The organism is Aquicoccus porphyridii (assembly GCF_008369105.1).
In the GTDB taxonomy this organism is placed as follows: Bacteria; Pseudomonadota; Alphaproteobacteria; order Rhodobacterales; family Rhodobacteraceae; genus Aquicoccus; species Aquicoccus porphyridii.
The window spans coordinates 1-55,679 of sequence record NZ_VINQ01000018.1; the positions used below are offsets into that span (position 1 = coordinate 1).

The window sequence follows — 55,679 nt, forward strand, 5'->3', positions numbered from 1 at the left end:
CCTGATCTTCGCAATCGTCTCCACAACCAACATCCCCAACTCGCTCCCTCATGCATCTGAGGAAGCATCAAAACAGAAATATCAGGGGGGTCACTTTTGGACGCCGATTACCCCGCTACGGGGTCAATTTTGCACGCCTGTTCACACTATTCTCTGGGGCGTTCTTCCGGGCCAACCCGGCGTGTCGTGGGAGGCGCATCTCTTCGGCGCTATCGCGGGCGCGGGCGCTGCGTTCCTAATCCGGACGCATGTCCATGCGCCGCGCCTCGGCAGCGTCGATCTGGACTGAAGCCGTACACTCGGCCGATTCCGGCCGTTCGATGAGCGCAAAGTTCGCCGCAGCGCGGCTTGCTCGAAGCTGACGTTTGTTAGTCCGAAGATTACCGATAGACGCGCAAAAATTGCTAGAAAATGTCGGGGTCTTCAGGTCCGCAATCTCGGCCGTAGCCTTGCATACAGCTGCACTTGAGCATGGTGCTCCAGTTCGACTACCAGCGCGAAGTTTTGACGGATCTCCTGATCCATAGCCCAGCCACCCACGCAACGTACTACCAGATGATATTCACCGCCATATTGTGTTGTGTCGGCTGAGAACGATATCGAGGCGCTTTGGATTGTGTTTTTGTCGCGAGCGTTCTTCTTGGGCACCAGATCACAATCATATTTTCCCGCCATCTCTGGGGGATCCGTTCCCTCTCCCACCCGAGAGCGAAAATACTCGAAGACGTGATCGACCGGGCAGCCCCGAATAAGGCGAAAATTCATACGCGTGCCGATATACTCTGCGCGGGTTCTTTTCACCGGAGGATCATACGCCAGAGAAACCCGAATAGTGCGTTTTCCTCCTGTCTGAAACTCAATCGGTATTGGCAACCGATAGACTGCGAAATGGTCCAGTTCCAGACTGTCTTCCACGAAGTAAACAACGCGGTGATCATCCGAGTAGGCCGCACGCAAGGTGTCGACGAGGCCAATACCATGGACTCTTGAATGATCACGCGCATCAAGAGCCAACAGTCGTCGAGTGGAAGCCTCTGGAACAGTCGCGGAATTCGCCAGAAGCGCTTTGATCAGATTGGCTGATGCCCCGGGGAAACGTCTGACCAACTGCGCAGCCCTGTTCGCTAACATCGGTGCGGCGAAAGACGTGCCGCTTTTGCTTGTAAGCAATTGACGCAAGAAATCGTGGTTTGTTGTAATCAGGCCTGCCGTCGCCAGATGAGGGGCCGTCTGCAAACGCCTCGCCACGGCATCAAAAACCATTGTCCCGCCATAGTCGACGAAATCAGGTTTGGTCATGCCTCCGGCGCCTGGGCCAGTGCGCGTGAAAGGTGCAGGTTCATCTCGCTCGGTGATGGGCTGAATATGCGCATCAAATTCATGCTGAGGGCCAATGCCGTTTGCATGAGCCAATGCACCAACCGTCACGATGTTCGCGCCTCCAGCAGGTTCACATACACGGTTTGCGACTTCAAGGAGATAGCCCGGATATTGGGTCACGCCTTGCTCAACTGATGTACCGCCACGAGGGGGCCGGTTTCCCGCTGACACAAAGATCAGGACGTTCAACTCACGTGCCAACTCATCCAGCGTCGTTGCCCAAGGACCAACGCGTCCTTGCTCAAAGTTAGCCTTCGTGTCGCCGAGAGAGATCACGAATATCCGGCATCCATGACTTGCATTTAGGCTCTGGATCGTTTGTCTCATCTGGCTCGGCAGCGTCCGACGATCAAAAAACTTCCGCTCGTCCGTTACCACCTTTGCCGAGATAATTCTCGCCACACGTTGCAAAGAGGTTCCGTCGAGCTGCGACCTTAAATCACCAAGCGCGGCAACACCGGCCACTGCCGTCCCGTGTCCGGCAATATCTGCTTCACCGAGCTCGCTGGGAAAGGCCTCGCGCGCGACGATCGCATCCGCGAGGAATGGATGATCGTTCACGCCCGTATCCAACACAGCAATGATTGGCAGATCAGGGTCAAGAGGCGCAACGGGCGGAACATCATCTAGCGCGAACTGGACGATCTGATTGGCTTCGATGTCCGGCTCCGGTGGAAGGTCAATAAAAGCTACTTCAGGAACAGAAAAAATCGGTCTGATAGACTGCCCTGAAGCCTTGACCCGGATCATCGTGATAGATGGCCCAGAATAGTGGTCGTATAGCTCTCCACCCTGCTCCTCAATGAACGCGATGATTTCTTCTGCCTTTCGACGACGCGCAGCCTGCGTCCCGAACTCCCAAAGTTCGACATCGAGTATGTACTCTTGGCCGTCTTGAAGATCAGAAACCTCCGTAAAACCGGCTTCCTTGATCCTGATCCCGAGACGGTCGCGCGGCTCCAGTGTGCTAATACTACCGATACGGTTGATAAAACCGGAGTAGCTCGGATTCTTCTGACCTGCAGGTGTTGGTCCCTCATAGGCATCCAGCCTATTGCGAAAATCGCTCAGTTCATCTGTTGAAGAAAACAAGACGATATTGTTGTCATCGTCTGTATTTAACAACGTGAGTCCAAGCTGTTCCCAGTCTCCCTCCATGGCCAGTCCATGCATGTGGACTTTCAGAATCAGGGATGGATCGACAAATTGGGGAGGGCGGATGGCGCGTTGACGTGCGACCGCATCATCGGCTTCGCGCCGTATTTGCCCTCCGTGACCCTTTCCCGGCTTGGGCGCTGGACCGGGTCTGCCGTCTTTTCGGCGTGCAAAAGGCTCTTTCGCTCTGACCAGTTGCAGATGATCGTATTGTGCCAACAGTGGCCTCACTGGTTGTTCGATAATTTCCTTAATCGCATCCTGCGGCGTTCAGCGTAACGGATGGCATCACGAAAGTCTTTCTTTGAAATGCTTTTTCGGCGATCAAGAAGAGAAATTTTCTTGGCCTGGTTGCAAATTTTTTCAAGCTCGGCATAGGAATAATCAGCTAGGCTCTGAACGAAATCCTCTGCTTCGAACTCCGTTTCGGTGTTTTTCAGCGCATTGGTGAGATACCTGCGGACCATTGCTTCGTCGGGATGGTCAAACCATACTACTTCATCGAAGCGTCGCCATATGGCGGGATCAAGGTGAGCGTCCAGGTTAGTGGCGGCAATCAGAAAACCACCTGGCTGTATCTGATCGATGAAGATCAGAAGACTGTTGACCACGCGTCTCAGTTCACTGTGATCGTTGCCTTCTTCCCGCGACCGCGCAATCGCGTCAAATTCATCGAAAAAAAGTACGCATGGCTGGCGGCGTGCAAACTCAAAGGTCTTGCGAATATTGGTGGCAGTCTCGCCCAAAAATGAAGAGATGAGGCTGTCCAGTTTGACAAAGAAAAACGGCAATCCCAGCTGGCCGGCAAAAACCTCAGCACACAATGTCTTGCCCGTTCCAGGTGGCCCGCAGAACAGTAGTTTGGAACGCACGGGAAGCCCGTGGCGCTTGATCGTTTCGGACTTTCGGAATTCATCCAGTAGCCCAGTGAAGAGCTCAATGTTGTCGTGAGTCAGGATAATGTCATCGGGCGTATGAACGGGTTCGATCCGCTGGATGAACTCTCCGGCCTCGTCTGGGAACGGCACCAAAGGAGAAAGACCCTTGGCTTGCGGGCGTGTCGTCAGTCCATCCAGTGCCTTGCGCAGTGACCGTGCTAGCACTCGGTTGTTCTTTTTTTCCTCTTCGGAGATGATCTGTTCGACAACACCACGGAATTCATCGTCGCGCCCGTAGCTCGACAACAGCTTTTTCATCAGTTCTCCGCGTGCCATGCAACCACCTGCTTTTCGTAAAATCGTAGCCGAGTATTGCGACGAGCGCTACCGAATTTGACGCTTGATTTGGATAAAGCCGGGTTGGCATGCCACGGTGTCGAGAAAGGCTGAGGGCGCATCAAGTCAGTTCGAAATCTTACGGCAAACGTCCGGTTTTCTTGACCTGCTTCACTTTTTTCGCTGCCGCAGCGAACGTCCGCCCGCCCTTTAAGTCGAATGCCCGGACAAGCAATACCTATAGTCGGCAGCGGCGTCGCCCGCACATCAACCTTGGCCAGAGCCTTGCGGCCTCCCCAGCTCGGCTGCGCGTGTCGCAGGGGAGAACGGCCCTTCGGTCCGTCGCGCATTCGGCCATGCGGCCTCACCGCGGCGTCGCACCCAGGCCCCCGGTTTGCCCGCCTCGCGAGCACGTCCCTCCCCGGCCGCTCCGCCGGACTGCGCTCTGGTCTGTTTTGACCTGAGGCCAAAACGATCCCGCCGCTTCATCCGTCTTCCGCGTCCGGTCAGGCCGTTTGCCTGCTCGGGTCGGGCAAACCTACCGTCAAAACACACACACATGAATGCGGAAGCATATCCTCCGGATGGCCCCCAAATCAGCCCGCCTCAAGGATCGCAAAACTTTTCGGCGAGGGCGGGGCCTGTGGCGAGGGGCGATCCCGTGCGTGAGCGCGCGCGTGTGTCGGGTGCTGGGCTCGGAAAACTTTTGCGCCCGGCAAGCCGGCGGCTGCGCCGTCCCTGACCCGGGCAGATTCGGAGAACCAGACATTCGGCCATGCCACCACACTCACGTGGTGGCCTTGCAACCGAACACTGGAGACCAGACATGGCTTACGACAATGCAAACACCTACGAGACCATCGAGCTTTTCGGACTGACCGAGAAGGACGCGCACCTGCCGATCCCGGAGGATCACGTCCTGACCGACCACATCATCCGCGAAAGCTTCGAGGCATTGCTCGGTCAGCTGCGCGGGACCGGGCTCGAAGCAGAGATCGAACCGCTGGCCCATGGGCTCGCCACGATCCTGCAGCGGCGCAAGGTGGCGCTTGGCAAGGAGGTCGACCGCACCGCCGACAAGATCGGCGCGCTGGCAAAATCCCACGACGGATCGGAGATCGCCGAGACCGCGATTGAGGAGGCGCAGGCGCGCTTTGTGCAGCTGCGCGAGATCGTCGGCGCCATCGAGGTAATGAGCGAGGCGGCGGCTGAATGCTACGAGGTCGAAACGGGCCACGCCTTCATCCCGGCAGCCGGGTCGCGCGCAAGCGTCCGGGCGCAGGAGACCGGGGCGGTGTTCGAGGCGCGGCAGCTCCTGGAACAGCACGACCGCGAAACCGCCGAGAAATCGAAAGTCGAGGGGGTGCCCCTGATCGTCTCAGGCGCAACCGACTGGACAGATGTCGATGTGATCTTCAACACGCTCGACAAGGTTCGCGAACGGATCAAACAGAACCGCAATCAGGAGATCTTCCTCTGCCACAAGGGTGGCAAGCACGGGGCGGAGATGATTGCGGCTCGGTGGGCCCGGGCACGCGGGGTCGCGCAGGCGCGCTTCGATCCGCGCTGGTCCGCGCATGGGCGGGCGGCACCGTTCAAGTGCAACGACGAAATGCTGGATGACAAGTTCGCGGCGACGGGGGTTGTACTCTTCGGCGGCAACGGGGTCGCGCTGAACCTCGGGCAGAAGGCGGAAGCGAAAGGTCTGACGGTCATGCGGGTTGCGGACCCGGCGAAGAAGACCGCGCAGGATTGAAGAGAGCGGGTCGCGCTTGGCGCGGCCCTTTCGTCATGTCTCATGGCGCGTGCGATCGGTCATGCGCGATCGGCAGTCTGCGGCGTCCAGCACCGTTATCCCTCTACCCAGTCCGTCAGAGTGCGGCCCATCCGCATCGGTACAGGATGGGGATGGTGAGCCCATCACGCACATCGTCAGCAGCGCAAGACGCGAGGGGTCGAGACGTCGCACATGAGGCTGAAGACCTGCACGTCCCTCGGGGCGTGTTTCGGAACATCGCATCCACGCGGGCGGGCTCCGTCAGCACCCCGGCCAGGCTCGGTGGGACGCGGACGCGGATGGTGGCGGCTGCGTGATAGCAAGGGTCATCCGGGTCTCTCCTTTTTGCTCATAGATGTGGATCGCACGGGGTCGGCCCAATCGTGCCCTCAGCTCACGCTTCGGCAAGCACAAATACGGCTTCCACGGCTAGCCGCGGACCCTCCGCATTTGCGCTTGCGATCGGGCCTCTTGCCCCCGTGCCGGGTGATCCCCATCGCAACCAGGAGAGACCCAAATGACCAACCACTACGTCGCCACCGTCCCCGTCAAGTTCACCGATACCGATGGCCAGGAGCGCACCCGTTTTCAGCGCGTGGGCGCCATGTTCCGCAACACCCGCAACGGGGACGGCTCGGAGTTCTTCAGCCTCAAGCTCGACTTCCCGGTCGCGGTCTCGGAGCTGGTGATGTTCCCGCCGAGCGCGAAAGATCCCCAGGACTGAATCCTCTGACGAGGATGGGCTGCCCCAGGACGATCTTGGGGCGGCCCGATCTCTGTTCCAGGGATGCCGCGTCCGGCGGTCAGATCGCCCGAGGCGACTTCACGAAGCCGTCGGCCGCTGCGCGTTCAACGGACGCACTCCCCCCGAAATGATCAGGCCGCGACAGACCGGCCAGTCAGCCTCAAGGGGGCCATCCACAAAAACCTATCGGCGAGGGCCTCCCGGTTTTTGCGGCAGAGATTTGGCGGAGCCAAATCTGGCCCGCCTTGACCCTGCCTGTCCGCCCTGTCGGTGGGGTTTGCGCCCGCCCGCGGTTCCGTCCGAACACATGCGTGTTCGGTCAGACCCTCGGGCGGTGCTGGGGAAGGGGACCCATTGGACAGGTGGGTCGCCCGGTGGTGAGGGCGGAAGAGCCGCGTCCCTGCGGGCCGCGGGGGAAGCGGACACCAAGGCTGCCTGAGCCTGAATGCGACGTAAGTATATAATTGACAGTGGGGTATATTATCGTAAGGTAGGGGCAGCCTTGGTGGAAGGTGGCAGGAAATAGGGGGTCTTTCTTCGCATGTCGCGCTCAAAACGTCTCACAGATGCGGACCGCATGGAGATCGTTCGCGAAGCCGCGGAAGGCGTTTCCACTTCAGTGCTGGCGGAACGGTTTGGCGTGTCCGTGCGGGCGATCCAGTACACGCTCAAAGCCGATGCCGAGCGCCAGACGGATGTCGCAATTCCGGTCTCAGCGGTCAGTGTGAAGGTCACGGCTGCGGAGCTTGCGGCGCTTGACGAGGTGTTGGCGAAGGCGGGGATCGAGAGCCGGGCCGAGGGGCTGCGGCGGCTCATTCAGGCGGCAGGCGGGGTGTTCGTTCCGGACGCGCAGATGGCGGCCGAGATGGCGCGCTACCGCGCCTCGCTGCACGAGGTCGGTAATGGGGTCGCGCAGATTGCCAAGCAGATGACGCAGGCCAACCGGCGGGGGCAGGGGGCCGTGGGGGGCACGAGTGCCGAGTTCACCGAATTGCGCCTTGCGCAAATGCGCGGGCTGGCGCGGTTCATTCTGGATTCCGCTGACGAGATCGATCTGCTTCTGCGCCGCCGTCGCAACGCGATGCAGCTGCAGGCCACGGCCGCGCTGCGGGAGTTTGCGCATGCGGCTGAATGATGCCGTCCATGCCGTCACGGGCGAGGTCTTTCGGGATGGCTGGAGCCGCGTCCGGGGCTCAATGCAGGGGCTGCACGTGGCCAAGCAGACCCAGCTTGCGCGCGCGGCAGCAGGCCACCGGCCAGCGGTCTTCAAGGCGATCCGGGGCGGGGGTACGCATACCAAATCGCAGCTTGCAAACCAGCTCGATTACCTCACGACCAAGTCCACCCATATCATTGACTCGAGCGGGTTTCTGGATGGCAAGACGAAGCTCGAGGCGGGCGACATCAAGGACCTGACCGAGCGCTTTGCGAAGCGCTGGGATGCGGGCTTCAAGCCCAAGCTGGGCCAGACCACACACATGCTCATGTCCTTCCCCATCGGCACGCGCGGCGAGGATGTGCGCGACATTGCGACGGATGTGGCCGAGCGGTTCTTCCAGACTGATGAGGGGCATTTCGACTACATCATCGCGGTGCATGAGGACCGCGATCACCCGCATGCGCATCTGGTGCTGAACCGCCGCTCGCAAGAAGGCGAGTTCTTCTTTCTGGGGCGCAATCACCGCTTCAACTATGACGACTTCCGCCTCGCCATGGTCGAGGAGGCCGAGAAGTATGGCGTGCGCCTGGAAGCCACGCGCCGGGTGGATCGCGGGGCTGTACATTACCCATCCCGGACCAGCGAGGTTTATGCGGCGAAAGAAGAGGGTCGCGCGCCCCGCGAGCGCGAACGCGTGGGGCAGGACCTGACCCGGACGCTGGCGGAGATCGCCAACACCAGAACCGTCTACCATTCGCTTGCCGCAGAGGCCTCCCGGGAGGCCCGGGAAGACATCGCCGCGGCACTCTTCCGCGCGGGCGAGGTGCTGGCGCATGGCGGACAGATGGACCGAACAGGAGATGTGTATATGGCCGAGGATCAAAGCTTCGAGGATCTGAGAAGCCTCTATGCGGAAAAGCTTGCGCGGGTGCAGGGCATGATCGCCGAGAAGTCTGACGCGGAACGTCCCGTGCTGGAAAAACGCCTCATCGAGATCCAGACGCAGGTCCAGCATATGCAGCCTCTCGGTTTGCGATCATCTACGCTGTCAGAGACCCCCTCGGAGGGCGGGATCTATTCCGAGGCCAATATCGACACCAACCAGCGCGAGCGACTGGCAGAGCCCGATCTGAAATCGCGCATTGACGTCGCACTACGGGGCACAGGGATCAGCACATCGGAAGTTGTCGCCCGGATCGAAACCGGCGCCTCCAATGCAGCGCTCGAGCATCAATGGATCGCCAATGATCTCTCCAAAGTGGCTGAGGCGCGCGATCTGAACCTCGAACGCCGCGCCGATCTGGAGCAGGCGCGCGACATTCTCAACGATGTGCACGTCGAACTTGGCACGCTGTTGGAGCGCGAGAACGTGCTGCGCCGGGATGGTGTCATGGAAGCGGAAGCGGTCAGCGAGCAGTTCCATTATCATGAGGGCGCGGTGCGGGCGATGGAAGGGACAATCCGTCAGGAGATGCGCGCAGACGGCCTGACCGCGCAGCAGATCGAGGATCGGGACTGGGAGGTTGTCTCAAGGGCGGAGCGCCGGATCGAGACGGAGCAGCGCGCATATCTCGAGGCACACCCGGATCTGCTCGCACGCCCTGGCGATGTGATTGACCGGTCTGAGCCCTACAGGGAGACCATTACCGATGCGGCCCGCGCCAGCGAGATCACCCGCGAGGTCGATCGGATCATGGAGGGACGCGACGTCCGCACGCCCGTTGCAGATGCTGTCACGGATGACTTACGAGCGCGCTATCCGGACATGCCGTCCCACCTCGCCCGCGGGCTCGGCGCGACCTATGCGGCCGTCGTCGAGATCCGGGATACGGAGGCCATCAATCAGGTCCGCCGCGAAACCGAGATGCGCGACGGGCTCGGGTCTGGCACGCGCGACGCACTCCTCGCAGCCCGCGGTGAAACTGCGCCGCAGTCTGGCCGTGCCGACCGCCTCGCAGACGATATTGCGCGTGTCCTGGACCATGAGCGGGCGGGGGAGTTGTCCGCGCCCTTCGAAACCGAGGCGGAGCGGGACGCTTTCCGGGGCGAGATCGCGCGGGTGCTGGATGACCCTCAACTTGAGAGGCTCACATCCGGCGATGCCGATGCGCTGGAGAAGGTTCTCGAGGACCGTCTCGACCGGCTCTATGTCGCCAAGGTCTACCTGCAATCGGATGCAGCGACGGCCAACACGGAGGCCTTGCGCCAGGTGGTCGATGATCTTGCCGACACCGAATATGAAAAACATCGCACGACAGATGTGGATGGCGAGACCGAGCGGGGTCAGGTCCATTGAGCGCCTCCATGGGAAAAGCGCGGATCGCGACCGGCGTCCTGCTGGTGACGCTGGTGACCGGGGCCATGGGCTATACGATCGCGTCGGCGGTGCTGACCTACCAGGACCTTGGTTTCGGGGCCGAGATCGATTTTGCCTATATCGCGCAGAACTATCTGGCGATCCTCGATCACCGCCCGGAGGACGCGCAACTTATTCACCTGATCATCGGCAGCTTCGCCGCCGCCGGCCTGATGCTGAGCCTCGCCCTCTCGGGGTCCGCTCTGACACGGTTTGGCCAGACCCATTGGCAGACCGCGCGCGAGATGAAGGCCAATGGGTTCTTCGGGGCGCCCGGGACCGGGTTCATCCTCGGCAAGCTGGGGCCGCCCGGCTCCCGCGCCAATTACATTTGCTCCAAGGTCTTCCCCCATGCGCTGATCGTGGCGCCCACGGGCCGCGGCAAGACCACGGGCTTTGTCATTCCGAACCTGCTGACTTGGCAAGGCTCCGCCGTGACGCTCGATGTGAAGGGCGAATGTTTCGAGGCCACGGCCCGTCACCGCGCGGCCCAGGGCGACAAGGTCTATCGCTTTGCCCCCACCGATTGGGAGGGCAAGCGCACGCATCGCTACAACCCGCTCCTGCGCATCTATCAACTGAAAGATCCCGCGCGCCAGCAGATGGAATTGCAGCTCCTGGCGACGCTCTTTTTGCAAAGCGACAACGACCGGGTGCAGGGCCTCCTCAAAGGCGGGATCGATCTCTTCGTGGCGGCAGGCCTGCTGGCCTTCCAGCGCAAGTGCCCGACCTTGGGCGAGATCTACCGCATCGCGGCCTCGGGCGGGAACAAGCAGAAGGAGTATTTCGCGCGCGGCCACGAAGTCGACAACCGGGCGGCCAAGCTGATCTTCACGCGGCTCGCTTCGACCAACAACGATACGCTGACCTCATACGTCTCGCTCCTGATGACCTCGGGGCTCGATCAATGGCAGAACCCGGCCATCGATGAGGCGACGGCCGTGTCGGACTTTGATTTCCGGACGATCCGCAAGAAACCCTTTTCGGTCTATCTCGTGGTCCAGCCTCTGATGGTGAAGCCGCTCGCGCCGCTGATCCGGCTCTTCTTCTCCGATCTCCTCTCCGCCATGCAGGAAAAGGACCCCGGGCCGGATGAGCCGTGGCCAGTGATGATCATGCTCGACGAGTTCAACCGCCTCGGGAAAATGCCCATCGTGGTCGAGAGCATAGAGACCCTACGCACCTATCGCGGTCACCTGGCCGTGGTCACGCAAACCATCCCCGCCCTCGATGAAATCTATGGTGAGAACACCCGCCGCGCGCTGCAGGGCAACGCGGGCGTGAAGCTCTACCTCACGCCTTCGGATGAAAAGACAGTCGAGGAGCTGAGCAAGGCGGTCGGCAAGACCACGAAAACCGTCGTCACTCGGTCTCAGTCCATCGGCAAAAACCCATTTGAAGGGCGCAGCCAATCCACGCGGACTGAAGAGAGCTCGTTGTTGCCTGAAGATGAAGCGCGCCGCCTGCCGCTCGATGAAATCGTCATGGTCATCGACGCGCAAATGCCGGTCCGGGCAAAGCGGATCCAATATTTTGATGATCGGCTGTTCAAGGCGATCCATGCGGCGCAGACGGGCGAGTTGCCGTTTCCAAAGCCGGGGGGAGGTGGGCCGCAGGGGAACCTGCCGCTGAGTGTGCGCGCCATGCCGATGACTCCGCCAGCGAACGGACCAAGTGGACCTGACGCCGTCGTGGAAAACTCAGCTCAGGCTTCTGGTGGTCAACTGTCACGGCAAACTGACGGCGTTTCAAAGAAAACCGCGCCCGTCGTTCAAGCTGTGATCGCCGAGGAACAGCGCCAGATGGAGATGGATTTTGGGAGCCAGGCTGCGGATGCCGAGGCTGCGAGCGTCGTTGATGAGGTGCAGATGCGCTCTGCTGTCGATGGCTTAGAAGACATGGAAGCGATGCTGCAAGAGGACGGTGGTGAAAGGCTGGTTGCTCGATAGCGTGGTGGGCATCGCCTGTATGTCAGGGAGGGCGGGTTCCTGACTGTCGCTGCGGACACGTTATATACATGGCGTGCTTCAAAAAGAAGACATTTGTTGTAGTCCTTTCTTGAATCTTCTGGCTGATCGCTCTCCTTGCGCCAAACTGGCGAACTTCGAAATGGGCAATTTACGGTCTAGCTCTCCACTATATGTTGTGCGAGAGTTAGGAAAACAATCGAGATAGATGTTCCAGTGCCCGAAGAAGTTTCGTTCACAATTGTTCATAACCCAGAACAAGCACTGCTCGATGTGGTTTTTGTACATGGGCTGACCGGAGACCCGAAAAAGACCTGGACATCGAAGGCGGGCTACTGGCCAGACTGGATGGCAGAAGATCACCCTGACGTCCGTGTGTGCACGTTCGGTTATCCGGCCAGCAAATTTAAGAAATGGATCAAAAAAGAACTCGATATCTTCGAGCTCGCCAAACTGGCAACAGAAATTCTATGTGGAAAAGGCGTTTGCAAACGCCCCATAATCTTTGTCACGCACAGCCTTGGTGGGATCATAACAAAACTGTTATTGAACCACTGCCATGGCTCAAGCGACGAGCAAGCCGCCGCACTTGCCGCTCGGACGTTGCGCGTAATGTTTTTGGCAACACCGCATTCAGCTCCCCCGTTACCGCAAGTCGTGAAGAAAGAACTCCCTGGCTGGTCTTCGTCTCATATCACTGCGTTGTCAGGTGAGACCACTGTGCTTGAGTATATCCGAGACACCTACGGTAAATATGTGGCAAGCAATGAAAACCTAAAGAACGTTGCATATTACGAGTCACAGAAACTTTCTGGTGTCGTTCAAGTAGTTCCCATGAACTGCGCCAATCCCGGGATCAGCGGCACCGATCCAATTCCCATTGAGGCTGACCACATCAACATTTGCAAGCCTCAATCCAAGGAAAGCGCCATTTATACCAGCGTGAATAGACACATCGAACAAGCCAAGAAGTTAGCAGCGGACACACCGGAACTTAGCGATCACGATACCCAGATCGCTGCGGAAGGGTATTCTGAAAAGGCAGACTATGACCGCAGAGATTTGTGGGAAAAAATGAACGCTGCGGACCGCGAAAACAGATACACCTATGCGAACAGCCGTCAGAACAGTTTTGCACGTAAGTATATGAGTCTTGGTTTGCAGCCAGGCACGCGTTCTGACTACGATCTCCTTTTGAGTGAAGTTGAGCAGCGCTTTCAGGCGCAAGTTTACTTCCCATTGGTCTGCAAAGGGGCGACAGAAGAAGAAATCGACAATGCGGTTCAGGAAAAAGTCATCGAACCTCTCGCCAACAAAAAGATCGGAGCTACGACTTTTGGTGCTACCAACATCCAAAGCGCCATCTATTTCCTCACAGAGCAGTGCCACATACGTTGGGATACTGAACGATGAAGTCCCGTCTTTGGTATCCTCAATTGGATGTTGCCTCAGCAGCACGAAGGTTCCTTAGAATTCTTGATGGCTGGCAAGGTGACGCGCTCTCAATCGAGCGGTTATTTGTATTAGACTATTTTGTGGCTACACCTGCTTTGATCGGCGACATCAAGATGACAAATACGTATCGCAATAGATATGGCGAGCTGGGCCTTCCTAAAAAGAAGGATGAGTTTGTTGTTTTTCCCCCCGCGACTTTGCTTTTTCACTCGATGACCCCCATACAAAAACGCGCGCTTGTCTCTCTCGTCGCAAAGGAAATCTTGAGTAAGGAAAGTTATGATGTTGGCGCTGTTGCCTTGACAAATATTGGCCGACGGACTGCGAGTGATTTGTCAAATGTTCACCAAGGCGAAACCGAAACAATCGCTCTTGATTTCATGGTCAGCCTAATGGCGACAGATGAATTTGCGTCAAACTCGGACCTAAGAAGTAGAACAGGGCTGCGTTACTATGACTGACTTTGACCATAGTTTTTTAAGGTTGGACAGGCTTCGCGTAATGGCGCGCGGCAAACCCGTTTACGACCAAGAATTTCACGCCGGGGTCAATATTATCCGAGGAGAGAATAGTGTTGGTAAATCCACCATTGCTGACTTCATTTTCTTTATCCTTGGAGGTGAGTTTAAGGAATGGAAGCCGGCGACAGCACGTGTCGAAGAAGTTCAAGCTCAGATATCGACACCGCGTGGAAAGCTGTCATTAAGGCGCGAAAAGGTCGAAGGGCGGCCTCCAGTCTGGGTGTACTTCGGAGACATTGAAGCTGGCGGTGAGCACGGTATCGAAGGTTGGGAGAAGTACCCGATCTATCGCGGCCAAAGCAACTTGAGCTTCACGGAAGTTCTGTTCCGATCTATGCTTTTGCCGGAAGCGCAAAGCGATGGCGCTTCAAACATCACAAGCCACCAACTTATGCGTTTGTTGTATTCTGATCAACGAACGCCCGCGCCCCGATTGTTTCGCTTTGAGAGCTTCGACAAGGCGACGATCAGAACGGCGGTAGGAGACCTCATCTGTGGCATCCGAGGCTTTGGCCTGTTTGAAGTTGAGCTTTCAATTCGGGAACTCGAGAGTAAGTTCGCTGCGGTTGATAGCAAATGGTCTGCATTGCTGAATTCCTTCCCCGATCAGATCGGCGTTACCGTTTCGGCGATCGAGAGCGAAATTGACGGGCTAGAGAATAAGAAACGCAAGCTTACCGCAGAAATTGAAGGCGTTGATGACGCGGTGAGCAGCGACCAGAATGCGAGTTTCTTCAAAGACAGAAAACAGGCCATAGCAAAACTTCAAGCACTCCGCCAAAGCTTAGCTACCACATCGCGCAAGGTGGAGAGCAGCAAGCTTGAACAGATGGAGTTGAAAAGGTTTATTGATCATCTCACCCAATCACTCTTGATACTTGAAAGTGCGGAGCGAACCGCGCAGGTGCTTGGCAGTATTGAATTCTCGCATTGTCCTTCGTGCCTACAAACCCTTTCGAGTAAAGTGGATGACGACACCTGCCATTTGTGCGGGCAAGAGATTGACCAGGAGGTGTCAGCTAGCCGCTACAACTACATCCGTGTTGATATTGAGCTTCAGATCAAAGAATCGCGCCAACTTTTGGCACAAGAGCTTCAAGGCTTCAGCGACGCGAAACGGCACTATGGCAAGTTGCAGGGAAATTATGAGCAGCTCACAGCGGAATTCGCGTTGAAGTTCGAGATGAGCAATTCGCCCCGCGAAGCATTCTTGGCAGAACGGTACAGTGCGATTGGCCGGATTGATAAGGAGCTCGAACAGCTACGGCGTAGTATTCAGAGAGCGACGGAGCTAGACGAACTTTCAGCAGAAAAGGAACGCCTCAATGCAGACCTTACCCGCGCAAAAGATCAAAGAACGGCGTTGCAGAAAGCCGCAACAAGGCGTCGAAGCAGCGCTTTGCGCCTTGTATCCTCCAAGGCTGCAGCCATTCTTCGCATGGATGACAGTGGCGCGCAGGAAGAGTTTAAGGTCGCAGACCATGTCGACCTAAGTTTTGAAGATGATGCGATCTTGCTGGACGGTTTGGCGAATTTCTCGGAAAGCAGCAACGTCTTCCTAAAGAACGCAGCCATTCTTGGTCTCCACCTTGCGGCATGCGCGGACAAAGACTTCTTCCACCCGAGGTTCGCCCTTTTTGACAACATTGAAGACAAGGGTATGACGCCATCACGGAGCCACCGTTTTCAGGAGCTCATTGTAAAGCTCACGACGGAAACCCCATTACCCAACCAGGTCATATTTACGACTTCAATGATGAATCCAGAGCTTGAGTTGGACGATTACGTAATTGGCCCCCACTACACTGAGGACAATAAGACGCTAGATTTCGGTTGAGCGACGTTGATGCTTTCTTTGGCAAAACCGCTTCAACGATCAGGGCTGTTGACGATGTTTTCTAGACATTTTGCTGCAAGCTAGCGTACCTACCAAATGACAGCTTCGACGAGTCGCAACGCGGCGACCTCGGTGCCGAATGGATGGTCGCTTTGGTCTGTCACCGTCGACCAAGTCGTGCCAGTCTCGCAAGCTGCGCCAGCATTTTTGATCCCGAGTCTGCGGATCCTGTGCTTCCTCCGGAACCCTTCTGCCCCATGCCTTGCCTTGCAGGCATCTGCTGCACGCCAAAGAACTGCCGCGCCCTGAGGGCTGCGTATTCTGTGCCGCTCGCACCGCCGATCAGATAGCGGTTGTAGGCTTGCTGGCTGCCCATCGCTGCGCGGGCAAAGCTGTAGCCGCCGCCGAGGCCACCGGAGAGGGCGGGCATCATGATGTTGCCGGAAATCGCGCGGACGATGAAGGGTGTTGCGATTATGAACCCTTTGGCCATGAGCACCATCATAAAGAAGGGTATGAGCGCGCCGATGTTGGAAGCCCCTTCCGGATCACCCAACTCGCCTATGAGAGCCGAGGCCACCCCGGTGATGGTCGCGAAGACCCCTGCGACCACGATAGGGTAGATCGCAAATGAGATAAGCGCGGATAACCAGCGCGCGAAATAATCCTTGGTGACCTCGAAGAGGGTCAGGAAAATCATCACCGGGGCGATCCCGATCAGAAGCGCGATCATCAATCGGGAGGCCACGAGGATGAAGGCGGCCAGTCCGCCGAGGATCGAGAGCAGAAGCACACCGACGATGTCGAGCATGGCGCCAGCCATCCAGTTCAGCTCGGACCCGGCAGCGTTCAGATAGTCGCCCAGCTCCGCGATCAGCCGGTCGAATTCTTCGGCGAAAGTTCCAGAGGGTCCCGGACTGCCGCCGCCGACCGAGGCCACCAGCGCGCCCGCGATACTGTCGATCCCATAGAGAATGGCAGACGAGAACGCGTTGAACTGCATCCAATTGGTCGCGAATATCCCGATGAGCCCGATCTTGACCGCGAGCCAGAAGGCCGTGTGCCCATCCATGGCCCGATATTGATAGATCATGTTGATGCCGACGAGAATCACCACCAGCGTTGTCCCCAAAACCAGGAGCGTGCCGACTGTTGCCGCAACCGCACCAAACTGGGTTTCGGCAGCGGTATCGAGATAGGATTGGGAGGTTTCAACGAAATAGGTGACGACGCTCATCGGGGATCAGCCTTACCAATTGCCCGCGGCTTCGCAGATGGCCTTGGCGGCAGGGCGGGCGGCGTTGGCGCGGCGGTTGTAGGCGTCCGAGGCCTGCAGCATCTCCCATCGTTCGTCACTCGCGTGGACCTCGCGAAACATCGCCTCGGCATCGTCCCAGGACGGGAACCGGATCTCGCAATCGCAGCTGCCAGTCTCGACGATGCGCTCAAGGTTTTGGGCACGGTAGATGTCTTGGACCAGCACGCGCTGATAGGCTTGGCGCAGGGGGATTTCTTGCATCCAGCTGAGTTCAGTGGGGCGGTCCGGACAGACATCGAAGCGGCGCTCCAAGGTAGGGACTAGGTCGCGCTCGGCGAACGCGGGGGTGAACGTCAGGCTGAGGCCGAGGGCGAGCGCAGCCAGGATGAGGCGAAACCGCGTCACTCTCATGCCGTGACTCCAGCGGCTGTGGTCTCACGCTTCAGGAAGACCGTGTGTCCCACATTGGCGAATTCCGAGGAGCTGATCGACACCACCTCCCAGCCTTCCGCACCTTTGGCATTCAGGCTGGCTTGCATGTCGGCAAGGCTGCTTTTGCGGGTCATGGGAAAGGACAGGATAACGTATTCAAAGGTCTTCATAGGGAAGTTCCAATCTCATTAGCGCCGGGGAGGTAGAATTCCGTGATGCCGCGTTTGCCGTCATGCCGGCCTGCCTGGATGATCACATCGATCGAATTCTCGATGTATTGGATCATGTCGGCATAGGTCATCGGGATCTCGGTCTTCAGTGCTGCGATCGCAAGCCGCTGCACGGCCAATTGCGGGGTTTCGGCATGCAGCGTGGTCATGGACCCGCCGTGGCCGGTGTTGATGGCTTCCAGAAAGGTCATGGCCTCCTTGCCGCGCACTTCGCCCAGGATGATCCGGTCGGGGCGCATGCGCAGCGTGGCGGTGAGAAGCACATCGGCGGTCTGGAATTCCGCGTCGCGATTGGCGATGAGGGTCACTGCATTTGGCTGGGTCGGCAGCAGCTCGGCGGCTTCTTCGATGGTCACGATGCGTTCCTCGGATGGCACGTGAGATAGGATCTTGCGCGCGGCGACGGTCTTGCCAGTGGAGGTGCCACCCGAGACGATCATGTTGAGTTTGTTCTCGACGCAGAAGGCGAGCGCATCATCGATCAAACCCGCGGCCACCACTGCGCGCAAGGCGCGCTTTTTTTCGACGCGCAGGTCTTCGAGCTTGCGTTCTTTGCCATAAAGAAAATCGAGCGCAATGCCCTCGAGCGGCAGGCTCGAGAAGAACCGCAAGCTGATCGACATGGCCGAGAGCACGGCGGGCGGGGTGATGACCTGTGCGCGGATCGGGCGACCCTTGTAGGTGATCGATACCGAGACCATGGGGCGGTCCTTGCTCATCGTGGTATTGGCAGAGGAGGCGATCTGGTTGCCGAGGTCCCTGACCTGAACGCCCGTCAGCCTTTGATCCAGCGCGCGCATGAAGTGATCGCCCTGGAATTCTCCCCAGCAGGTCCCGTCGGGGTTGATGCAGATCTCGATGACATCGTCGCGGGCGGCGGCGTCGATCCGGTCGAGCGAGGTTTCGAGATAGCTCAGCGACATGGGCTCAGAATATCTCCAGATCGCGGTCGACCATGACCGTGACGCGGGCGCCCTGGTCGACATAGATGACGGGGCCGATAGAGAGGTAATCGCCGATGACGCTGTCCGTCGCATCTGCCAGATCATCGCCTACGTCTTCGAGAACGTCGGCGGCAGTCTCATCCTGGACCTCGGAGGCGGCGGCACTGGGTGCCGCGGAAATCAGCGAGATCAGGGCGGCAGACCCGAAACGCTCGGCAAAGCGCGTGTCCACGAAACCCGTGACACCGGAACGTCCCAGTTCATCGCCCCCGAATGAGCTGATCTGGACGGTCTGGCCCGCGGGCAGGATGATCCGGTCCCAGGCGATCGTGACGCGGCGCTGCGCGATATCGACGCCAGCGCGGTAGCGCCCGACGAGACGGGATCCGCGGGGGATCAAGAGGCGCGCGCCATCGACGCTGTAGACATCCTCGGACACCACGGCACGGGTCTGGCCGGGCAGGGAGCTGTCAAGGGCGGTTTCCATGACGGCCTGGATCATGGTGCCCTGGATGATGGTGTTGGAAGGATTGGCGATCACCTCGGCCTGCGTCACGGTGGAGGGCAGCGCACCGTTCAGCACGAAATCCGTCACCTCGCCAAAAGTGCGTTCGGTCAGAGCCGTTTCATTCGCTCCGGACGTGCCGCCAAACGCGATGGTGGGCGAGGCGATGCGCCGCTCCTGGAAGGCGCGTTCCTCCGCGGCGCGGCGCTCCAGCTCGGCCATGCGCCGGGCTTCTTCCTCGCGGCGCAGTCGCTCTTGCTCGCGTGCGCGCAGCTCATCTTCCGTGGGGCCCGCTGGGGCGGGTTGCGGTCGGCTGGCCTCGAGTTGGGCCAATTCCAGATCCATGCGGAGTTGTTCAAGACTTCGATCCCGCGCCGTCAGTTCGGCCTGAAATCGTTGCTGTGCTGCTTCCGAGGCGGCTTGTAGCGCCGCGATCTGAGCAGTCAGCGCGTCAATTGCCTCTGCGGCGGCGGTGTCTTCCTCGACAACTGGTTCAGGGGCGTTGCGCAACTCCTCGATCTGGGCCTGCAGGGCGGTGATCTGCGCCAGAAGCTCCGCGTTGGGCTCGACGGGGTCTGGTCCGACGAACACAACCTCGGGCTCGGGCGGGGGCAAGGTCTCGATAGCGCCAAAGCCGTCCCCTTCGTTTTGGAAGACGTCCGGGGTGGCCGTCGGTAAGGCTTCCTCTTCGTCGGGCTGTGAGAGGAGATAAAGCAGGGCACCACCCGCGCCGATGACGAGGATCACGATCAGCGCGAGAAGGGGCGACCGGCGCTGCGCCGCCGTGGGGGCGCGGGCACTGCCTTTCTCCAGGGCGGCGAGGCGCCTTTCCAGCTCGGTGTTCTCGGTATCGCTCATGAGGTGGCCTCCGCGGGCGGGATCGCCTCGATGCAGACCACCTCTTCGCCAAGTCGCAGGATCCATTGGCGGTTCACGCCGCTGACGCGGATCACGCCGTCTTCAGGGGTTTGCGTGTTGACCGTGCGTTCACGGCCGCCCGCGTAGCGGAAGATCGCTGGCACAGGTGCGTTTCTCGGAAACGCGAAATACGTGAAGGTCCCATCATCCCAGATGCGGGTTGGCGTGAACTCGGTCCGCGCGCTGGCACCGTAATTGTAGTTCGGCGCTTGGGCCGCGATGGCCCGTGTAGGGCGCGCATCTTCGTCCGGATAGCGGAACTGCACCACGTAGAAGGTCGGGCTGCGAACCTCCTGGACGTTGAAATAGTAGCTGCGCCGGTTGGTGTAGACCGTCACATTGGTATGGACGCCGCGCGCGACAGGCTTGATCGCGAAGGCCTGGCCGCCCGGCACGCCATCGATCTCAAACCCTTCCGTGTCGCCCGCGATGATCGAGCGGATGCTTTCACCCTCGCCAAACTCGATGGTGGTGACATGGGTGAGCGAGACGCTGATGAGGTAGACCTGACCTTCTTGATATGTTGCCAGCCGCACGCGATTGTCATTTGGGCCACCGCGCGGGATCGCTTCGGCAAAGGCAAGGCTGGGCAGCAGGGCAATCCCGAGTACAAGCAGTCTGAACACAAGCACGGTCAGTTCTCCAATCTGTCGGAGCGGATGGAATATTCGAGCACGGTGAAGCCGAAGGGGTTGGTCCAGACCTCATCGATGGACCGGCGGGTCTCGGGACGGAACTCGAAGAGAAGCGTGGCGGTGAAGAGCCCGGTCTGGGTGCCGCCCAACGATGTCAGACGCTTGCGCAGGCGCACGGTGGCGCGGTTGGTTCCGATCCGGTTGATGCTGAGGATTTCCACGTCGAGCCTGGCATTGGGGCCATAGACGGTCGGTGGATAGTTCTCATTTGCGCTGTTCCAGATCTGGCGCAGCCCGCTCTCGGCGGCCCCGTCCGAGCGGCGCAGGACGCTGCGGATGCGCAGATCGTTGTCGAGCTGGTTGTAGACCTCGCGGTCGGTCACGTAGCGGAAGACCTCCGCCTCGATGATCGCCTGGTTGGCAGTCACCGAGGAAGCGCCCACCGAGGCTTCGGGGAGTGCAAAGCCGGTGGCGGGATCATAGGGGACAACGACGGGGGGCGGGTCGACATCGAGGATCGAGACAGCCGCGGCACTCAGACAACCGATGATGCCGAAGACAAGGCCCATCAGGCCAAGGCGTTGCCAGAGCCGTTCGCGGCGCAGGGCACCGTAGACCAGTTCTTCCTCGATGATTTCTTGTTCAGTCGCCACCATTCATGCCCCCGCGATTACTCGGCCCGCAGGTCCGGCAAGGTGAAATCCATGAAGCGCTGCTCTTCGGCGATGGTGGCGGCATCGATCACGCCGCCGGTGCCATCGCCCACGGTTTGAATCGCTTCCAGCTGCCACATCGCCACGAGGGCGATGGCCAATTCAGCTGTCACGCGCGTGTTGAGATCGACGCTTTGCTTGAGCTCTTCCATGTCGTCGATGAGCGCGACAAGGCGGTCGACCCGCTCGAGCGATTGGCCGGCATCTTCATAGCTGTTCTGGGCGGCGGCTGAGACGAGCGCGCCGGTTGTTGCCTGCGTGGCCACACGGTTGGCCCCGGGATTGCCGCTGGTGGCCATTTCCGAGAGCGTGTCTTCATCGAAGCCGAGATCGGCCAGCACCCGGTCCATCTGGGTTTCGATTTCGCCTGCGCCGGAGCCCGAGAGGCCCGAGAAATCCCCAGTCTTGATCGCCTCAATCGTGGCGAGGATGTCGCCAAATTCTTGGTCGAGCAGACCGTTCAACTCGTCTTCCATTTCCGTCCGGATGATTTCTGGAAGCTCGGCAAGGCGGGTCAACGCTTCATAGGTTCTTTGCAGCTCCGCGAGTTGGTCCGTGAGAAGGCCGAGCTGTTCGCGGAGCTGCGTGAGCTGCTCGTTTTGCAGGATCTCGTCTTCGATCATCTGCCGCAGCTGCTGGATATTTTGCGCGATGTTCTGGGTATCGACGACGGGCACGCCTTGCGCGAGGGCAGGGGATAGGGCGCCAAGATGCAGACCAACCCCAAGTGTCGTGGCCAAAGCTGTCCTCAAGAGCAGATGTCCCATCATTCAATCTCCCTGATCGTAAAATCCATGAACGCGCCTTCGGCCATGCGGGCGCTGGCCTGGGCCAGCTCTTCGGCGGAGAGCACGCGGGTGCGGGCGGCCTGCAGCCTGACGCGGGCAGCCACGAGGCGCACCAGTTCGGCGCGGGCATAGGTGTTGAGCGCGATGCTTTCCTGAACGTCTTCAGTCTCAGAAATCCGTTCGACGATATCCGCAATGCGCAGGGTGGCCTGCCTGATCGCCGCAGGCGAGTTGTTGCCATAGAAGGACGCGCCGTGCCCGGTGATTGAGAGGTTGGCATTGGCGAGAAGCGCGGGGTCGATCGTGCCAAGCGCTTCGATCCCGCCGATACGGGTCAGATAGAGATTGTAGCGTTCAGGGATAACCTGGACGTAGTGCTGGGTCTCGCGGAAGGGTGGGACGCCGCCATACTCGAAAACCCGGCCGGGTCCGGCGTTATAGGCCGCGAGGGCGTTGATGATGTTGCCATCGAATGTGTTGAGCTGGGTCGCGAGGTAGCGCGCGCCGCCATGCACCTGCAGGTAGGGGCTGTCGTAGTATTCCGGGTTGATGCCGAGATCGCTGGCCGTACCGGGCATAATCTGAGTGAGGCCAAAGGCGCCGACCGGCGAGCGTGCGCCAATGGTGAAGCGGCTTTCCTGCCAGATGAGAGCCTGCAGCAGGGCCCGCCATTGGACCGGAGAAAGGCCCGCGCGGCCCACGCCCGCAAACCCGCTGGTCTCCTGGGCCACGCGAATGATGAGTTGCTCGATGCTTTCCGCCGCATCGCCGAACATCTGCGCGCCGCCAGGGTTGGGATCGATTTCGGCAGTGCCATAGACGGCCTCGACGGAGCGGTCGGGATCGCCGCTGCCGCTCTCCAGCCCTGAGACCATGGCCGGCAGCCCCTGACCGCCGAAGCTGGTCTGGGCATCGAGGATGCGTCGGAGGGTTTCCAGCTGCTCCCGTTCGATCTCGGCGATGAGTTCGCGCACGGCAAGCTTGTCGGCCTGAACAGCCAAGTCTGCCTCGCGATCGCCAGTCTCGACGATGTCACGCGCGGTCAGCCCACTGTCATTGGTCGGCACACCTTGAGACAAGGCGAGACCGGGCAGCAGGCAAAACGCCAGGATATGAGGCAGGCTAGACTTCAACGTCGCCCTCCGGCGCACCGAGCGGTGCGAAGTGGCAATCCTGGGCTGTCGCTGCCGTCGAGGCGAGAAAGGAAAAGCAATTGGCCTGCGGCTCCCGATACTGTGTGCAGGAGGCCAGCGCGCCGAGCGCAGCCAAAGCGATAAGAATACGGATCATGAAAGCCTCCAGAAGTCGGGGCGGTCGCGGTAATCGGCGCCGACAAGCGCTTCGCCCTTTTCCATGCCGCCAAGGATCGTGAGATTGGGCCCAAGGGCGCTCAGATCGGCATCGACGACGATTGAGCCCTGATCGTCGCGGATCAGTGCGAGGCGGCTGTTGCTGCCCGTGTTGAGAAGGACGTCGAGCTCCTTCTCCGTGAGGTTCAGCATGGAGTAGTCCGCAGGCTGCGCGCGGATATTGGGGAGCAGGATCTGCGTCGGCACCGCCTCGATGATGGTCTTGCCGGTCCGGGTGCGCTCGAGCTGGCTTGCGTATTGCGTCATCATCACCGCGACGGTGTTCTGCTTGCGCGCGGTCACCAGCCAGTTCGACAGCCGTTCGGCGAAATACGCGTTGTCGAGGGCCTTCCAGGCCTCGTCGATCACGATGATGGTCGGGCGGCGATCCTCGATCTCGCGCTCGACCCGGCGGAAAAGATAGGAGAGGACCGCCATCCGTTCCTTGTCGGCCTCGCTGTCGAGAATGCCGGTCAGATCGAAACCCACCACATCGCCTTTGAGCGAGAACGTGTCCTCAAGGCTCTGCCCGAAGATCCAGCCATAGCGGCCGTCCTCGGTCCATTCGAGCAGGCGCTGGTGCAGATCGCCGCCATCATCGGTGGACACAAAAAGCGACGCGAAATCCCGCCAGTTCCGCAGGGCCGGATTGGTGGCCTGGGCATTCTGGCGCACGACTTCCTGGATGCGGTTGGTCTGTGCCGGGGTCAGGGGCTTGTCGGCGCGGTAGAGCAGTGTGGCGAGCCAATCCGAAAGCCATGCGGTACCCCGCGCGTCAGTCTCGGTCCAGAGTGGGTTGAGGCCCGTGGGCTGACCGGCGTTCAGGGAGGCGTAGCGCCCGCCATTGGCGCGGACCGCCATCTCCATACCAAGACGGTAATCGAAGACGAAGATCCGCGCCCCTGCGCGACGGGCTTGCGTCATCAGAAAGGCCGACAGCACCGATTTGCCCGACCCGGGCCGTCCCATGATCAGGGTATGGCCGCTGGTCGGTTCTTTGTCGGGCGATCCCTGCTCGTGATAGGAAAACCCGTAGGCGCTCTGCTCCGGCGTGGGCAAATATGTGACGACCCGGCCCCAGGGGGTAAGTGCTGCAGGTTTGCCGAGCTGTGTCCGGTGGAAGGCCGCAAAATCCGCGAAGTTGCGGTTGGTGACGGCGCTGGCGCGGACGCGCTTTGGTTGGTTGCCGGGGTGCTGGCTGAGGTAATGCGCCTTGGCCGCGACCCGCTCGCCAATCATCTTCACGCCTTCGGTTGCGGCGGCGTTCACGATCTCGGCGCTGAGGGTTTGCAGTTCTTCGAGCGTGTCGCAAAAGAGCGTCACGACCATGTGATGCTCGCCGAAGCTTTGGCGCTTGGCCTCGAGATCATCGGCGGCGATGTCGAGGGCTTCCAGGAGCGAGAGGGCTGCGTCCTGGCTGGCCTGCATCTGGCGCTTTTGCCGCTTGATGCGGCCCGCCATGAGGTTCGAATTGATCGGCGTGAAGGAGTGCGTCACGATCATGTCGACCGGCAGGTTCAGCATGTCGAACATGGTGCAGGAGGTGCCTTCCGAGTATTCCCCGATGGTGAAACTCTTGCCGTAGCGGTGGCCCACGACGCCCTCGGAAAGCTCGAAATGGTCGCCGTGAAACGTCACGCGGGTATTGGCGACGTTGAAGGACAGAAAGCCGTAGGTGTTGGCCGGGTAGAGCGGCAGCTCGGTGCCCGTGTTGAGCGCGCCCAAAAATCCCACCAACTCTCCCGATCCGGCTGACAGCAGGCGCGGCCTGAGCTCGGTCAGCCCCGAGAGGAAGACGTTCACAGCCTCACCGAGGCGCTGCAGGCGTTTGCGGGTCTCCTCCTTCAGTCGGTCCGGCGCGCTGCGGCTCAGGAACGGCAGGAGGCTTTTCGGGGGCGGGCGGTGAATGACGGTGAGCGTCAGGGTCTTGTCGCGGAGCCCGCTGGTCTCGAGTTTCGCGCGCCAGCGCCGGTCCACCTCGCCTGCGAAGCTGTCCTCGCGGATGGGGTCGAGATCAGGTTTGATGGCCTTGGAGACCTTGTGGACGTAATAGCTGAATTCCGGCCCAAGTTGCGCGACGATGCGGGCAAAAAGCGCCGTCACCTTGTCGAGATAGGCATCGTCCGTCGTGTAGCTGTTGATCCCCTCGAGCCGGATGCAGCGGAAGAGCTCATTAACCCGGGTGCGCACGGTCTGGCCATCGACGAGGCTCACATAGGGCAGCATATGCGCAAGGCGGGTCTCGCGCGCATACCATTCCGGCGTCATCGTGCGGGGATCGAGCGCAGCATCAGGGGCTTCATCACGGGGCATAGCTGTCCCCGCCATGGATGGACCTGTTGCGCGTGGGCGGTGTCTCCTGCAGCGACGTCATCATCACATCGATGAAGCGCGGGTCCCAATCTGCGGCCTTCCAAAGCACCGGATAGAGCAGAGCCGCGACAGCCAGCATCGCAATATGCTGGACCCAGACGAAGAGAAGCACCGAGCCGAAGAGCCAGACCATCGCATACATGATGGGCAGGCCCAGGAGCTTCGGCGGACGCACGAGGCCGAGGAAGAGAGGCGCGCGCTCAGCCACCGGCAAAGACCGCGGCAACGATGGTGGGGGCGGCGGCGACACCAGCGATCCCGACAAGCACCCAAAGCGCCTGGCGCAGGTCGATGATGTTGAAGAACCAGCTCAAGAAAACGCCGAGGACCGCGAGCGTCGCGATCACAACACCGAGCGGACCTGTCAGCGCATCGACGATACCCTGCAACAGGCTCTGGATCGGGGAGAGATCGATGCTTTGAGCAAGGGCCGGTTCGGCAATGAGCAGGAATAGCGCCAGCGAGGCGACAAAGAGGTTTGAAATCTGTTTCATGAATTTGATCCTTCCAATCGGGCTACGACAGCCATGACGCGGGCCACGTGGTTCTGGGTTTCTCGGTAAGGGGGAATGCCACCGTGTTGGCGCACGGCGTCGGGACCGGCGTTGTAGGCCGCCAGCGCCAGATGCGGATCGCCGAAGCGCTCCAGCATCATCGCGAGGTAGCGGGCAGAGCCGTCGAGGTTCTGTTGAGGGTCACGCGGGTCAACGCCGAGGTCGCGCGCGGTGTCGGGCATCAGCTGACCAAGGCCAATGGCGCCCGCATGTGAGATCGCATCCTGCCGGTAGGCGCTCTCAACCTCGATATTGGCGCGGTAGAGAGCCAGCCAATCCCTCACGGAGAGCTCTGCGCGCCGCAGGCCCGGATGGCCGGCATAGCGCAGGGCCGTTGCCTCGATGCCTAAGAGAACGTCTGCGCGGGGCAGGGGTGCTGGCTGGGCGAGTGCCGCAAACCTCAGCGCGTCAGGTTCGGAAGCTGCTTCAGTCTCGCCAAGAATGGCCAAACCATCGGACGCCGATCCCTGACCAATGCCGTCATTGTAGTTTCGAGCAAAGCTGCTTTGGGAGCGTGACGGGATCAGGGAGCCGTCGCTCTCCATGACCAGGACCATTTGAGCTGAGGCAGGTGCTGCGACCAGCCAGAGACAGACGAGGTTAGCTGCCAGCGCCCTTGTCTGATGGGGCTTTGTCTGGCGGCGCAAGTTTGTGCGTACGGCTTGTCCCCGCCTCAAGCGGCAGGTCGACATGCGCAAAACCAAGGCCAATGAAGAAAGACACCACGCCGGAGATCGTCTTGAACTCGCGGATCTTGATATCGTTGTAGGTCGTCCGCGTGCGGGCGGTGACCAGGAGCTTTTCCACCCCGTCATCAGAGACAACGCGCATGATCCAGACCCCGTAATAGCTGGGGCCTTTCTTATGTGCCGACTCCTGGCACAGGATTTCTGCGCTATAGCCGCTTTCCACGAGCTCGCGGAACCTGGCTTCCGTAACCACATTTGGTGCTTCGATGTCCCAGTTCATGGCCCGGCTCACGCTTTCTCCAATGGCGCGACCCCAGGCATTCCCACTTGAAGCCCAGAGTTACGATAGTATACTATCAACCGCAAGATGTAATATCGTGCTTTAGCTGTAGTTTGGTCACGCAAACACTAGTCACGGCCAGTGTCTGCGATCAAGGAGATAACAGGTTTGAGAAACCCACGGTTGACGTGCCTGCTCCCATTGCAAGCTATGGTCCTTCTGATCTGCGTTCCCGGGCCGGTCTTGGCGGAATCCTGCCTCGCCCCGGCCCGTCCTTTCCTGCCAAGCGATTCGCAGGCAGCGCGGGACTATGCGGACATCATCCGTGGCGATTTCGAAGACTACATCCAGGATATCCAGAGCTACTTCCGTTGCCTCGACAGCGAACGCGCCCGCGCCTTCGAGGAAGCGCGCGAAGTCAGCGAGGACTATGGCCGGTTCCTGCAATTGGTAGGGGATTGATGGGCAACCTCGGGAGCATCAGACTTGCAGCCCATGGAAACCAGACGCCGATAACACCCTCATATATCTACTTTTTAGATAACAGATTTCATCCGCTAGCGACGTCACAAAAGGTATGTGACGCGTGGCAAAGACAATCAGAAGCACGGGACAGGTGGCACTCTGCCAAGCATTGGTCGACGCCCGCATCAAGGCGGGCCTCGGTCAGGAGGACTTGGCGATCAAGCTCAAGTGCCATCAATCCCTCGTGGCGCGCATTGAAAGCGGCCAGCGCCGGGTCGACGTCGTCGAGCTGGTCGTCCTTGCGCGCGCCATCGGCTTTGACCCCTTCGAGGTTTTGGCGATCGTCGAAGCCGCCACGGAGCCCGACCACCGGATTTGAGCAATTTCATTAATCAAGAACACGGGAGCTAACTTTTCCCGGTGTGAGTATCGGTGACGCGAGGAAGAACAGCTAACCAATTTAACCAAAACAGGCATGCCGCTGCAGCAAACGCTTCGGAAGTCGAAGTTGCGGTCGGAAAAGCCCAATTGCAGGAAATTAGTTAACAGTGAATGAAGATAAGGTCGAAGGTGTCGCCATCGCCAATTTGATTGCAGCCGATGAAGAAACCATTGTTGGCTGGGTTTATCGATGGAACACAGGTGCTCTGGCAATCCGGTGGGACATGCATGGCCCACAGCGCGTCTCAAAGATTTACCCGGATCTCTGCGATGCCGATAAAGCTGAAATCGACTTCGCGTCTCTCACGCAGCTGCCCTGACGCGACGACTGACATGGTGGAATATGGCCTTTATGGCCCTCGATTGTGTGCGTGTGCCTGCGTTGCAGGTTTGATTTCGTACAAGGCCCTGCGCGACTTCGCTGCGGCTCAATAGTCAGTAATTGACCTGCTCAAAACCGTAATTCCCGCTATAGTCACGCCACTCAACGAAGACGGATCTGTGATAAATGCTCGGGCAGTGCTCGCCCCATCGCTCGAGACCGGCATGCGCATCAGGAAGCGCTGCGGGTGACGACACCCTCCAAGAAAAATCGCCCTGGATCCCGTAGGTGCCGAGGACAACGGCGGCGCTGCGGTTGCAGTCGCCATCTCGCCCGGATTCGTGCTGGCGGGCATAACGAACGTCAAAGACGCGGATGGAACGCACGAAGTTGAATTCCGGCCCGCTGATATCGATGTCGGCGCGGTCTTCTACGAGCTGGAGGGCGTAATCAGCCCTTACGAGGTTGTCCCAAGCCGCGTTGGAGCCATTGCGCCCAAGCATCCCGCCTGCCCTGGCTGCCTGATCGAAGAGCGGGGTTGAAGAGTTTGGAGGGGTTCCTGAATCACCATATAGGGCATCGAAGATCCGGTCCGCGGGCCGCGATCTAGCAGGTCCATCGTAAGACGCACCCATCGGGCAGCGCCAAATCTGAAGCGGCGGCTCCACCGGCCATGGAGTTATGCGCCGGATGAACTCGGCCCGTGCGCGGGCGCAGGGCGTCGAGGCCGGCCATCCACCGGACAAACACAGCAGGATGGCACAATCGATCTGATAGGTTTGGGCGCGTGCTTGTGTCGGAACTGTTGGGCCGGTCAAGGCGAGAGCTAAAAAGGCCGCCAGAGGGAGGTTTTTGAATTCGAAACGCATGGCAAGGACCCTTGACAATCTTTACCCAGCATACATACGAAAATATACTATTGCAATATTGGTGATGCGTATGATGGTTGCGGCGGTCAGCAAGATCGCGAGCTGACAGCGTCGCCCTTCATCATTCGCCATGTTGCGCGCGGCGCCAGTCCCACGGTATGTCAAAGCGCCCGAGCCATCTGGATCGTCATATGAGTCTCGAATTGCCCTAAAATTTGTTCTGCCTAAATCTGTGTGGCGGATAGGACGCATTCGGGCTCTCAGCAGTTCTGGACCGGCTCAAGAGCAGACGGAACCTTGACGGCTTCGAACCTCGTGAGTTCGAGGACCAGGCCAGGCTTGCTTGTCTCCTGCAGGCGCTCTTGAAGCAGTCCGTGCATCCGTTTCAGGTCGCTTTCGCTGAGCTTGCACTCGCAGGCGACGCCGATCACGTCGTCATGACCTGTCATGATCCCGGTGAACATGGTTCTCCTCTTCTTCCGGCTTGCCGTGACCGTAGAGGTCGGCGTTTTCGTGTGCACGGTCTTCGTGTTCGAACTCCAGGCTGGAATGGGCGATGTTGAAGTCCTCCTTCAGCCGGTCCTTGATCGCTGCCTTGATCTTTTCGATTTTACCCCAGCCGCCCGCTGTCAGCACCACGTGGCAGTCCAGCGCCGCCTTGTCCTCCTCCATCTGCCACAGATGCACGTGGTGAACGTCCGCGACACCATCGACGCTCCGCATCGCCTCAACGACGGCTGCATTGTCGATGTCGGGGGGGCTGCCGAGCATCAGAGTTCTGATCGGACCGCCAATCTCAGTGAAAGCCAGATAGAGGATGTAAAGGGCGATGCCGATGGTGATTGCTGGATCGACCCATCGCATGTCGTAGAGGATGATCAGGGACCCTCCAATGATGACTGCCACAGAGGCCAAAGCGTCCGACAGGTTGTGCAGAAAAAGCGCTCGGATGTTCACACTGCCTTTCTGCATCGAATAGGTAAGTAGCGCAGTCAACGTGTCGACGACCAGTGCCACACCGCCCAGGATCACCACCGTCCAACCAGCGACCTCGGGCGGGTCGATCATCCGCATGCCACCCTCATAGATCAGGTAGAAACCAATCAGAATCAGGGTCGTGTAGTTGATGAGTGCCGCGACAATTTCAATCCGTCCATAACCGAAGGTCATGCGTTCATCGGCGGGTCGTCTGGCGATTTTGCGCGCAACGAACGCGATCACCAGTGACGCCATGTCCGAAAAATTGTGTAGGGCATCTGCGATCAGCGCCAGGCTGCCGGAAAGGATGCCGCCAACGATCTGCGCGACGGTCAGAAGCCCGTTGGCCCAGATTGCGATGGAGACCCTACGATCACCTGATTCAGGATCAATGTGGGTATGGCCATGATCATGCGGCACGGTTGTTCTCCTCATGGCTGTGGTTCGGTCGACTGAGACCAGGGACCTTTGGCAACATTCCACGACGGATGCGGTGAACCCGGGCATTCATCCAGTGACGGATGACGTGGCGATAGAGAAAATCACGCGCAAATCCGAAGTTCTGTCTATATTTCACGTAAAAGTCGTCGGGCGTATCAAAGGTTCCAAAATCACGAACGATACCGGTTTTCTGAATATAAGTGCTGCCGCCGCTCCAACTGACTGGTGGCGCACTCAGGCAATCCGTTCCGGCCCCGTAGCCGCAAAGGCTTTCTGTTTCGCTGAATTCCTTCTGAAGCGACTGCAGGAAGGGGGCGTCCAGAATGAAGCCTTCGAGATTGATCCAGCCCTCTTCTGTTTCGACTTCGACCCACGAGTGCAGAATTTCGGACGGTGCGAGGGGGTAGACCAGTTCGGGCACCACGCCACGCTGCAGGGCCTTGTGGATGGTGAAGCCGTGCAGGCGGCAGCGGATGCCTACGCTGCGCAGCAGTGCCATGAGAAGCGTCCCTTTCGTGTTGCACTGCCCGTAGCCGTCGGTCAGCACCGCAGAGGCGGGAATGTCGTCGACGCGGTTGTAGCCGAACGCAATCTCGTTTCTTACAAAGTCATAAACCGCGCCAATCCGGTCGACACGGGCAAGGTCATGCCAGCCACGATCTCGTATCAGGTTCGAGATTGAGGGCGAGTCAAAATCCAGCAGTCTTGTCGCGGTTAAATAGGAATCGGTGGATGCCACAGGGTCTCTCCGCGAATCGTTCACGAGGAGTCTTAATCTCTACAGTGACTAGAGAGACAAGCCTTTTCTCAAATGTCACTTTCGATCATGATTTTATCCGATCGTGCCAAGGGCCGGGAAGGTTTCGAGCAGCCAGAAGGCAAGGCGGCTGATTTGACCTGTCATCACGCCGATACCCATCAGCACCATCAGTCCGCCCGATATACGATAGAGCCATCGACCAGCCGCACCGATCCGCTTTAGCCTGCCTGCAATCTCGTTGGTGAAGAGCGCTATGATCAGAAACGGCAGTCCAAGTCCTGCCGAGTAGATTGCCAGCAAGGCCATCCCGTCCGCTCCAGATGTCGCGCTTACTGCCAGGATCGACCCAAGCACAGGGCCTATCCAGGGCGTCCAGCCAAAGGCAAAGGCAAGACCCAAAAGGTAGGCTCCAACGGCGCTGCCGCCGTCAACTTTTACGTCGGGCCTCGTGTCACGCATCATGGCGGGGATCTTGATCGCGCCCATCATGACAAGTCCGAACAAGACGATCAAAAAGCCACCCGCAAGCCCGAGTTCGTATTTCCAGCGCAAGAGCATCCCGCCCAAAAGACTTGCCCCGACCCCGAGCGCCACGAAGACTGTCGAAAACCCGAACACGAACCACAAACTCAGGATCACGCTGCGCGCCCGTTCGGCAATGCTGCGCGCCGCCCCGGATTTCACGGCGGGCTGTCCCGCGATGTAAGACACGTAGCCAGGAGCAAGAGGCAGGACACAAGGCGACAGAAAGGATATGGTGCCACCCAGAAAAGCCGCGACGATTCCAACACCTGAAATTTCGAACATTCAATTCCTGCCTTGCTTTAGCCTGTGAAACGCGCACCGTTGTAAAAGCTAAAGCTACTGTAGGAGCAATGCCGTTTTATTACGCTCCGCGGGGTGCCGCGAGGATGATGGCAGCACCCAACAAGCATACAGTGGTGCCGAGCAGATCCCACCTGTCCGGCCGGTGCCCTTCGGCGAGCCACATCCAGAGAATGGACGCGGCAATATAGATCCCACCATAGGCGGCAAAGGCGCGTCCCGCAGCCACAGTGTCGACCTGAGCCAGAAGCCAGCCGAACGCCACCAGCGCCGCCACACCGGGGACAAGCCAAAGTGGGGACGCGCCAAGACGCCACCATGCCCAGATGGCAAAGCATCCGGCGATCTCAGCCAAGGCCGCGAGCGGATAGACGAGCACTGCGGTCATCTCAGGCGCCGATCTCGTCGTGGTCCGTCAGGCACTCGGAATGGTCGCGCAACACCTCCAGCACACGGCAATCGGCCGTGTGCCCGCCGCTGCATTCGTGCACCATCCTCTGCAATTCTGTCCGAAGGGCTTCAAGTCGGGCCATACGTTGCTCAACCTGCTTGAGTTGTCGGCGAGCGATGGCATCGGCCTCCGCGCACGACTTGTCTGGATGATCGCTCAGATCAAGAAGCTCACGGATTGCGTCCAGCGAGAACCCGAGTTGCCGCGCATGCCGGACGAAAGACAAGCGGTCAAGCTCACTATCTCCATAGCGCCGCTGACCGCCAGCCGATCGCCCGGGCTCGGGCAGGAGTCCGATCTGCTCGTAATAGCGGATCGTCTGCACCTTCGTCCCGGTCCTTTTTGCCAAAGTGCCGATTGTGAGCATATCACCTCTCCAAACTATCTACAGCCCGTGTAGCTTTAAGCGTTTTTTTGCACAAGTTCCGCTCGGCATCTCACAGGTCAGTGAACATCGCTCTTTCATCCAGAATAGGTCTTGAACCTACAGTAGCTAGAGGGTGTAAACGCGCCTAAAATATAGAATCAAATTCGGGCGGAGCGGCGTGCGGCTATCAGGTCTTCAGAAAGTACTACGGGTTTTGGCGGGTGTGGCGGCGCTCGTTTTCATCTGGTCGTTGTTGTGGTGCGACTATTTTGTCGCCCAGCATCGGGTCTCGACGGGCGCACTATCGTAAGTATCGTGAACAGACAAAAAAGGACTAACCTTGAAACGGCGCTAGCCTGAGAGCGCGACACCATGGAGAGCGGGTCCAGCTTGCGTTCGACGCGGAAAAACGACTGTTTTGTAGGAAGCCCAGACGAGCATCGCTGTCGCCTAGTTGGTCGGAGTCTTGGCTCTGCCCACTGTTTGAGGGGTCGACGCCGTCACAAAGGCGTTCGGGACTAGCACGTTGCTGTAACTTCCCGAGACTGAGCGCGAAGAAAAAGAGGTCAGAATATGCGTACAACCTTGGCAGGGTATCAGGGATTGCTTATCAGTCTCGCACTCTTTCTTGTTTTTGTGGCAAGCCCTGTTCGCGCCTTGGAATCCAATGCGTATCGTTCCGAAGTTCTGACGGCACGTTTGATCGTCGCGGAAGCAGGAATCGCCCCAGGATCGCAGTTCCTTTCGGCGGGTTTGAAGATTGAACTGGAGGAAGGATGGAAAGCGTACTGGCGGTCGCCAGGCGAGGTTGGCCTGCCGCCAGAGATCGATTGGGAGGGGTCCACAAACCTTGAATCCGTCGACATGCTTTGGCCCGCACCCACGCGTTTCCGCGCCTTCGGAATTGAAAATTTCGGCTATGCCAAACAAGTAATATTTCCATTGCAGTTGCGGCTTGCGAACTCTGATAGAGCGGCCGAGCTGAAGGGACTCGTCGATCTGCTGATCTGCTCCAATGTGTGCATTCCGGAAAGGTTTGAATTGACACTCCCTGTGCCATTGGGAACGGGCGTCGATGCGAAAGCCGCGACCGATATCGCGACATGGGCCGCTCGCGTACCTGTTGCAGGGCCAGAAAGTGCAATAGCGGTCTCGGGCGCATCGCTGAAGCAGGATCAGGCATTGGTTGTTCAAATGACGCGGCCTTCTGGCTGGAACAATCCCGATCTTTTTCCAGAGTTTGGTGCAGGCTCTGCATTCGGCGCACCCGACATCCGCCTTACAAGTGATCGCACCGGTCTCTGGGCAAGTATCCCGATTCTCGCGTTAAGCGAGGAACAAACCTCCCTTCGAATTACGGTCGTAGACGAGGGTGTCGCGGTTACATTCGATGATGTGAACACTACCGACGTTGTACCTGCGCCACCTTACGCATCCGAGACCAGCCAAGATAGGGGTCAGTTTTTCCCGATTCTCTTGCTGTCCTTCCTGGGAGGGTTGATACTGAACGCAATGCCATGCGTCTTGCCAGTTCTATCGATTAAGTTCGGGTCGGCGCTCCGAATGAAGAATCGCTCCCTTTCACAATTGCGCGCGGGATTTCTCGCTACGGCTGTGGGAACTGTTGCTTTTATGTGGGTGCTGGCCTTGGCGGTCATAGCGCTGCAGACGCTCGGATATGCCGTTGGATGGGGTGTGCAGTTTCAGAATGCATATTTCCTAATTGCACTCATTCTCGTTGTCGGACTCTTTGCGGCAAATTTGTTTGGAGTTTTTGAAATTTCTTTGCCCAGCAGCTGGATGGTTAGGCTATCTGGCCGCTTTGGGCGGGGGTATGCCGAAGACTTCTCCACCGGCGCTCTGGCTGCGATACTTGCAACGCCTTGTTCAGCCCCGTTGCTGGGGACAGCCATTGCCTTCGCCCTTTCTGGCACGACAGGCGATATACTTGCGGTTTTCACAGCGATGGGGATTGGGCTTGCACTGCCATATATTCTGGTTGCCGCTTGGCCTGGTTTCCTGTCTCGACTGCCCAAACCGGGACCCTGGATGATAAGCGTGAAGATCGTTCTCGGATTGCTGCTTGCCGGAACCGTTGCATGGCTATGCTGGGTCTTGATTGGTGTGACGTCGCCAACTCTCACAGGCCTGGTGCTGCTGGGTCTTGGGCTCATCGTACTGGCGGCGAGAGCCTATCAGGTTCAGCCTCGTAACGGTTTGCTGTGGGGAATGACTGCGGTTTTGGGCATGACGTTGGCGGCCCCTGCACTGCTGCCAAAAAGCTCCGATGATGTAACAGCCTCGATCACTTCTTACTGGGTCGAGTTCGACCGGTCCCGGATCGCGCGTGAAGTGTCGCAGGGCAAAACTGTCTTCGTGGACGTTACTGCGGATTGGTGCATCACTTGTAAAGCAAACAAAACCCTGGTCCTGGATCGTGAACCAGTTTTGGGAGCACTTGGCGAGGAAGGCGTGATTGCGATGCGCGCGGATTGGACGCGACCGGACGCGAAAATCCAATCCTATCTCGAGGCGCACGGCAGATACGCAATTCCGCTCAACATCGTCTACGGTCCAGATGCTCCTGAAGGTATCATTTTATCTGAACTACTATCTGCGGATGCCGTTCTCGAAGCACTGTCGGCTGCCAATCTCAGCGCTGTCCGAAAACGATGACATAGTGCCGTTGCATTGCTCAAGGGAGGCAGAACCTACAGTGGTTTAGTTTCAGGTGAAAGGAAAGCTGTTATGTATCTGAGACCACGCGGCCCCAATTTATTTGTTGATCCGATCCAATCGGGCCGTGGCGGCGGCACGCATAGGGTCGGTTTCCGGAAGGCTTTCGGCCAAGGTGCGCGCATTGTCGGCGGCGTTCTGGGCAGCATCAAAGTCACCCAATACACTGTACGCCTCCGCAAGCCGAAGCCATCCTTCAAGATTGTCTTGGTCATCCAACAATCGCGCCGCCAAGCGGTCAACCATGGAGCGGACGAAAGCGCTGCGTTCCTCGACCGACATGTCCTGAGCGGCCTCGATATCGGCCGCACCGGGGCTACGCGCGTCCCGAGAGTCCGGAAAGAAATCAGCTAGGGTGACAGGGCTCTCTCCAACCTGTTCCCCCAATCGGTTGGCGACAGACAGGAAAAGTTCCATCCACGGATAGGCGCGATCCGCTCTCTTGAGGCGCTCGATCAAAAGCGTCCTTGCTTCATCTGGAACCCCGTCCTGTTCGAGGATCCGGGCTCTATAGAAAATTGGGCCTGGATCATCGGGGTCCATCTCCGATGCGCGTTCGATCACGCTTTCCGCTTGCGGCGTCACGATCCCGTTCTCGGCTGCGATCAAGGCCTCGGCATATAGCAATAGGGTTGAGATATCTGCATTGTCGCGGACAGTGACGCGTTCGAATGCATCGGCGGCATCATCGTAACGAGCCATACGCATATAGGTCTGACCGAGCAGAACCCAACCATCACTTGGTCCACCAGACTCGTCTGCTTCAAGCCGGGTTTTTAGTCTCTGGGTCAACTCTGAGAGGTTTGCGGCTTCCTGGGTTTCAGATGCGCGAGACGCCAGAGGCTGGCTTTCGATCTGTGGCGAGCCGATTTGAGAATACAGAGCGAAGGCTACCAATGGCGTGGCAATGGCGGACGCGAAGATGGTGCTTCGCCCACTTGCGCGCGACGATTCACGTGTCGCAAGCCGACCGGCAGCCAGAATGCGGCGTTTGATTTCAACCCTGGCCGCGTCGGCCTCGGTAACGGATATCAGATTCCGCTCTTGATCAGTATCAATTTCGGAAAGCTGATCCTTGAGGATAACCAACGCTCCATCCTTTCTGTTCAGGACTTCACCCGTTCGATAGAGACCGGACAAGAACAGAAGGACAGTGATGGATGCCATCGCGCCTAACACCAACCAAATCATGGGTCTCTCCGTCCTTCATTTTCATGAAAAATGGCTTCGAACTCACGCTCTTCATCGGGGCTCAGTGGATCAGCAGTGCCATCAAGAACGGCCCTGCTTCGGCACCTGATTGTGACAAAGACAACGCCAATCCCAACGGCAAAAAGAACCGCTGGTCCGAACCACAACAGATACGTGGCGGGTTTCAGTCGCGGCCTGAACAGGACGAAGTCACCATATCGATCTACGAAAAACGCAATGATCTCGTCATTTGTTTCACCTGCAATCAGACGTTCGCGCAGCAAGGTGCGCATCGTTCGGGCAACACCCGCATTTGAGCTATCGATATCCTGATTCTGGCAGACAACGCAGCGTAGCTGCTTTGAGAGCTCCCGGGCGCGCGACTCAAGCACCGGATCATCCAGCAACTCATCTGGCTCCACAGCCCATGCCGCGGTTGTTGCGGCAAGCATCAGCACCAGTGAATAGAGCCAACTCTTCATGATTGACCACCTGCTGCGGCCAACGCAGCACGAATTTCATCCTGTGCCTCTGGCGTCACAATGGGACCAACGTAGCGATAGACTACGATACCGTTCGCATCGATCACAAACGTCTCAGGCACCCCCGAAATACCCCATTCGATACCGACCCGGCCCTCGCTGTCTGATCCGATCCTCTCATAGGGGTTGCCAAGCTCCTCCAGCCAGTTTGCGGCATCTGCTGGTTTGTCCATGTAGTTAATCCCCATCAGCCGAACACCGTCCTGTTCAACAAGCCTGGTTAGCACCGCATGCTCAGCACGACAGGGCACGCACCATGAAGCGAATACATTGACCAAAACCGGCTCGCCAATGCTACGAAGGGCTGCGGCCGACAGTCCGGGGGTCTGCGTGCTCTCTACCGGTGGAAGCTCAAAATCCGGAACTGGTTCGGAGACCAAAGCGGAAGGAATTGCGTTAGGATCTCGGTCTGGGTTGAGCCCCCAGAACAAAAATCCACCCAAGACCACTGCGACCAGCGCTGGCATCGCGAGAAGGATTTTCTTCATCATATCATTCCGCCGGTTGAAGCGCTGACGACCGGCTTTTTGGCGACGGCGCACCCACCCGCAATCTGCGGTCCGATAGCGAAAGGGACCCGCCAAGCACCAGCATCGTCGCTCCGATCCATATCCAATTAACCAGTGGTTCGTAGAGAATGCGCAAATTCCACTGGCCCGACGCCTTTTCGGTCGCAGGCTCACTGATGGTGACGTAGAGATCACCTCTGAGCGTTGATCGGATTGCAGATTCGGTTGTGGACGTCCCCGCAACTGGATAGTTTCTGCGCTCTGGACGAAGAAGCGTAATCTCCCGTCCATCTTTCAAGACGCGAAGCTGGCCTTGTTGTGCGATGTAGTTTGGACCACGCAACCGTTCGACACCGTCGAATATTACCTCAAAACCGGCGATTTCCACGGTCGTCCCCGGTTCTGCGAAAAGAACACGTTCTTCCTTCCAGGCTGTGGAACCTACAAACCCAAGCACAAGCATTGCAACGCCAAGATGCGCGAGCGTCATACCGTGCGCAGCGCGCGGCAAGTTCCGCGCGCGACGCAGCGACTGTGAAAGGGGTAAATCAAAGAGCTTGATGCGCAACGCCCATTCGCGCAACGTTGCAACAAAAACCCAGGCTGCAATCCCTATTGAGACCACTGCAAGCAGGGGCCCGTCTGTCTGAAGGTACCAAACGATCCCCGCAACACCAATCGCGATACCAAAAACCAAACGCAGCCGCTGCCAGATACCGGGAAGATCGGCCCGTTTCCAAGACAGGAATGGGCCAATTCCCATGATGATGACTAGCGGCAGCATGAAAGGGATAAACGTCGCGTTGAAATACGGTGGTCCTACAGAGATCTTTTCATCAGTCACCGCTTCCACAAACAACGGATAGAGTGTTCCAAAAAGGACGGTCGCCGTTGCGGTCGCGAGCAGAAGGTTGTTGAGCAAAAGCCCCGCCTCGCGGCTAATCGGCCGAAATACGCCACCCGATCCAAGCTGAGGCGCGCGCCATGCGTAAAGTGTCAGTGAGCCGACAATGGTTACGCCAAGAAGGCCGAGAATGTACACGCCGCGCGCCGGGTCGACCGCGAACGCGTGAACGGATGTCAAAATGCCGGATCGGACGATAAATGTCCCCAGAAGTGACAGTGAAAAGGTCAGGATGGCCAAAAGAATGGTCCAGCTTTTGAACGTGTCCCGCTTTTCCGTGACGATAGCGGAGTGCAGGAGTGCCGTACCCAGCAGCCATGGCATGAAGGATGCGTTTTCCACCGGGTCCCAAAACCACCAGCCGCCCCAGCCAAGTTCGTAATAGGCCCACCAAGAGCCGAGTGCGATCCCCGCAGTGAGGCTGATCCAGGCCGTCAGAGTCCAAGGCCGCACCCAACGCGCCCATGCGGGATCCACCCGACCCTCTATCAGAGCCGCGACCGCGAAGGAGAAGACGATCGAGAAGCCGACATACCCAAAATACAAGAGCGGGGGATGCATCGCCAACCCGATGTCCTGCAGCAGAGGATTAAGGTCTGTGCCATCCAGAGGCGGCGGAAACACCCGCTCGAACGGATTGGATGTAAAGAGCATGAAGCTCAGGAAACCGACGCTGATCCAGGCTTGAACGGATAGAGTTCGCGCTTTGAGACCAACCGGAATGTTTCTGCCCAGCAGCGCGACCCCAGCCCCGAAAAGTACGAGAATAAAGGTCCAGAGAACTAGAGACCCTTCGTGGCTGCCCCAAGTGCCGGCAACCTTGAAGATCATCGGCTTCAGAGAGTGGGAATTTTCAACCACGTTTCGAACCGTGAAATCACTGACAACAAAGGAGCGCATGAGCGCGCCAAACGCAATTGCAACTAACGTCACCTGAAGCACCGCTGTTGTCTTTGCACTTTCCATCCAAAGCACGCGTCCCGTGCTTGCTCCGACAATTGGCAAGATGCTTTGAACAATCGCGACGGCAAGCGCGAGGGTAAGGGCGAATTGTCCGATCTCAGGTGTCATTTTGCGTCCTCCTGAGTAGCGCTTCTGCATCCGAGCCGGACAAGGTTTCCGCATCGGGATAGTTCAGCATGTTCATCGTCCATTCTAGTGAGATCATATCGCGACATTCTCCACTTTCCGCCTGTGTTCGCTTCTGTGAATCGCAACCGAGTTGGGGTTGGGCGGAAAACCGAATGGGATGAAGTTCTTTGCGCGTGCATGCCGTGAGCAGGATCCGACAGTTGATTCGCGTCCTTTGTAGTTCCTGTAGTCGCTGTAGGTTCAAGCGTTATTTTAGACTGATACCTTAAAAAATGACCCATGCTTGCAGTGCATCTGCGTAGCAGCTTTGTATCTGCAGGCCCGGTTTCCGCAGGCGTCGGATTTAGCGGAAATTGCCGTTGCCTTCCCTTGATGGCCACCTGCAGGGTCAGACGAAGCAGCGAAACATTGAGTGACGGCAGGTTTTGAAGCGCTGAATAGAGAGCATTAGCTTCACAGGTGCGTGACGTGCTGCCGCAGGGCAAGAATCACGCTTGAACCTACAGTAGCTAGAGGGTGTAAACGCGCTTAAAATATAGAATCAAATTCGGGCGGAGCGGCGTGAAGCTTTCAGGTCTTCAAAAAGTGCTATGGGTATTGGCGGGCGTCGCGGCGCTCGTTTTCATCTGGCTGTTACTGTGGGCGGACTACCGCGCCGATATTTCCCAAGCCGAGACCGAACCACCTTTCCTTGCGCAGTTCGAACTGACGGACCATATGGGCATGATCCGCACCGAAGAGGACTTTGCGGGTCGCTGGATGCTTGTGTTCTTCGGGTTCGCCAATTGCCCAGATGTCTGCCCGACGACGCTTGCAGAGGTGGCGGCGGTCATGGATGGACTTGGCGAGGATGCCGCAAAAGTGCAGCCGATCTTCATCTCGATTGATCCCGAACGCGATACGCCAATGGCTCTTGCCGACTTTGTGCCGCGCTTTGATGCAGGCATCATCGGTCTGACCGGAACATCCGATCAGATCGCTGAGACCGCTGAAACCTTTCCGATCTACTTCGAACGGATCGAAGAGGCCAGCGCGCCGGATGGCTATACAATGGGGCACACATCGCACCTGTTCCTTTTTGATCCGCAGGCGGGCTTCGCCGATTCCTGGCCCTACGGCACACCCGCCGAAGAGATCCTTGCGGATCTGAGAGAGAGGATCTGATCGCCATGACCCGACTTTCCGGAGAAACGGCCCTTGTTCTTGCTTGGATCATTGCGCTTATCTCATCGCTTGCCGTGCTCTTTATTGGCGAGGTTCTTGGTCAAACGCCTTGCGTCCTTTGCTGGTTCCAGCGCGCCTTCATGTTCCCCCTGGCTGTCGTTCTTGGGCTCGGGCTGTGGTGGCAAGATCCTCGCGTGGGGCGCTATGGCGTTGCGCTGGCGCTTGGGGGGGCGGCGGTGGCGTTGTATCACATCGGCCTCTATGTCGGGCTGATCCCCGAGGCGATCCAGCCCTGCAAGGCGACCGGCCCCTCTTGTACCGACGACAACCAGGTGGTCTTCGGCATTCCGATTCCGCTGATGGCGCTTGTCGCCTTCACGATGATCGGGGTGCTGTCGGCCATTTCACTGAAGGAAAAACAAACATGAATCGACGCGGTCTCGTTCTATCCGTTCTGGCTGTTGGTGCCGCAGGTTTTGGCGGCGCGGCCTGGTATGCCACCCGCCCCCAACCCATTGCAGAGGCAGTCCCTGTCGCGCCTGAAGTGAACGATGTGCTGATCCGGCCCTATTCCCCGATCCTCGGCCCCGAAACGGCACCTGTCACGATTGTCGAGTTTTTCGATCCAGCTTGCGAGGCCTGCCGCGCCTTCTATCCCGTGGTCAAGGATATCATGACTGAGCACGGTGATGCGGTCCGTGTCGTCATTCGATACACTGCCTTTCACGGGGACGCTTCGGTGGAAGCGATCCGTGTTCTCGAAGCTGCGCGGATGCAGCATGTGTTCGAACCCGTGCTGGAAGCGGTCCTGCGCGAGCAGCCGCGATGGGCGTCCCATGGCACTCCGGCACCGGGTTTGATCCTTGAGATTGCCGCAAGCGGTGGTCTGGATGTCGAAGCTGCTCGGACACAGATGCTGGCCCCCGGTGTCGTGGCCGTGCTCAATCAGGACCGCGCTGATGTCGAAGCGGTTGGCGTTCGACAAACGCCCACGTTCTTCGTCAACGCCAAGCCATTGGACCCGTTTGGTGAGGCAGAACTGCGGCGACTGGTCGCGGCGGAAGTTGCGGCCAGCCAAAGTTGATGCTCGGCCAGATACAGGAGAATTCTTCATGACAAAACTATCTTACATCAACGGTTTGACCCTTGTCTTACTGCTCTCGGGCATGTCGACTCCGGCATTTGCCGGTTCGGAGGATGTGGTCGTCGAAAACGCGTGGTCCCGTGCTTCAATCGGGGTCAACCGCCCTGGTGCCGCCTATATGACTGTGCGCAACACCGGTGAAGACACGGTCACGCTGACCGGGCTTACAACACCACTGGCCGTGATGCCCCAGATCCATGAGACGAAAACCAACGCCGACGGCGTCAGTTCTATGGCGCCTGCTGACGAAATCACGATTGAACCGGGCCAAAGCGTAGCATTGGAACCGGGCGGACTGCACGCCATGCTCATGAAGCTGCAAAACCCGATGATCGAAGGCGAGACCTTCCCACTGACACTGACGTTCTCGGACGGTGGTGAAGTGACTGTTGAGGTCCCAATTCTGGGGATCGCCGCGCGCGGGCCGGAGAGCTGATGCAGCGTCGGCATGTGGTCCAATACGGTGCAGCCGGTGTAGGCGCTGTCGCTCTGATGCTCGGGGTCGGCTGGTGGCGGGTAGACGGTCCCGGCGCACCAAAACCGGCCGGCCAAAGGCCTCTCCCCCTGTCGGCGATGGATTTCCGACTGACCGATCACGAAGGCAATGAAGTGGGCCCAGAAGCCCTGATTGGACGCCCGACCATGGTGTTTTTCGGGTTCACCTACTGCCCGGATGTCTGCCCCACGACGTTATCGGATATCTCAGGTTGGCTTGAAGATCTCGGGGACGACGCCGCGCGGATGAACGTGGTCTTCATCACAGTCGATCCAGAGCGGGACACGGCCGAGGCCATGGCCGAATATGTCGGCTATTTTCATCCGGCCATTCGCGGCTGGACGGGACCGGAAGACCAGATTTCCCGCGCTGTAGAAGCATTTCGTGCCTCGTATGAGCGCGTTCCGACCGAAGGCGGCGACTATACAATGAACCATACGGCAAGCGTATTCCTGTTCGATGCCAAGGGTGAACTCGTCACCATGATTGACTATCACGAGCCAAGAGAATTCGCAGTGCCGAAGATCCGGCGTGCACTGACAGAAGACGTAGAGGGGGCAACATGAATATTAGAATTGTTTTGGCGAGCGCTGTGGTCGCAGGCGCTTTTTCGGTGACCGCCATCGCCATATCTGGCGTTCTTTCCAAAGAGCCAGTGCCTCCTGCGATTGCTGAAGCCACCCTCTGGACTCCCGATCCGCTCTCGATGCCTCAGATCGCCGACTACGATGTGACACCGCCCGCTGCATTTCACGCCGACAATGCTAGCCCAATGCGACCTCTGCCGCTCTTGCAATCCGTCTTCGCAGAAACCGCCTTGCCCGAGATTGAACCGCCTTTGATAACCTGGTCGCGTGAGATCGCGTCGGGCGAGACGCTGGATGCGGTCCTGGCGAACGCGGGTATCGCTGCGCCTGCGCGTGCCGAAATCGCGCTCGCGCTTGGTGCAGAATATGACCTGCGCCGATTGCGCCCGGGCCATGAGATCACTGTGATCTCAAAGGTGGACGGAAATCCGAGCCGCGTGGAACTGGCAGTTGACGATGGGGTGCGGATCGAAACGGTCTTTGGTCAGGAACTTGTCACACGCGTGTTGGAGCCAGACCCTGAAATGGTGACGTTCGCGGGCGAGGCAGTGATCGAAAGCTCTGTCTTCGCGGCATTGGACAAGGCGGGCATCCCTGCTCGCTTTGCGGTCGACATGGCGCAGATGCTGGGCGGCACAGTGGATTTTCGACGCGAACTTTCCGGTGGCGAGACGATGCTTCTTCTTTGGCGCGAAGCGCGCGACGGAAACGAGAGGATCGGTCAGCCCGAACTTGCCTTTGCCGCACTGAATCTTGGTGAAACGGTCTACGAGATCGTCTGGCCGGATGACGGCAGCGGCAAAGCGACGATCTATGTTGATGGAGAGGTCCTGCGTGTCTTTGCCCAACCGGTGGAAGGAGCGCGGCTGAGTTCCGTCTTTGGCCGTCGCACACACCCAGTCTATGGGAATGTGCGCATGCACACCGGCGTCGACTTTGCTGCAGCAAGCGGTACGCCGGTGAAAGCGACGGCGCCCGGACGCGTGAGCTTCATCGGACGTCGCGGTGGATATGGCCGGGTGGTGGAGATAGCGCATGGATCCGACACCCTGACACGATACGCACATCTCAGCGAGGTGCCGGACACACTCGAACAAGGGCAGCGCGTGATGGCCGGAGACATGATCGGTCGCGTCGGTGCGACCGGCACCGCGACCGGCCCCAATCTGCATTATGAGGTTCTTGTCGATGGTCGCCCGACGGATCCTCTCTCAGACGACCGACTGGCAGAGGCGGCCGAGCGGGATGCGGATGACACGGCTGCACTTGAGCGATTGGCTGAGGCACGCACGCTACTGGCCGAGAGGCTCACCAGCGAATTTATGCAAACAACAACCGAAAGGCTTTAATCCATGAAACGACTGGCTCTCGCCCTTGCAGTCACGCTGGCCTTGTTCCCCGCGGCGCAAGCTGTCGCCGATGCGATCCAGATTGATGTCCGGAAGACAAACGGCTGCGGCTGTTGTCTGTCCTGGATGAAGCACCTCGAGGAAAGCGGATTCGCGCCGACAGGCGAGGACATGTTCGGGGGATCTCTTGTGCGCTTCAAACTCGACAATGGCGTGCCTCAGCGCATGGTCTCCTGCCATACGGCTTTGGTCGACGGCTACGTGATCGAAGGACATGTACCGGCATCAGACATTCAGCGTTTGTTGGATGAGCGTCCAGATGCAGTGGGGTTGGCGGTGCCCGGAATGCCCTATGGATCGCCGGGCATGGGACCGGAAGACGATCGTGAGGCTTATGAGGTCTTCCTGATCCGCGGCGATGGATCGACCGAGATCTTTAGCAGTTATTCGGCCGCTGACTGACGTATCGGCGAGACCTCAGCGCTTGGAACCCTTCTCCCCAATTACCCTTGGCTTTCTTGGAAGCCTGGCCGCCGGATCGCTGACCGCGGTCGGGGCGATCCCCGTTCTTTTCGGGCGCATCCCATCCCGGGCTACACGCGATCTGCTACTTGGCTTCGCAGCGGGTGTCATGCTCGCGGCCTCGTTTTTCTCGCTGATCATCCCGGCTCTCGATGCAGCCGAAGGACAGTTCGACAACGGTGCTCTCCCGGCGGCCATCGTTTGTGTTGCGATCCTGCTTGGCATGGGCGCGGTCGCTCTGATGAACGAATGGCTGCCGCATGAGCATTTCAAGACGGGGCGGGAAGGCCCAGACGCTGCTTCGCTGCGCCGCGTCTGGCTCTTCATCATTGCGATCACGATCCACAATTTCCCCGAAGGACTCGCCGTTGGTGTCGGGTTTGGGGCTGACGGTCTGTCTGGTGGCTTGCCGCTTGCGATTGGCATCGGGCTGCAAAACGCTCCCGAGGGTCTCGCCGTAGCGGTCTCATTGCTTGGTGAGGGTTATTCCAGGCGCCGTGCGTGGGGGATTGCCGCCCTGACAGGTCTTGTCGAGCCGGTAGGCGGGCTTCTTGGGGCTGGGATCATCAGCATCTCGCAGCCGCTGTTGCCATGGGGGCTCGCCTTCGCCGCCGGGGCGATGCTCTACGTCATCAGCCACGAAATCATTCCCGAAACCCACCGTTCAGGCCATCAAAACAGGGCGACACTCGGTCTCGCAGCCGGCCTCGTGATCATGTTGTTCCTCGATGTATGGCTGGGAGGATGAGATGAAACTGACCCATTTCCAAGGTTTCATTGCGGCTGGAACTGCTTTTCTTGTCGATCAGGTGACAAAAGCAATTGTCGTCGCCAATGCGGCAGATTTGAGCGCCGGAATTCCGGTCTTTCCCGGTTTCAATCTCATCTACCTGCGCAACGATGGCGTGACATTCGGATTACTTGGTGGCGCGCCATGGTGGAGCCTTACGGCGTTGGCCCTCGCTGTCTGCGGCTGGTTGACCGTCATGTTGGTGCGCACTGCCAACCCGGTTGAGGCTATCGCCTATGGTGCGATTATCGGTGGCGCGCTCGGCAACGTCCTCGACCGCATCCGGTTTCGGAGTGTGACGGACTTCCTCGATTTCTATGTCGGATCCACGCATTGGCCCGCCTTCAACATGGCGGATGTTTTCGTGGTCAGTGGCGTGGGCCTACTGCTCATAGCCCCTTGGTTGAGCGCCAAGTTGAAAACAGGCACATGATGGCGGGCTTGCGACCACTGACGGGTCGTGGCCGTTACATTCCCCTGCGATCAGGGATTAGCTTTGCAGCGGGCGGTTTAACGGTTTTAACCCTTCCACCATTCTCATGGCTCATCGTTGTTCCAGTCGCCTTCTCAGCACTCTTTCTCGTCCTCCGGCAGGTTTCGACAGCGCCTGCCTTCTTCATCGGCTGGGTCTTCGGAATGGGCCAGTTCGGGTTTGGAGTTTCCTGGATCGCCGAGAGCTTTTACGTCGATTCCGAACGTTTCGGTGCCCTTGCGATCCCGGCAGTCGCGGGACTGTCCGCCGGACTGGCCATTTTCCCGGCGATTGCGGCGATGTTATTTGCCACCATCATGCAGCGCCGTGCTGTCGGCGACACTACGGCAGGTCTTCTGCTTGCAACCTGCTGGGTTGCCGCAGAATGGCTGCGTGGTCATGTCCTGACAGGGTTTCCCTGGAACCTTGCCGCTTATGCCCTTGTCGAACACGCCGCTCTGCGCCAACCCGCCGCCTGGGTAGGAAGCTATGGGCTGAGCTTTCTCACGGTCTTTATAGGGCTGTTGCCCGGTGTGTTGATTGTGGCGGCACCAAACAGACGCGTGCCTGTTCTCGTGCTCTTCGCCGTTGTGGTGATGGGCCTCTGGGGTGGCGGCGCGCTGCGTTTAGGGACGAATGTGCCTCCGACGGACAGCGCTTTGCGCATCGTCCAAGGCAATGTGCCGCAAGTCGAGAAGTGGGCACCGGGCAGCCGCGAGCGAACGCTGGAGAAATATTTGGGCTTGTCGGCGCAACCTGGACGCTTCGACCTGTTGCTGTGGCCGGAAACGGCCTTTCCCGGTTTTCTGGACGAGGACGCCTTGGCGCGTAGGCGGCTATCCACGGTTCTGCCAGACGGCAGGATCCTTTTGACAGGCGTGCCTGACCGCGTAGAGGGCGATGGGGGAACCCGATATTTCAACACGGTTCAAGCCTATGACGGCAGCGGCGAAATTCTGACGGGATATGCAAAACATCATCTTGTTCCGTTCGGGGAATATGTGCCCCTGAGAGGCTGGCTGCCGATCGAGCGGCTGACCGAAGGTTTGGGTGATTTCACGCCAGGACCAGGGCCACGCACGCTGGCGATCCCGGGTGCGCCTCTGGTCGCGGTGGCGATCTGTTACGAAATCATTTTTCCGGGCCAGGTAGTCGATGACCTTTTTCGCCCCGACTGGATTTTCAACGCCACAAATGATGCCTGGTTCGGGACCAGCATCGGACCCGAGCAGCACCTCGCCTCCGCGCGCATGCGCGCGGTCGAAGAAGGGCTTCCTGTAGTCCGGGCGGCCAACACCGGGATTTCCGCGATCATCGACGCCAAGGGAGAGATCATCGCGCGCCTCGAGACCGGACAAACTGGAGTCATAGATGCCAGCCTGCCGACAGCGCTTGCGCCCACACCTTACGCACGTTTCGGTGATTGGACATCGCTGGCGCTCATCTGTGCGGTCTGGGCTCTAGCCTTTACCGTCGGATTGGTCAGACGACGTTTCAATTCAGAAAAATCAAAATCGGAGGAATCGTGATGCTGGTGCTCGCAGGCTTTGTCGGAGGGGCGCTCTGGGGTGGCTATCTGGCGCAACGGCGGAAAGGGAACCGCCTGGATATACTTCAATACGCGACAAGCTTCGGTATTGCTTTCGGCCTGCTCGCTTTTTTCGCCTCGGTGATCCTCTTGCGCATCACGTCTTGAGATTACTTTGGCACCGGCAACGAATTGAAACGACTATTCAACATATTACTGTACTTGCTCCTGGCGGTTTTTGCATTAGGACTGACCGTATCCGGTGTCGTCTACTTTCTTTTGCGCGCCTCCGTCCCCGACTATGACGAGGATTTCAGTGTTGCGGGTATCGAAGGTCCAGTCGATATTCTGCGAGATGCTGCGGCCATACCGCACATTTCTGCAGACTCCGCTCCGGACGCCTATTTCGCGCTTGGTTTCGTTCACGCTCAGGACAGGCTTGGCCAGTTATTGAGGGCAAGGCGGGCAGCGCAAGCCTTGATGCCACTTGACCGGACGATCGAAGTTGAGCCTTCGACAGCCCAAGCGCTCGACGCATATGCCGCAGGTGTCAACGCGTGGCTTGGCCTGGTGTCCGAAGGCGGGCGCGGCAGAGGCTCACCCGATCTGTTGATCGCGGATGAGAGAATGATCGCAGCCTGGAGACCCGTCGATAGTCTCAGACTTGCCCAAGCGTTTCTGAACGATCTTCAACCCGAGAGACGGCAGAATGACCTGTCCGGCTTGTCAGATCTACCGATCCCGTCGGATCGACCTCTTTTGCCCGAGCTGTTTGTGACCTCGCCCAAGGTCAGCCTCGATGCTTGGGCGTTGCCTGGAGACAGAACAGCTACCGGAGCACCAATTCTCGCCGCCGATATACGTGGCCCCTTATCGCTGCCTTCTGAATGGTACCTGGCGGATATTCAACTCCCGACCGGAGCCGCGATTGGGGCTACATTGCCGGGTGTGCCCTTCATTGTCGTCGGTCGCAGCGAACGCGTCGCTTGGGCGTTCCGATCTGTGTCCCAGAAAGCCGTTAAAGAGCCAGAGAATCCCACGGCCGCGCAGGCCAGCAATTTTCTGATGATGCTTGACCGTCTGGCGCGGTCCGCCGATGTGAACGATGCTATGGACGCATGCATGAACCTGTCACCAGCCGGATTGGAGATTCTTGCGATCGACCGAGAAACCCTTGCTCGCTGGCCTGACAGGGAGGTCGAAACTCCTTTATCGTTTCGAGACGCCCGTCTGGCTGCTCTTGATGAGCGGCAGCCGATATTCTCGGTCGAGGGCGCGATTACGGTGCAGCGCGACACGGTCAGCGCTGCCGCGCGGGCGCTTCTTCCTATAATGGCAAAAGAGCTTTGGTTCGTGGGTTCCACAGGTGCTCTCGAAGAGAACCGCGCAGATGAGCTTCGCGGCGATATTCTGGATCAACTTGCCCAATGGAATGGCGACATGGATCGCTTTTCACCGGAGCCGCTCGTGTTCTGGGCCTGGGCGCGCGCGTTGCAAAAGCGAATACTTCAGGATGAATTTCCATCCGCGACGAAGGTCTGGGCCAGGCCAAATCCCGATGTCCTATTTGCGGTGCTTTCAGATCGCGGAGGGAGCGCAATCTGGTGCGACATCCGCCCGTCTACCCGCATCGAGACCTGCCAGGATCAGGTTCGTGCGGCCCTGGATGATGCCATCGGCTGGCTTGTCGACCGCTACGGACCCGATCCGTCCGCCTGGGCCTGGGGCGAAGCACACGCTTTGAATATGGGGTGGGCACCAATCCGATCGAGCGGGATCATCAGCGATCTGCTGTCTCTCGAAGCCCCATCTTCCGGCGATCCCGACACACTGATTGCAACACTGTTCACTTCTGACAATGACCGCCCGTTCGCGACCAGCGCGGGCACCAATTTTCAGGCGGTCATGTCGTTTTCGGAAGAAGCCGGATCCTATTTCATCGCGCCAGCCGGTCAGTCCGGCCACCCGCTCTCACGTTTCTATGAAAACCTTTTTCTCATGTGGATGCAGGGCAAATATCTCACGATGTCCACTGATCTGTCCTTGGCCCGGGGTGGCGCTGTGGGAACATCCCGACTTTCACCGGTATCCGTCGATACGCCGACAATACAAAATGACAGGAGCCGATGATCACTTACTTCCTCCTTTTCGACCCGTTTGGGTATGCGATTTCGCCAGTGTCCCTTGTTTCCGTCAGCTTGGCCGCATGGGTCTACATGCGCGGCCTCGTGCGATCCGCTCGCATTCGCGGGACGGTGTCTATGTGGCGGCAAGCCCTGTTCCTCGCTGGCTTGACCTGCATTCTCGCGGCCACAAATGCGCCTCTGGCTTCGTTGGGGCATAGCCTCTTTTCGGTGCACCAAGTGGAGCACCTTCTCCTCCGCCTTGCAGGACCACTACTCTTCGCGGTCTCTCAGCCGTGGCGATTATTGCAAGCCGGTTTGAACAGACGGTGGCGTCGATACCTCGACGCTCTTGGAAAATCTTTTGCATTTCGGTTCTTGGCACATCCGGTAACCGCCACTGCCGCGCTCATCACGTCGCTCTTTATCTGGCAGATTCCAGTGCTTTACGGACTTGCTCAGCGCATCGCGGCGATCGAGGTGTTCGCCCATTTTGCGATGGTGCTGGCAGGGATCTGGTATTTCGGCATGCTCTTCGACCCGAGAGATCCCCCTGAGGGCGCGAGGCGCGGCGCAAGGCTGATCTCCGGTTTCGCGGTGATCGTTTCAAACATTTTTCTGGGTTCCTTGACGACACTCAAAGAGGTGAGCCTCTATGCTTCCTACCAAACGGCGGGAACCGGGTTTCTCGATCCCCTGTCCGACGAAACCATGGGTGGCTACACGATCTGGGTCCCGTCCTCGATGCTGATGATCGCCGCGATCATTCTGGTCATGAACGGGTGGAACGCGGCCGAGGTGCGTCGCTGGAATTCACGATACGAGTTGGTGCGAGGGTCAAACTCCGCGGCGCTCGAGTTTCCGGAAACGGCCGAAGAATTGCGTCTGAAAGTAGCAGAGCCAAACCGCGACATGGGCCGGACGCTCGCCATAGGTGCCTTGGTCATGTTCTTCATCGTCATGACGACGGTGGTGACAATTGTCTATGCGCTTTGAACAGAGGAGCAAATCAAAGGTTGTATCCACGTCTTTTCCCGCGATCGACATTCTCGCTGCACCGTCGTCGCAGTCAGAGATTTTGGGCACACTATCTCGGGCTGGCCAAGCTCAGAGGACACGAACGATTTTCTGCACTAAGGTTGACCATCAGAACAAATGCCAACCCACCAGCCTTTGACTGCTGACGCCGCCGCCTCCTGAGTCTTGCTTTTCTGAATTTCGCGAGAACTTGATGCTGCGCTACTTGCCGCTTTGAGATTGCAGGAGGGCGTGTTCGAAGGCCTCCAGCGTGGTCGTGCTGACGTGATGCTCGATCCCTTCCGCATCGCGTTCCGCAGTCTCTTCGTCGATTCCCAGGCTGAGGAGAAACGCGACGACGATCCTGTGTCGTCGGCGGCAGGCCTCGGCCAACTCCCGACCGGCATCCGTGAGGAATATGGCGCGGTAAGGTTCCCGCCGCACCAGGCCAGCAGCTTTGAGCCGCGAGATGTTCTTGGTCACGGTCGGCGGCTTCACTCCAAAACGTTCGGCGATTTCCACCGGCCTTGCCTCTCCGCGCGACTCGATCAGTTCGGCGATCAGTTCAACGTAATCTTCCGCCATTTCGCTCTCATGTGCCTGACGCACGGTCGCGAACCCCTCAGCCTGTGCTTCGGGAGCCCTGTCGACAGTTTCGAACGGTTCATGTTCCTGTGATTGCAGCTTTGTCATAGTTGGGACTTTGCAGGGAAACTGCAGGATTGACAACTTGTTTGCTTAGGGTAGATAAATTAGCCGTGTCTAACTTTTGAATTCGGAGACTGCGGTGATTCAGAAATTCCTTGGAGCGTTCATTGTCGCACTCGCAAGTGCGCTCGTCCTGTCCGGACCTGTCGCTGCGACGCCTGCCAAGGAGGCTCCATGGCTTCCCGAGGCGGCGGCCTACCGGCTGACTCTCTTCCTCGGAAATCTCGAACCGCTGCCTTGGGATGACGTCGGGACCGCCTGGGCCGAACCCTACCGGGGTTCGGAATTCTCTGTTGGTGCATTGGCATGGCTGGACGGCAACAGCGACATCGGACCCGCCCCCCTTCTGGACGCCATCACTCGCGAAGACCGCCAGGCGGTCTTTGCCGAGGCGACGCGGCTGATCGCGCGCCGGATCGACGAGGAACTGGACCGAGCAGTCATGGCCGACGACCCTGCACGTGCGCAGCAGGCCGTGCGGACAGCCCGAGAACTCTATCGCTCGTTCGCGGACGGTATCGCGGCTGCTGATCCCGACGCTTCGAGACGCATCGGCCTCGCCTGGCTGGAACTCAACAGCAGCACAGGTTCCGCCGGTGTTCTTGGTGCTGGTGCCACACCCGCGAGTCGCAAAACCATGGAAGCCGCGCGCGAAGTCATCTCCCTCTATCTCGCCGAGAATTACCTCGTTGACGATTTCGCGCCGCGCCGGACGCTGAGCGCGCTGCCGGAAACTGTTGTCCTGAGTGGCCGCACCATCGAGGTGCCGCCTAGCCTGCCGCCGGGGTCTGACATCTTCGATCAGGATCCGCTGCCGCGCCTCGTCCTCAATTTCGAGGAGCAGGGCATCGACGAGACCGACCTGCCATTGGTGGCCTATGGCGACATGCTATTCGACAGCGCGCAAATCTTTGGCAATCCGGCGCAGGGTCTCGGGGTCGCTTGTTCGACCTGTCACAACCGATCGGACGTTAACCAGAGGCTTTTCATTCCGGGTGCGAGCCATCAACCAGGCGCGATCGATGTCGATGGCGCCTTCTTCAACCCGATCTTCAATGACCGGCGTGATGATCCGATTGACATCCCCAGCCTCCGTGGCCTGCGCTTCACCGGGCCCTACGGCCGCGATGGCCGCTTCGCCTCCTTGCGCGATTTCACCCGCAACGTCATCGTCAACGAGTTCGGCGGCGATGAACCGACGCCCTTCATGCTGGATGCTCTGCTCGCCTACATGCTCGAATTCGACTTCCTGCCCAACTCCATGCTGACACCGGATGGTCAGCTGACCGAAGCCGCTCCCGAGGCAGCGCAGCGCGGCGAAGCGATCTTCAATACACCCTTCGCGGCGCTCGGCGACCGTTCCTGCTCCAGCTGCCACGTCCCGGACACGAACTTCCTGGACCGGCAGGCCCATGATATCGGCTCGGTTGCGTTGGCCTACGATGGCGCCCGCACCGGTGCGATGGATACACCCACGCTGCTCGGCACCGTCTACACCGCGCCCTATTTCCACGACGGGTCGCTGCCGACCCTGGCCGCTGTCGTGGACTGGTTCGACGAATCGAAGTCGCTCGGCCTGACCGGAGCGGAACGGGCCGACCTGACGGCCTATCTGGAGACCGTGGGCGCAGCGGACGAGCCCTATGAGGCATTCGACGCCGAGAACACCGCCTTCCGGCTGGCATTCTCCGAACTGACGACCTTCGCCTCGACGCTTGATACGCTGCTGCCGCAGCGGGATGCAAAACATATCCTGCTGCTGACCGACACCGTGGCCGCGGACCTTTCGGCGGACGCCAGCACAATGTCGAACCTGGCTGCGCGGCCTGAAGTCTACGCGTTGGCCCAACGTCTGGCCGAGGTTGGTGACGCCGTTCGTACTGATGACTGGGTGGCTGCCGAAACAAGCTGGACCGCGTTCAAGTCCGAAGCCGACGCAATCGAAGAGAGGGCATTCTGATGGCGATCCATATGAACCGCAGAACGATGTTGGCGCTGGCCGCTGCGGGCGCAGTATCGCTCGCAACCCCGCTGGCCGCGCAGGACACTGCGTTGCGGCTGGCTTTCATCCCGCAGGAGAACCCCGAGAAGCTCCTGGGCGACATAGAGGCCATCAGCGGCTGGCTGGCCAGTGAGATCGGCGTCCCCGTCGAAGGGTTCGTCACCATCGACCATGCGGCGGCGGTCGAGGCGCTGAGAAACGGCGACGCCGACATCTCCTTCATGGGCGCCCTGCCCTTCGTTCTGGCCGAGGCCGAGATCGGCGCGGTGCCGCTTCTCTCCGAGGTCTACCGCGACGCGCCGAGTTATACGGGACGCATTTTCGTGCGTCGCGACAGTGGCATCGGCGCGCTTGCAGACCTGCGCGGACGCGACATCGCATTCGCCGATCCGATCTCGGAATCGGGCTATCTCTACCCGCTCGCCGAATTCGTCGAGGCTCGGCTGATCGACGGCCCAGGCGCGGCGGAGGCATTCTTCGGCCGCGTCTTCTTCGCAGGCGGCTATCAGCAGGCCATGCAGGCGATGGCCGAAGGTCTGGTCGACGCTGCGGGTGCCAGCCAGTATGCCGACCTGCTCCTGACGCCGCAGCAGCAAGCACAGGTGACATGGATCGCGGAAAGCCCGCCAATCCCCAGCCATGTCGTGATCGCGCGACCCGGGTTGGATGCCGAGGTGCAAGACCGCTTCACCAACGCGATGCTGCGGCTCAACGAGCCCGAGAACCGCGACAAGCTGCGCTATCTCTACGGGCCGGACGGCTATGTCAGGGCCGACCCTGCCGCCTATGACGGCGTGCGCGACATGGCACGGCGATATGGGCTCCTGGAATGACCACCGCCATCCGGATCGACGACCTGAACTTTGCCCATCCGGGCGGGAGTGTTCCGGCGCTGGAGCGAGTCTCGCTTACGATTTCGACCGGCGAAAGCGTCGCTTTGCTCGGCCCGTCCGGGGCAGGAAAAACAACGCTGCTGGCATTGCTCGATGGCAGGCTCCACGGCTGGCGCGGGCGCGTTTCAGTCTTGGGTGCGCCGCTCGATCCAGACCAACCGCCGCCGCGCGCAAGCCGACCTGATACCGGTTTCGTATTTCAGGAATTCGCCTTGGTCGAACGCTCCACGGTTCTGCGCAACGTGCTCAACGGCCGCCTAGGCCGGATGGCGCCCCTGCGCGCCCTGCTGGGGTCGCCAAGGCCACATGATCTCGACATTGCGCGCACAGCCCTCACTGATTGCGGCATTGCCGATCTCGCCGAACGCCGGGTCGACAGTCTCAGCGGCGGCCAGCGGCAGCGCGTGGCCATTGCGCGGTGTCTCGCGCAGGAGCCACGGCTGATCCTCGCCGACGAGCCGGTGAGCAACCTCGACCCCACCCGCGCTGGGGAGGTCTTGGCGCTGCTGACCGGGGCGGCGCAAGCGCGCGGCGCAACGGCGCTGTTTTCCTCGCACCAGCCCGACCTGGCGCGGCGTTTCGCGCAGCGCATCATCGGCATGCGGAACGGGCGGATCGTGTTCGATGTGCCGACATCCGAGTTGCAGGACGAGGCGACGGCGGCTCTCTACCGGGAGGCAGAGCCGATGCCCGGTTCCGGCCTCCGGGCGGTGTCCTGATGGGCCACCGCAGGTTCGGCGGCTTCGCGACCAGCACC

Annotated in this window: 58 protein-coding genes and 1 pseudogene (1 of these 59 running past the window's edge); 30 read left to right on the top strand and 29 right to left on the bottom strand. The window is 59.2% G+C overall.

The window, feature by feature from the left end; all coding sequences use genetic code 11:
- Positions 1–289, top strand: a pseudogene (locus FLO80_RS23250) (rhomboid family intramembrane serine protease); the annotation flags it as partial.
- 134 nt (positions 290–423) lie between these two features.
- Here FLO80_RS23250 and FLO80_RS17805 read toward each other — a convergent pair.
- A complete protein-coding gene (locus FLO80_RS17805; protein WP_074940746.1) occupies positions 424–2,754 on the bottom strand; it encodes a S8 family peptidase in 2,331 nt (776 codons plus the stop codon).
- 8 nt (positions 2,755–2,762) lie between these two features.
- Entirely contained in the window at positions 2,763–3,749 is a 987-nt protein-coding gene (locus FLO80_RS17810; RefSeq protein WP_037240046.1) for an AAA family ATPase, read from the bottom strand.
- 826 nt (positions 3,750–4,575) lie between these two features.
- Here FLO80_RS17810 and FLO80_RS17815 point away from each other — a divergent pair.
- From FLO80_RS17815 to FLO80_RS17855, 8 genes are all read left to right on the top strand, one after another.
- A complete protein-coding gene (locus FLO80_RS17815; RefSeq protein WP_111368798.1) occupies positions 4,576–5,505 on the top strand; it encodes a DUF2493 domain-containing protein in 930 nt (309 codons plus the stop codon).
- Between the two features lie 538 nt (positions 5,506–6,043).
- Complete coding sequence (locus FLO80_RS17825; RefSeq protein WP_007120662.1) at positions 6,044–6,250, top strand: hypothetical protein; 207 nt, start codon at positions 6,044–6,046, stop codon at positions 6,248–6,250.
- Positions 6,251–6,812: 562 nt separating this feature from the next.
- Positions 6,813–7,406, top strand: coding sequence for a helix-turn-helix domain-containing protein (locus tag FLO80_RS17830; protein WP_111368801.1), 594 nt, complete (start codon positions 6,813–6,815; stop codon positions 7,404–7,406).
- Positions 7,393–9,726, top strand: a complete 2,334-nt coding sequence (locus tag FLO80_RS17835; protein ID WP_111368803.1) for a relaxase/mobilization nuclease domain-containing protein — start codon at positions 7,393–7,395, stop codon at positions 9,724–9,726. The genes FLO80_RS17830 and FLO80_RS17835 overlap by 14 nt, the downstream gene beginning before the upstream one ends.
- An 8-nt stretch (positions 9,727–9,734) precedes the next feature.
- Positions 9,735–11,735 (top strand): type IV secretory system conjugative DNA transfer family protein, encoded by a 2,001-nt coding sequence (locus FLO80_RS17840; RefSeq protein ID WP_099911256.1) that lies wholly within the window; start codon positions 9,735–9,737, stop codon positions 11,733–11,735.
- 234 nt (positions 11,736–11,969) lie between these two features.
- Positions 11,970–13,166 (top strand): ABC-three component system protein, encoded by a 1,197-nt coding sequence (locus tag FLO80_RS17845; RefSeq protein ID WP_245875662.1) that lies wholly within the window; start codon positions 11,970–11,972, stop codon positions 13,164–13,166.
- The gene (locus tag FLO80_RS17850; protein WP_099911246.1) at positions 13,163–13,669 is read left to right on the top strand and encodes an ABC-three component system middle component 5; all 507 of its coding nucleotides are present in this window, start codon (positions 13,163–13,165) and stop codon (positions 13,667–13,669) included. Before FLO80_RS17845 ends, FLO80_RS17850 begins: the two co-directional genes overlap by 4 nt.
- Positions 13,662–15,566, top strand: a complete 1,905-nt coding sequence (locus FLO80_RS17855; protein ID WP_099911247.1) for an ATP-binding protein — start codon at positions 13,662–13,664, stop codon at positions 15,564–15,566. The genes FLO80_RS17850 and FLO80_RS17855 overlap by 8 nt, the downstream gene beginning before the upstream one ends.
- A 160-nt stretch (positions 15,567–15,726) precedes the next feature.
- On the opposite strand, the gene FLO80_RS17860 is transcribed toward FLO80_RS17855, so the two are convergent.
- Genes FLO80_RS17860 through FLO80_RS17925 form a run of 15 tightly spaced genes read right to left on the bottom strand, consistent with a single transcriptional unit; the run spans position 15,727 to position 27,234 of the window.
- The gene (locus tag FLO80_RS17860; protein WP_099911248.1) at positions 15,727–16,803 is read right to left on the bottom strand and encodes a TrbL/VirB6 family protein; all 1,077 of its coding nucleotides are present in this window, start codon (positions 16,801–16,803) and stop codon (positions 15,727–15,729) included.
- A gap of 12 nt (positions 16,804–16,815) precedes the next feature.
- Entirely contained in the window at positions 16,816–17,235 is a 420-nt protein-coding gene (locus tag FLO80_RS17865; RefSeq protein ID WP_099911249.1) for a hypothetical protein, read from the bottom strand.
- Positions 17,232–17,426 (bottom strand): DUF4177 domain-containing protein, encoded by a 195-nt coding sequence (locus FLO80_RS17870; protein ID WP_099911250.1) that lies wholly within the window; start codon positions 17,424–17,426, stop codon positions 17,232–17,234. Before FLO80_RS17870 ends, FLO80_RS17865 begins: the two co-directional genes overlap by 4 nt.
- Entirely contained in the window at positions 17,423–18,409 is a 987-nt protein-coding gene (locus FLO80_RS17875) for an ATPase, T2SS/T4P/T4SS family (protein ID WP_099911251.1), read from the bottom strand. Before FLO80_RS17875 ends, FLO80_RS17870 begins: the two co-directional genes overlap by 4 nt.
- Positions 18,410–18,413: 4 nt before the next feature.
- Positions 18,414–19,793 carry a TraB/TrbI/VirB10 family type IV secretion system protein gene (locus tag FLO80_RS17880; protein ID WP_099911252.1) on the bottom strand — a complete coding sequence of 460 codons (1,380 nt, stop codon included), beginning with the start codon at positions 19,791–19,793 and terminating at the stop codon, positions 18,414–18,416.
- Positions 19,790–20,479 (bottom strand): TrbG/VirB9 family P-type conjugative transfer protein, encoded by a 690-nt coding sequence (locus tag FLO80_RS17885; RefSeq protein WP_425439906.1) that lies wholly within the window; start codon positions 20,477–20,479, stop codon positions 19,790–19,792. The genes FLO80_RS17880 and FLO80_RS17885 overlap by 4 nt, the downstream gene beginning before the upstream one ends.
- 8 nt (positions 20,480–20,487) lie before the next feature.
- Positions 20,488–21,144 carry a VirB8 family type IV secretion system protein gene (locus FLO80_RS17890; protein WP_099911254.1) on the bottom strand — a complete coding sequence of 219 codons (657 nt, stop codon included), beginning with the start codon at positions 21,142–21,144 and terminating at the stop codon, positions 20,488–20,490.
- Positions 21,145–21,158: 14 nt separating this feature from the next.
- Complete coding sequence (locus FLO80_RS17895) at positions 21,159–21,968, bottom strand: type IV secretion system protein (protein WP_111368850.1); 810 nt, start codon at positions 21,966–21,968, stop codon at positions 21,159–21,161.
- Positions 21,968–23,122, bottom strand: a complete 1,155-nt coding sequence (locus tag FLO80_RS17900) for a lytic transglycosylase domain-containing protein (RefSeq protein WP_188078336.1) — start codon at positions 23,120–23,122, stop codon at positions 21,968–21,970. The genes FLO80_RS17895 and FLO80_RS17900 overlap by 1 nt, the downstream gene beginning before the upstream one ends.
- Entirely contained in the window at positions 23,112–23,279 is a 168-nt protein-coding gene (locus tag FLO80_RS22920) for a hypothetical protein (protein WP_009815545.1), read from the bottom strand. The genes FLO80_RS17900 and FLO80_RS22920 overlap by 11 nt, the downstream gene beginning before the upstream one ends.
- On the bottom strand, positions 23,276–25,651 hold the full coding sequence (locus tag FLO80_RS17905) for a VirB4 family type IV secretion/conjugal transfer ATPase (protein ID WP_111368809.1): 2,376 nt from the start codon (positions 25,649–25,651) through the stop codon (positions 23,276–23,278). Before FLO80_RS17905 ends, FLO80_RS22920 begins: the two co-directional genes overlap by 4 nt.
- Positions 25,641–25,919, bottom strand: a complete 279-nt coding sequence (locus FLO80_RS17910; RefSeq protein ID WP_058243499.1) for a VirB3 family type IV secretion system protein — start codon at positions 25,917–25,919, stop codon at positions 25,641–25,643. Before FLO80_RS17910 ends, FLO80_RS17905 begins: the two co-directional genes overlap by 11 nt.
- Positions 25,912–26,205 carry a TrbC/VirB2 family protein gene (locus tag FLO80_RS17915; RefSeq protein ID WP_009503803.1) on the bottom strand — a complete coding sequence of 98 codons (294 nt, stop codon included), beginning with the start codon at positions 26,203–26,205 and terminating at the stop codon, positions 25,912–25,914. Before FLO80_RS17915 ends, FLO80_RS17910 begins: the two co-directional genes overlap by 8 nt.
- Positions 26,202–26,822: a lytic transglycosylase domain-containing protein gene (locus tag FLO80_RS17920; protein ID WP_058243498.1), complete on the bottom strand. Its 621-nt coding sequence runs from the start codon at positions 26,820–26,822 to the stop codon at positions 26,202–26,204. Before FLO80_RS17920 ends, FLO80_RS17915 begins: the two co-directional genes overlap by 4 nt.
- 43 nt (positions 26,823–26,865) lie before the next feature.
- Positions 26,866–27,234: a hypothetical protein gene (locus FLO80_RS17925; protein WP_009807505.1), complete on the bottom strand. Its 369-nt coding sequence runs from the start codon at positions 27,232–27,234 to the stop codon at positions 26,866–26,868.
- Between the two features lie 210 nt (positions 27,235–27,444).
- Here FLO80_RS17925 and FLO80_RS17930 point away from each other — a divergent pair, with 210 nt between their 5' ends.
- The 3 genes from FLO80_RS17930 to FLO80_RS17940 all read left to right on the top strand — a co-directional run bounded on the left by FLO80_RS17930 (position 27,445) and on the right by FLO80_RS17940 (position 28,460).
- On the top strand, positions 27,445–27,696 hold the full coding sequence (locus FLO80_RS17930) for a hypothetical protein (protein ID WP_099913115.1): 252 nt from the start codon (positions 27,445–27,447) through the stop codon (positions 27,694–27,696).
- 124 nt (positions 27,697–27,820) lie between these two features.
- The gene (locus tag FLO80_RS17935; protein ID WP_073038001.1) at positions 27,821–28,078 is read left to right on the top strand and encodes a helix-turn-helix domain-containing protein; all 258 of its coding nucleotides are present in this window, start codon (positions 27,821–27,823) and stop codon (positions 28,076–28,078) included.
- A 169-nt stretch (positions 28,079–28,247) separates the two neighbouring features.
- Entirely contained in the window at positions 28,248–28,460 is a 213-nt protein-coding gene (locus tag FLO80_RS17940) for a hypothetical protein (RefSeq protein WP_111368811.1), read from the top strand.
- 115 nt (positions 28,461–28,575) lie between these two features.
- On the opposite strand, the gene FLO80_RS22925 is transcribed toward FLO80_RS17940, so the two are convergent.
- The 7 genes from FLO80_RS22925 to FLO80_RS17975 all read right to left on the bottom strand — a co-directional run bounded on the left by FLO80_RS22925 (position 28,576) and on the right by FLO80_RS17975 (position 33,153).
- Entirely contained in the window at positions 28,576–29,331 is a 756-nt protein-coding gene (locus FLO80_RS22925) for a hypothetical protein (RefSeq protein WP_188078337.1), read from the bottom strand.
- 260 nt (positions 29,332–29,591) lie between these two features.
- Positions 29,592–29,795, bottom strand: a complete 204-nt coding sequence (locus FLO80_RS17950) for a hypothetical protein (protein WP_246156722.1) — start codon at positions 29,793–29,795, stop codon at positions 29,592–29,594.
- On the bottom strand, positions 29,767–30,729 hold the full coding sequence (locus FLO80_RS17955) for a cation diffusion facilitator family transporter (protein WP_111368816.1): 963 nt from the start codon (positions 30,727–30,729) through the stop codon (positions 29,767–29,769). The genes FLO80_RS17950 and FLO80_RS17955 overlap by 29 nt, the downstream gene beginning before the upstream one ends.
- On the bottom strand, positions 30,719–31,489 hold the full coding sequence (locus FLO80_RS17960) for a transglutaminase-like domain-containing protein (protein WP_058243494.1): 771 nt from the start codon (positions 31,487–31,489) through the stop codon (positions 30,719–30,721). Before FLO80_RS17960 ends, FLO80_RS17955 begins: the two co-directional genes overlap by 11 nt.
- 93 nt (positions 31,490–31,582) lie before the next feature.
- On the bottom strand, positions 31,583–32,317 hold the full coding sequence (locus tag FLO80_RS17965) for a cytochrome c biogenesis CcdA family protein (protein ID WP_058243493.1): 735 nt from the start codon (positions 32,315–32,317) through the stop codon (positions 31,583–31,585).
- 79 nt (positions 32,318–32,396) lie between these two features.
- The gene (locus tag FLO80_RS17970; RefSeq protein WP_008282974.1) at positions 32,397–32,723 is read right to left on the bottom strand and encodes a YnfA family protein; all 327 of its coding nucleotides are present in this window, start codon (positions 32,721–32,723) and stop codon (positions 32,397–32,399) included.
- Between the two features lies 1 nt (position 32,724).
- Positions 32,725–33,153, bottom strand: coding sequence for a MerR family transcriptional regulator (locus FLO80_RS17975; protein WP_008282975.1), 429 nt, complete (start codon positions 33,151–33,153; stop codon positions 32,725–32,727).
- A 573-nt stretch (positions 33,154–33,726) separates the two neighbouring features.
- Here FLO80_RS17975 and FLO80_RS17985 point away from each other — a divergent pair.
- A complete protein-coding gene (locus tag FLO80_RS17985) occupies positions 33,727–35,829 on the top strand; it encodes a protein-disulfide reductase DsbD family protein (RefSeq protein ID WP_008282976.1) in 2,103 nt (700 codons plus the stop codon).
- 99 nt (positions 35,830–35,928) lie between these two features.
- On the opposite strand, the gene ccmI is transcribed toward FLO80_RS17985, so the two are convergent.
- From ccmI to FLO80_RS18005, 4 genes are read right to left on the bottom strand one after another with little or no spacing between them, the layout of a single operon-like run.
- Complete coding sequence (ccmI, locus tag FLO80_RS17990) at positions 35,929–37,080, bottom strand: c-type cytochrome biogenesis protein CcmI (protein ID WP_027263709.1); 1,152 nt, start codon at positions 37,078–37,080, stop codon at positions 35,929–35,931.
- Positions 37,077–37,562 carry a cytochrome c-type biogenesis protein gene (locus FLO80_RS17995; RefSeq protein WP_037240132.1) on the bottom strand — a complete coding sequence of 162 codons (486 nt, stop codon included), beginning with the start codon at positions 37,560–37,562 and terminating at the stop codon, positions 37,077–37,079. Before FLO80_RS17995 ends, ccmI begins: the two co-directional genes overlap by 4 nt.
- Entirely contained in the window at positions 37,559–38,110 is a 552-nt protein-coding gene (locus tag FLO80_RS18000) for a DsbE family thiol:disulfide interchange protein (RefSeq protein ID WP_027263707.1), read from the bottom strand. Before FLO80_RS18000 ends, FLO80_RS17995 begins: the two co-directional genes overlap by 4 nt.
- A 4-nt stretch (positions 38,111–38,114) precedes the next feature.
- The gene (locus tag FLO80_RS18005; RefSeq protein WP_008282980.1) at positions 38,115–40,106 is read right to left on the bottom strand and encodes a heme lyase CcmF/NrfE family subunit; all 1,992 of its coding nucleotides are present in this window, start codon (positions 40,104–40,106) and stop codon (positions 38,115–38,117) included.
- Positions 40,107–40,724: 618 nt separating this feature from the next.
- Between FLO80_RS18005 and FLO80_RS18010 the strand changes: the two genes are divergently transcribed.
- From FLO80_RS18010 to FLO80_RS18070, 13 genes are read left to right on the top strand one after another with little or no spacing between them, the layout of a single operon-like run.
- The gene (locus FLO80_RS18010) at positions 40,725–41,291 is read left to right on the top strand and encodes an SCO family protein (RefSeq protein ID WP_008282981.1); all 567 of its coding nucleotides are present in this window, start codon (positions 40,725–40,727) and stop codon (positions 41,289–41,291) included.
- A 5-nt stretch (positions 41,292–41,296) separates the two neighbouring features.
- Positions 41,297–41,719, top strand: a complete 423-nt coding sequence (locus FLO80_RS18015; protein ID WP_037239850.1) for a disulfide bond formation protein B — start codon at positions 41,297–41,299, stop codon at positions 41,717–41,719.
- Positions 41,716–42,375, top strand: a complete 660-nt coding sequence (locus FLO80_RS18020) for a DsbA family protein (protein ID WP_008282983.1) — start codon at positions 41,716–41,718, stop codon at positions 42,373–42,375. The genes FLO80_RS18015 and FLO80_RS18020 overlap by 4 nt, the downstream gene beginning before the upstream one ends.
- A gap of 28 nt (positions 42,376–42,403) precedes the next feature.
- Positions 42,404–42,871: a copper chaperone PCu(A)C gene (locus tag FLO80_RS18025; RefSeq protein ID WP_008282825.1), complete on the top strand. Its 468-nt coding sequence runs from the start codon at positions 42,404–42,406 to the stop codon at positions 42,869–42,871.
- Entirely contained in the window at positions 42,871–43,497 is a 627-nt protein-coding gene (locus FLO80_RS18030; RefSeq protein ID WP_037275514.1) for an SCO family protein, read from the top strand. Before FLO80_RS18025 ends, FLO80_RS18030 begins: the two co-directional genes overlap by 1 nt.
- Positions 43,494–44,867, top strand: a complete 1,374-nt coding sequence (locus FLO80_RS18035) for a M23 family metallopeptidase (protein ID WP_058243489.1) — start codon at positions 43,494–43,496, stop codon at positions 44,865–44,867. Before FLO80_RS18030 ends, FLO80_RS18035 begins: the two co-directional genes overlap by 4 nt.
- Before the next feature lie 3 nt (positions 44,868–44,870).
- Entirely contained in the window at positions 44,871–45,329 is a 459-nt protein-coding gene (locus FLO80_RS18040; protein ID WP_008282828.1) for a DUF411 domain-containing protein, read from the top strand.
- Positions 45,330–45,351: 22 nt separating this feature from the next.
- Entirely contained in the window at positions 45,352–46,137 is a 786-nt protein-coding gene (locus FLO80_RS18045) for a ZIP family metal transporter (RefSeq protein ID WP_008282829.1), read from the top strand.
- Positions 46,118–46,612 (top strand): signal peptidase II, encoded by a 495-nt coding sequence (gene lspA / locus FLO80_RS18050; protein ID WP_008282830.1) that lies wholly within the window; start codon positions 46,118–46,120, stop codon positions 46,610–46,612. Before FLO80_RS18045 ends, lspA begins: the two co-directional genes overlap by 20 nt.
- Positions 46,612–48,180, top strand: coding sequence for an apolipoprotein N-acyltransferase (gene lnt / locus FLO80_RS18055; RefSeq protein ID WP_230797763.1), 1,569 nt, complete (start codon positions 46,612–46,614; stop codon positions 48,178–48,180). Before lspA ends, lnt begins: the two co-directional genes overlap by 1 nt.
- The gene (locus tag FLO80_RS18060; protein WP_008282832.1) at positions 48,180–48,347 is read left to right on the top strand and encodes a hypothetical protein; all 168 of its coding nucleotides are present in this window, start codon (positions 48,180–48,182) and stop codon (positions 48,345–48,347) included. Before lnt ends, FLO80_RS18060 begins: the two co-directional genes overlap by 1 nt.
- 24 nt (positions 48,348–48,371) lie before the next feature.
- A complete protein-coding gene (locus FLO80_RS18065) occupies positions 48,372–50,309 on the top strand; it encodes a penicillin acylase family protein (protein ID WP_058243488.1) in 1,938 nt (645 codons plus the stop codon).
- Positions 50,306–51,298 carry a cytochrome c oxidase assembly protein gene (locus FLO80_RS18070; protein WP_040652273.1) on the top strand — a complete coding sequence of 331 codons (993 nt, stop codon included), beginning with the start codon at positions 50,306–50,308 and terminating at the stop codon, positions 51,296–51,298. Before FLO80_RS18065 ends, FLO80_RS18070 begins: the two co-directional genes overlap by 4 nt.
- 243 nt (positions 51,299–51,541) lie before the next feature.
- Here FLO80_RS18070 and mntR read toward each other — a convergent pair whose 3' ends face one another.
- Positions 51,542–52,012 (bottom strand): manganese-binding transcriptional regulator MntR, encoded by a 471-nt coding sequence (gene mntR / locus FLO80_RS18075; protein ID WP_009820125.1) that lies wholly within the window; start codon positions 52,010–52,012, stop codon positions 51,542–51,544.
- 94 nt (positions 52,013–52,106) lie between these two features.
- On the opposite strand from mntR, the gene FLO80_RS18080 reads away from it, so the two are divergent.
- The 4 genes in view from FLO80_RS18080 to phnE are tightly spaced (at most 11 nt apart) and all read left to right on the top strand, a layout consistent with a single transcriptional unit that may run on beyond the window.
- A complete protein-coding gene (locus FLO80_RS18080; RefSeq protein WP_045685208.1) occupies positions 52,107–53,987 on the top strand; it encodes a cytochrome c peroxidase in 1,881 nt (626 codons plus the stop codon).
- An 11-nt stretch (positions 53,988–53,998) separates the two neighbouring features.
- Positions 53,999–54,862 (top strand): phosphate/phosphite/phosphonate ABC transporter substrate-binding protein, encoded by an 864-nt coding sequence (locus FLO80_RS18085; RefSeq protein ID WP_240672228.1) that lies wholly within the window; start codon positions 53,999–54,001, stop codon positions 54,860–54,862.
- Positions 54,859–55,641 carry a phosphonate ABC transporter ATP-binding protein gene (locus FLO80_RS18090; RefSeq protein WP_052453653.1) on the top strand — a complete coding sequence of 261 codons (783 nt, stop codon included), beginning with the start codon at positions 54,859–54,861 and terminating at the stop codon, positions 55,639–55,641. The genes FLO80_RS18085 and FLO80_RS18090 overlap by 4 nt, the downstream gene beginning before the upstream one ends.
- Positions 55,641–55,679, top strand: partial view of a phosphonate ABC transporter, permease protein PhnE gene (gene phnE, locus FLO80_RS18095; RefSeq protein ID WP_009820129.1) — the 5' portion only. Its footprint extends 720 nt past the window's final position; only the first 39 of its 759 coding nucleotides appear in the window; it begins with the start codon at positions 55,641–55,643; its stop codon lies beyond the right edge, outside the window. Before FLO80_RS18090 ends, phnE begins: the two co-directional genes overlap by 1 nt.

Excerpts from the sequence above, each read along its gene's own strand:
- FLO80_RS17810 (WP_037240046.1), bottom strand. The coding sequence starts at position 3,749 with ATGGCACGCGGAGAACTGATGAAAAAGCTGTTGTCGAGCTACGGGCGC.
- FLO80_RS17880 (WP_099911252.1), bottom strand. The coding sequence starts at position 19,793 with ATGAGCGATACCGAGAACACCGAGCTGGAAAGGCGCCTCGCCGCCCTG.
- FLO80_RS17860 (WP_099911248.1), bottom strand. The coding sequence starts at position 16,803 with ATGAGCGTCGTCACCTATTTCGTTGAAACCTCCCAATCCTATCTCGAT.
- FLO80_RS17985 (WP_008282976.1), top strand. The coding sequence starts at position 33,727 with ATGCGTACAACCTTGGCAGGGTATCAGGGATTGCTTATCAGTCTCGCA.
- FLO80_RS17875 (WP_099911251.1), bottom strand. The coding sequence starts at position 18,409 with ATGTCGCTGAGCTATCTCGAAACCTCGCTCGACCGGATCGACGCCGCC.
- FLO80_RS22925 (WP_188078337.1), bottom strand. The coding sequence starts at position 29,331 with ATGCGTTTCGAATTCAAAAACCTCCCTCTGGCGGCCTTTTTAGCTCTC.
- FLO80_RS17930 (WP_099913115.1), top strand. The coding sequence starts at position 27,445 with ATGGTCCTTCTGATCTGCGTTCCCGGGCCGGTCTTGGCGGAATCCTGC.
- FLO80_RS17890 (WP_099911254.1), bottom strand. The coding sequence starts at position 21,144 with ATGGTGGCGACTGAACAAGAAATCATCGAGGAAGAACTGGTCTACGGT.
- FLO80_RS17850 (WP_099911246.1), top strand. The coding sequence starts at position 13,163 with ATGAAGTCCCGTCTTTGGTATCCTCAATTGGATGTTGCCTCAGCAGCA.
- FLO80_RS18085 (WP_240672228.1), top strand. The coding sequence starts at position 53,999 with ATGAACCGCAGAACGATGTTGGCGCTGGCCGCTGCGGGCGCAGTATCG.
- FLO80_RS17825 (WP_007120662.1), top strand. The coding sequence starts at position 6,044 with ATGACCAACCACTACGTCGCCACCGTCCCCGTCAAGTTCACCGATACC.
- ccmI (WP_027263709.1), bottom strand. The coding sequence starts at position 37,080 with ATGATTTGGTTGGTGTTAGGCGCGATGGCATCCATCACTGTCCTTCTG.
- FLO80_RS17855 (WP_099911247.1), top strand. The coding sequence starts at position 13,662 with ATGACTGACTTTGACCATAGTTTTTTAAGGTTGGACAGGCTTCGCGTA.
- FLO80_RS22920 (WP_009815545.1), bottom strand. The coding sequence starts at position 23,279 with ATGATCCGTATTCTTATCGCTTTGGCTGCGCTCGGCGCGCTGGCCTCC.
- FLO80_RS17925 (WP_009807505.1), bottom strand. The coding sequence starts at position 27,234 with ATGAACTGGGACATCGAAGCACCAAATGTGGTTACGGAAGCCAGGTTC.
- FLO80_RS17975 (WP_008282975.1), bottom strand. The coding sequence starts at position 33,153 with ATGCTCACAATCGGCACTTTGGCAAAAAGGACCGGGACGAAGGTGCAG.
- FLO80_RS17895 (WP_111368850.1), bottom strand. The coding sequence starts at position 21,968 with ATGGGACATCTGCTCTTGAGGACAGCTTTGGCCACGACACTTGGGGTT.
- FLO80_RS18020 (WP_008282983.1), top strand. The coding sequence starts at position 41,716 with ATGAATCGACGCGGTCTCGTTCTATCCGTTCTGGCTGTTGGTGCCGCA.
- FLO80_RS17995 (WP_037240132.1), bottom strand. The coding sequence starts at position 37,562 with ATGAAGAGTTGGCTCTATTCACTGGTGCTGATGCTTGCCGCAACAACC.
- lspA (WP_008282830.1), top strand. The coding sequence starts at position 46,118 with ATGTATGGCTGGGAGGATGAGATGAAACTGACCCATTTCCAAGGTTTC.
- FLO80_RS18025 (WP_008282825.1), top strand. The coding sequence starts at position 42,404 with ATGACAAAACTATCTTACATCAACGGTTTGACCCTTGTCTTACTGCTC.
- FLO80_RS18005 (WP_008282980.1), bottom strand. The coding sequence starts at position 40,106 with ATGACACCTGAGATCGGACAATTCGCCCTTACCCTCGCGCTTGCCGTC.
- FLO80_RS17915 (WP_009503803.1), bottom strand. The coding sequence starts at position 26,205 with ATGAAACAGATTTCAAACCTCTTTGTCGCCTCGCTGGCGCTATTCCTG.
- mntR (WP_009820125.1), bottom strand. The coding sequence starts at position 52,012 with ATGACAAAGCTGCAATCACAGGAACATGAACCGTTCGAAACTGTCGAC.
- FLO80_RS17840 (WP_099911256.1), top strand. The coding sequence starts at position 9,735 with ATGGGAAAAGCGCGGATCGCGACCGGCGTCCTGCTGGTGACGCTGGTG.
- FLO80_RS17870 (WP_099911250.1), bottom strand. The coding sequence starts at position 17,426 with ATGAAGACCTTTGAATACGTTATCCTGTCCTTTCCCATGACCCGCAAA.
- FLO80_RS18060 (WP_008282832.1), top strand. The coding sequence starts at position 48,180 with ATGCTGGTGCTCGCAGGCTTTGTCGGAGGGGCGCTCTGGGGTGGCTAT.
- FLO80_RS18030 (WP_037275514.1), top strand. The coding sequence starts at position 42,871 with ATGCAGCGTCGGCATGTGGTCCAATACGGTGCAGCCGGTGTAGGCGCT.
- FLO80_RS17830 (WP_111368801.1), top strand. The coding sequence starts at position 6,813 with ATGTCGCGCTCAAAACGTCTCACAGATGCGGACCGCATGGAGATCGTT.
- FLO80_RS17815 (WP_111368798.1), top strand. The coding sequence starts at position 4,576 with ATGGCTTACGACAATGCAAACACCTACGAGACCATCGAGCTTTTCGGA.
- FLO80_RS18015 (WP_037239850.1), top strand. The coding sequence starts at position 41,297 with ATGACCCGACTTTCCGGAGAAACGGCCCTTGTTCTTGCTTGGATCATT.
- FLO80_RS18070 (WP_040652273.1), top strand. The coding sequence starts at position 50,306 with ATGATCACTTACTTCCTCCTTTTCGACCCGTTTGGGTATGCGATTTCG.
- FLO80_RS17970 (WP_008282974.1), bottom strand. The coding sequence starts at position 32,723 with ATGACCGCAGTGCTCGTCTATCCGCTCGCGGCCTTGGCTGAGATCGCC.
- FLO80_RS18000 (WP_027263707.1), bottom strand. The coding sequence starts at position 38,110 with ATGAAGAAAATCCTTCTCGCGATGCCAGCGCTGGTCGCAGTGGTCTTG.
- FLO80_RS17965 (WP_058243493.1), bottom strand. The coding sequence starts at position 32,317 with ATGTTCGAAATTTCAGGTGTTGGAATCGTCGCGGCTTTTCTGGGTGGC.
- FLO80_RS18040 (WP_008282828.1), top strand. The coding sequence starts at position 44,871 with ATGAAACGACTGGCTCTCGCCCTTGCAGTCACGCTGGCCTTGTTCCCC.
- FLO80_RS17835 (WP_111368803.1), top strand. The coding sequence starts at position 7,393 with ATGCGGCTGAATGATGCCGTCCATGCCGTCACGGGCGAGGTCTTTCGG.
- FLO80_RS18090 (WP_052453653.1), top strand. The coding sequence starts at position 54,859 with ATGACCACCGCCATCCGGATCGACGACCTGAACTTTGCCCATCCGGGC.
- FLO80_RS17920 (WP_058243498.1), bottom strand. The coding sequence starts at position 26,822 with ATGGTCCTGGTCATGGAGAGCGACGGCTCCCTGATCCCGTCACGCTCC.
- FLO80_RS18035 (WP_058243489.1), top strand. The coding sequence starts at position 43,494 with ATGAATATTAGAATTGTTTTGGCGAGCGCTGTGGTCGCAGGCGCTTTT.
- FLO80_RS17950 (WP_246156722.1), bottom strand. The coding sequence starts at position 29,795 with ATGTTCACCGGGATCATGACAGGTCATGACGACGTGATCGGCGTCGCC.
- lnt (WP_230797763.1), top strand. The coding sequence starts at position 46,612 with ATGGCGGGCTTGCGACCACTGACGGGTCGTGGCCGTTACATTCCCCTG.
- FLO80_RS17905 (WP_111368809.1), bottom strand. The coding sequence starts at position 25,651 with ATGCCCCGTGATGAAGCCCCTGATGCTGCGCTCGATCCCCGCACGATG.
- FLO80_RS17865 (WP_099911249.1), bottom strand. The coding sequence starts at position 17,235 with ATGAGAGTGACGCGGTTTCGCCTCATCCTGGCTGCGCTCGCCCTCGGC.